We start from the raw sequence: 57,671 nt of genomic DNA, 5'->3' as shown, positions 1-57,671 counted from the left end.
TCTATTCGACCGTTTTTACTTTAGCTAGCTGCAAACCTGCATTTAGACAGACTCTATTCGACCATTTTTACTTCAGATAGCTGCAAACTGGCTTTTAGACATGCTCTATTCGACCGTTTTCATATCAGCTAGCTGCAAACCAGCTTTTAGACAGACTCTATTCGACCGTTTTTACTTCAGCTCGCTGCAAACCGGCTTTTAGACATGCTCTATTCGACCGTTTTCATATCAGCTGAACCCATATCGGCTTTTACACGCACTCTATTCGACCGGTTTTTCACCAACTGAACCTAAACCGGGCTTATTCGAATTCTATTCAATCTTTGCTTTAACCATACTCTGCTCAAGTTACAACTCTAAAATTGCAGAAAAAAAGACCCGAAAATGATTTTTCGAGCCCGTTGTATTATTGAGTTATGTCCACTTTACTTCCATCTTCTTTTACAAGTTGTTGAACCAGCACTTCTACACGGCGATTTTTGGCTCTGCCTTCCCGTGTTTCATTGGAGGCAATCGGATTGAATTCTCCATAGCCTTTTGCGCTGAAGTACTTTGGATCCAAGTTTGGATTGCTTTGTATAATCATCTTCATCACATTCACTGCACGCATCACGGAAAGCTCCCAGTTTGATCCGAATTCCGCCGTGTTTTGAGGTATATTGTCAGTATGGCCGGTTACTACGATGTATCTGGCAGGATCCATCTCCAAAATCTTTGATAGTTCTGTCGCTATTTCATTATAATTTGTCTTTACATCCGCTTTACCGGGGTCAAATAAAATACTGCTCCGGATGGTGATCAACAATCCTTCATCCGTCATTTGGGTAGCAAATGTGCTTTCCAATTCATTCACCGCGATAAAATTATCAACACGGCCCTGAATTTCCTGCAATTCTCTTTGGTCTTCAATATAAGCGGCTTCTTGTTCCGAGATCCCATCTGTAATTGTATTTGGCTGTTCAATTACCGAAGTATGATCCATAAAACTCGTACCGCCCTCAAAAATTTCATTGAATACAGCAGACATTTTCGCAAGCTTGTCCTGATCCACTGTACTGGATGCAAATAATACAATAAACAAAGCTAATAAAAGCGTCATTAAGTCAGAATAGGGCAATAGCCATGACTCGTCCACATGATCATCATGTTTTTTCTTTTTAGCTTTCCTTGCCAAGACCATCCTCCCCGCTTTCGTTAGAGATTTTGCGGCGTTCTTCCGTCGGTAAATAAGAAGCAAGTTTTTGTTCAATCACGCGAGGGGCTTCACCTTCCAAAACGGATAGAATTCCTTCAATCATTAATTGTTTTTGTTTCACTTCCACAGCGGACTTGCGTTTCAACTTATTTGCGAACGGATTCCACAATACGTACCCCGTAAAAATACCAAGCAGCGTGGCAACAAAGGCTGCCGTGATGGCATGGCCCAGTGCATCAACATTACTCATATCTTTTAAAGCCGCCATTAATCCAATAACCGCTCCAAGTACCCCTAGAGTCGGGGCATATGTACCAGCTTGCGAGAATATTTGGGCGCCGCTTGCATGGCGTTCCTCCATCGCTTCTACTTCTTCCGTTAAAACATCCCGAATATAGTCGGCATTTTGGCCATCGATTGCCAGTGTCAATCCATTTTTCAAGAATGGATCTTCCACCTCGGAGGCCTTGCTTTCAAGTGCCAGCAATCCTTCTCGACGTGCCAAATCAGCCCATTGCGAGAACATTTTAATAATTTCTATATCACTTGCAAGCTTTTGTTCTTTAAAAATAATCCCAAATAGCTTGGGCACTCTTTTCAGTTCACTCATCGGAAAGGCAATCGTTACGGATGCAACCGTTCCGACGATAATTATCAAAAAGGCAGCTGGGTTGATCAAAACGCCTAAACTTGCCCCTTTTACCACCATTCCCACAAACACCGCAATAATTCCGAGAATAATCCCCACTAGTGTTGATATATCCATATATGTTCCTCCAAATCTTCTACTATTCTTTTTTTCGACAATCTTTCAGCTTTATTTACAGTTTGATGACAGAATCCTTCTCTTAAATATTAATATTTCATAATTTCTACAAATATTACGATGATTCACTCCGCTATTTTATAAAAAAGCGGTAGTAAATGCATTTTATATTTTGGAGTTTTCCATCGTTCACTTTATCTAGCAACCTTTAAGTGATAGATTCATAAATTTGGCAATTTTATCTCCGAATCACCTTTCATTCAATCATGGGTATATAGTATAATAATTTCAATGACTTTAATTAAAGAAAGGAGTCTTTATATTATGGGACTGTTTATTTCAACCGTTACTGGATTTATGGTTGTGTTATGTATTTCACTGGCAATGTTCATTCATTATTTACGCATCGGATTGGATTCTTCCTCTTCGGTAAGAGTTGATCCGAAACCAACCGAAAAATTCTAAAATATTTTTGTCGACAAAATTCCAGACATGAGTTTTGTCGACTTTTTTCGTTTATAATTAGAATGTAACGTTAAAAAAAGGGGTTAAAACTTATGGGAACTTCATTACAAGAAATTTTAAGCTATAATGAATCATTCGTTAAATTCAAACAGTACGAGCCTTACATTACTTCAAAGTATCCGGATAAAAAAGCAGTAATCTTAACGTGCATGGATACTCGTTTAGTAGAATTGCTTCCAAAAGCAATGAACATGCGCAATGGAGACATCAAAGTTGTGAAAAGTGCCGGGGCGCTTGTAAGCCATCCATTCGGTGCGATCATGCGAAGTTTATTGGTTGCTGTTTACGAGTTGAAAGCCGATGAAGTGTATGTAATCGGCCATCATGACTGTGGAATGAGCGCCTTGGATCCAGATCTTATGCTTCAACATATGCTTGAGCGCGGCGTAAGCGAGGAGATTATCAATCTCGTCAATTATTCTGGGGTTGATGTAAAGGAGTGGCTTCGTGGATTTGGTGATGTTTCAACAAGTGTTTTAAAAAGCGTTGACTTGATTCGCAACCACCCACTTATGCCTAAAGGGACTCCTGTTCACGGTCTTGCCATTGATCCAGGCACAGGAAAATTGGACCTGCTATCCGACGGGAATGATTTTTTGGCTGGAAATAACGAAAGCAATTCAAATTCAAACGAAAATTAATGTCAATATCAAAAGGCTGTCCTGAATGCTTTCAAGACAGCCTTTTTTAAGGAAAGCGCTTGCTTTTTTCAATACCTGCATTCCTCTTTTAATAGGGAATAAATATAATGATCTTCCCAATTTCCGTTAATATACAAAAGTTCGCGCAAGAGCCCCTCCCGAATAAATTGGGCATTTTCCAAAACCCGGATCGACCCTTCATTTTTGGGCGATACATAGGCTTCCAAACGATGCAGCTTCACTTTTCGAAAAGCAAACTGGACAACTTCCTTGACTGCTTCGGTGGCGATTCCTTTTCGTGTATATTTCTCATCGATTGAATAGCCGATAAATGCACTATTGTAAGGCAGCCTTTTAATGGCATATAAAGAAATATGGCCAATCAAAACATTGCTTCCTTTCGGATAAATGCCAAATGAATATTCCCGATTCGCTCGAAGGAGATGTATACTTTCCAATATTTTCTTGAATTGTGCTTCCTCTGTGTAGAAGTCTTCTTCATGCAATGGTTCATGGGTTGCCCAAAAATATTTATTTCTTTTCATTAGCTCCGCCAGGCTCTTTGCATCTGACTCCACAAAGGTACGTAATAATAGCCGATCCCCCTCAATTTTGACCAAATTATCACCCTTTTTATGTAATAGATTCAAAAACTTCCTCATGCCAAGTACCCTGTTGCCTTTCTTTAAATTTCTTCCCCATTTCTTTCCATCATTTTGTACATGTTTTATCTCTTTATTCAGTATATGCTAAATTATTCCTGTTTGTCTTGGTTATAAATATAAGTAATATTCAATCCCCTTTCAACTGCTATTCTTTCTATATGTTGAATGGTCTCTTTTAATACATTTATGCGGGCATAGTGCTTATTATTTCCGGAAATTAAAACCCATGGCGCTTTCTTTTGATCTGTTTTGCCGATCATCTCATTCGCGCATGCAACATACTCATCAAATTTTTCACGGTTGCGCCAATCTTCTTCCGTTAGCTTCCATACTTTATATGGATTGGTTTGCCGCTCCTGGAAACGCACTAGTTGTTCCTCTTTATCTACATGGATTTTATCAAGATATAATTTTCGTCAGTTAGTGTTTTTTCAAAGTCATTTATCTCATCATATGCTCTGGACCATTCTTCTGTAGAGGCAAAACCCTCTATTCTTTCAACCAATACTCTTCCATACCATGAGCGGTCGAAAATGGCAATTTGGCCATGTTGCGGCAGCTTGCGCCAAAATCGATGAAGATAATGATAGCGTCTTTCATGCGGCTGCGGTGCTGAAATTGGGTGAACAAGATATCCCCGTGGATCGAGCCTTTGTGTTAACCTTTTAATGGCACCACCTTTACCGGCAGCATCCATCCCTTCAAAAACAATGATTAAGCCAATTTTATGGTTCAATAAGAATTGCTGGATATTCAACATTTCATATTGAAGCTTTTTTAACTCTATTTTGTAATCTTTTTTATCGATTGTTTGATTTAAATCAAGATTTTCCAATTTCTTCATATTCTCGCTCCTGAAATTTTTTTTGCCATTATCCCCTTCACATGGGAAAATGTTGTTCAAAACTTTTTTAATGTATATAATTTTAGAGAAAGGGGAGGAATGGATGACTCGTTTAATCTTATTATTTATTTCGGTCATAGTGGCCACGCTTTTTACTCTTAAAGCATTTTTGTTCGAATATAATGGTTATTCAACCATTGAACTGATAGATCGATTGCCATTATTAGTTGCACCAGCAAACTATGTATATTACATATGGCTAGCCATCTTTATTTTGCTGTTCTTTTGGATTTATCAATATTTTCATCTGCGTGGCGAAAACCATTTCATTTCCAACTTGCAAACAATTCTATTCATCTTAGTAGTACTATTCCAAATTGCCTCCCTATGGAGCTGGCATAGCAACCTGTACGTCTCTACCATCGTTATTTTATTGCTTCAGGTTGTAACCTTATTTGGTTTGTATTTAACTTATCCTTTGAAGAAAAGTTTGTTTAAATTGCGAATGCCCATTGCAGTCTATTTTGGGTGGTCAACATTTCTGCTCATCTTGAACTGCTGTTATTTCTTGGTGCATATGCAATGGTCGGGATTTGGGTTAAGCAATGCGCTGTGGGCAGTCATCGTGATGACTATTGGAACGGCAATTGCTCTTCACCTGCGCTTCCACCATTTTGATGTTGCCTATCCGATTGTGTTTATTTGGTGTTATTTAGGCATCGCTGCAGCAAATGGATTTGGCGAGCTTCTCGTCACAACGGCCGCTCTTTTCCTGGCTGGTGTAATCATAGTCGGCATCTTTTTCATGAAAAAAAATCCTGTGCACTTGAAGTAAGTTCAAGTGCCAGGATTTTTTTTGAACTGAAATACTGCTTCCTACTCTTCAATCTGAGTAATGAGTATCGGTTTGCCTTTCGTTACGACAATCGTATGTTCAATTTGTGCAACAAGGGATTTATCTGGTGTGATAAATGTCCAGCCATCTCCCGATTCAACGATATGCTCCGCTTTTTCAGAGATGAATGGTTCAACGGCCAACACCATGCCATCTTTCAAAATCGTTGTATCCCAAGCGTCATAGTAGTTTAATACATGGTCGGGCTTTTCATGCAATGCGCGGCCAACGCCATGCCCCGTCAAGTTCATGATAACCGTTAACCCATGATCTCGTGCTTCGCGTTCTACCGCTTTCCCGATTTGGTTCAGTTTTGAACCTGCTTTTACTTTTGTCATCGCGCGATCAAATGCAGATTTGGCAACAGTACAAAGCTTTTCTTTTTCAGGATAACCTTCTCCTACTACAAACGAGATGCCTGTATCCGCGAAATAGCCATCCAATGAACCCGAAACGTCGATATTCACCAAATCGCCTTCTTGAATTTCTTTGGATCCCGGAATTCCGTGAGCGACCTCATGATTTACGCTAATGCAAGTGTATCCCGGAAAATCATATTCTCCCTTGGGACCTGAAATCGCTCCTGCTTCACTGAACATGCGTCCTGCGATTTCATCCAATTCTTTTGTTGTAATGCCCGGTTTTGTTGCAGCCTTCATGGCATCACGTATTTCGGCACAGATGCGTCCGATTTTTTTTAACGCTTCTAACTCTTCTGCTGTTTGTACAATCATGTTAAGATCCTTCTTCCTGTTTACTTATCTTTATATAATATACCATAATTGAAACAAATTATTGGGCAACTGCTTATGATAATGTATTTTTGAATCTTACCGTCCATTTTATGATAGTTAAATAGAAAAACGCAAGAATGCTTTGAAATCACATTCTTGCGCAGATAGCTGTTATTTACTTTGTTTGCACAAGCCTTGGTGCGACAGTGAAAATAAATGCGCCTACAATAGCCGTCAATAGAATGGCGGGAATCATATAGGAACCATTGTAGATTATTGTGTAAATCCAGACATTTTGATCTCCCGCATATTCACTGAAGAATACTGCACCTGCAATCGCATGTGCGGCATAACGCAACAGGCCGCCTATCACGATCCCCAATACAATATAAACAACCATTGTTTTCTTTTTAACCGCCTGTGCCGCTTGAATAATTTGCTTGCGGAAAACCCCTGCCAATCCGACAACCGAAAAGGCCACCACATAATCCAGCAATGCTTGTGCCCAGTGGAAAATATAGCCGCCCAAAAGCATTTGCAAAACACCAATCAACAATCCAGTGATCATGCCCGGGATTACTCCCCAACGAACCGCTATTATAAGAATCGGCAGCATAACAAAGCTGATGGAACCACCTTGCGCCCACAGCGAGAAGGATATTTTGTCTAGCACAACCCCAATCCCTGCGAATATCGCAATCTCTACAAGCATTAATAATCTTTTATTGTTCATAACAACTCTCCTCTCCTTAGTCCGATGTTGACCATTTGAGAAGGAATAGAAAACTTTTTGTCTAATACATATATGTGTGGTTTGTTTACCCACATAAAAATGGCGCCAGGACAGAGCCTGACGCCAGTTGCAGTCGGTTTCTATCCACATCCCTACGCAAGTGCTAACTTACAGGTTCAAAGAGTTAGTGCAACGAGTGCACAATCTCAGCTGACTTCATCAGCTCCCCTTGTGGGTACTACATCTTTTTGATTGTTTGAACACTCCCATTATACCAAAGCAATGTCTTTTTTCAAGAGAGCCTTTGAGGAGCCAACAATAGGAAAACGAGGAGTTCATATGGATAACAATAAAATCATTTCTGCCCTTAGTTATGTTAGTATTTTATTCGCACCGTTCTTGCTGCCTTTAGTTGTGTATTTTGTCATTAAAGATGCTGAAGTGAAACACCACGCAAAACGGGCATTTATTTCCCATTCAATCCCTGCTGCCCTTTCCTTGCTTTTAGCATTATTCGGGTTTATTGGCGTGTTCTCTGCCAATAATGGGAATATCGATGGATTTGTCATCTGGATGTTTGCATTTATGGCTATTTATTTTATTATTTCAATGACTGTGATTGTTTGGAATTTTGTCCAAGCGTTTCGAGTGGTACGGTAAAGTTTTGCCGGACTCCCAAAGGGGTATTATATTCATAAAGCAAAGGAGTGCATCTACATGAATTATCGAAAAATCATGAGAACAATTGTAAAAGTAGCGCCGATTGTCTATCCAATGATTAAAAAAGCGATGAATAATCGAAAGGCATCCTCTACAGTACCTACCGGACGACGTAAATAAGCGTGATTCAAAATTGATTTTCGAGCTTGAGATTTCCAGGCAAAACGCAAGGAATGGCGATTAATCTTCATTCTTGCGTTTTGCTTGGAATTGAATAGAAGCCAAAAAGTGTCCTTCATCTTTGGATGAAGGGCTTCTTTTCTGTTTAACACACGATAACGGGCTTTCATCTCCTAGATGAAACACACCGGCACGCCTTCAGTTATTTTAAAACAATCGACGTTCTGCTATAGCCTTCCTTCATTTTCTCGACTTGCAGTATGGCAGGCATTGCGGCTTTTAGTTCTGCTACGTGCGAAATGACGCCAATCATTCTTCCCGTTCTTTGAAGGTCGATGAGTGTATCGATTGCCTTCATCAACGATTCTTCATCCAATGATCCAAAGCCCTCATCAATAAACATCGTGTCAATTTTGACATTCCCTTGGAAGCTTTGGATCACATCCGCCATCCCAAGTGCCAAGCAGAGGGAAGCGTTAAATTTCTCGCCGCCTGATAAGGATTTCACATCGCGCGATTGTCCTGTATACATATCATAGACATCGAGACTTAACCCGCTTTGGCGGCCATGGGATTCTTGGCGGTCAGAACACTGCAAACTATATTGGCCATTCGATAAATTTTTCAAACGTATATTGGCTGCTTCAGTAATCTGTTCCAAATACCCCATTTGCACGTAGCGTTCAAAGGAGATTTTTTTGCTATTTTGGCCGCGCAATAAATTATATAAATCAATGATCTGGTTGGATTGTTCCTCAAGTTTGAAGATTTTGTCCGCAACTTGATCAAGCTTCTCCGAAAAATCGATTGCCTGCCTTTCACATTCCTTGGATTTGTTTAAGGTTTGGAAAGCATGCTCATATTCCAATTTTAAATTGGCTACTGCTTGTTCAGCCACGCTTAAGTCAACCTTCTGCTTACCATCCAACTCTTCGCTCTCTTGCTGGATCTGAGAGGTTAAAAGGTGGAGCTCCTTTGAGAATTCCATATATTTATTCTGCATTCTTTGAATTTCCTGTTCTGATTTTAACGAGGCCTCAAAATGCTTATAGTTTTCGAAACCTTCTTCAGCCAGCGAACGTTTAAACTTCTCTTTTGCAACGTTTAATTTCTCTTCTATTTGCTCGATCGCCCCTGCGGTTTGTTTGGCCGCTTCTTCTGCTGCTGCAACATACTTTTCTACTTCATGCTTGGCATTTTGAATCTGTTCCCAACGATTAATCAAGGTTAGCTTGTACTTTTCAGCCTCTTCAATCGCTGTATATAGTTGCGAAATATGCTGCAGCTCACTTGGTATACCTTTTTGCAATTCCGTTAGCACGGTATTTTCTTTTAACAGCTGTTGATTGGACTGATAGTAAGTTTGCTCGGCTTGTTTTTGATCGCTTTCCAATTGTTCTAATCTAATCTTAAAATCTTTTAGCTGCTTTTTATAGTTTCCTAGCTGCGCAGCTTCCATTTTTAATTGCTGCAATTGGACGGTTTGCTCATTAAACTGGCCGCTAAACTGCTGTTCCTTTTCAATAGGTGCCTGCAAGCCGGCAAGTTTCTCTTCGCATTGTGAGAGTTGGGCCTTGGCCGATTGGAGATTGCCTTCGATTTTATATTTTTTCTGTTCAATAAGCGAAAGACTTTCTTTCAATCTCTTCACTGCTGCTTCGTCAATTGTTTCCTCATGTTGTTCGGTTATATGCTGGTGCTCCGTACTTCCGCAAACCGGACATGGCATGCCTTGCACCAAAGTTGCCGCAAGACGTGCAGCTTGGTTCGCCAACCATCCGCTTTCTTCCAACTCATATAGACTTTTTGCCTTTTCATATTCGGAGTCAATCATTTTGGATTGTTCCAGCAAGTTATCTACTTGCTGTTTCACTTGATGATAATTGGAGAAAGCATTCATGACCTCACGCAACGTCATTTGCTTCTCCAGCATCTCATTAAAAGTTTCCGTTTTTTCTTCGAGCTTTTCTACGGTTTGCGTTAATCCAGTTACTTTTTCCTTTTCCTCTATGAGGTTTTGTTCAATCTTTTTCAGAGTTCCTTGTGCATCATTTACCTTCAACTGTAAAGATTCTACCAATTTGCTTTGAGAATCGATTTGTTCATATAGCGGTATTTTGGTTCTAAGTTCCGATACTTTTTGAGTGGCTATTTCCCTTTCTGGCTGTTTTTCCTTTTCAGCCTCATAGGCAATTTTTGTTTCCTCTAAATCACTTTTTGCCTTTTCAAGTTTTTGCGTTACTTCCAGCAGCCTGTTTTGCTTTTCAACCTTTTCCTTATGCAATTCATGGCATTGCTGATTCAAAGGAAAAATTTTATTTGCCTTATTCGCAGCATCGATGTCTCTTTTTATTTGTTCATGGTAGGGTGTTTGCTGCTGCAGCTCTTGCAGCTTCACCTTTCTCTTTTCGAAGTTTTCAATGCGCTCATTCAATGCTTTATCCTGCATGAATCGATTATATTGTTTGTTATGTTTTTCTACAGCATCTTCGTAGCGCTTCTGGTCTTCCCTGATTTTTTGCTGGTAGTAGTGTATTTCATCGTCCAATCCATCTTGAATTTGATAAATATTCGACTCTTGCTTTAAATGTTCAAACAATACCGATTCCCGTTCGGGCAAAGCACCGGCAATTTGGCTAATATAACTGTTTTTCTCAATCCGCGCTTTATTCAGTTCCTGATCGGCCCATTTTTTCTTTTCTTCCAGCTTTTGCGCCATCTCGCCATAACGATTCGTTTTAAAGATCTTGCGCAATATTTCTTCCTTGTTTTCGGATTGAGAGGTTAATAATTTACGAAATTCACCTTGCGGCAACATAACAATCTGATTGAATTGATCATAGGACAAACCGATGATTTGCTCGATTTTTTGATTAATATCGGTAACCTTTTGACGTTCCACTACAGGAACCTCTTGCCCGTCCCGAACTTCAAAAAACTCGTATTTCTCACCCGTTGCCGTTTTACGGCCTTCTTTCACATGCGGCAGCTGCCTAAGAACACGGTACGTTCTTCCATGGATTTCAAAGAGCAATTCTACTGCGGTATGGACCCCATCTTCGGCAAAATCGCTTCTTAACGATTTCGTATCCTTGCGATCCTGTCCACTGCCAAACCCATACAACGCAAAGCTGATTCCATCGAAAATCGTTGTTTTTCCAGCACCGGTTGAACCTGAAATTACAAATAGACGGTTACCTTTGAGTTCCGTGAAATCAATGGTCTCTTCATTTTTATATGGACCAAAAGCTCTCAGTGTTAGTTTAATGGGTTTCATTTCAAGATCACCTCTTTTGTTTCCCGTTCTTCCGTTATCATTTCCTGCAAGATTTCTTCAAAAAGACGTTGGGCTGTTTCTGTAGGCTCTTGTCCTGTCATTTCTTGATGGAATGCTTTGAATAAGCTGAAATCATCCATCTGTTCCCTGCGGACAACCTCAGACTCGCCCGCATTACTTTCTCTTGGCAATGCCTTTCGTTCAACATGCATCGCATTTGGGTAGACAGTGCGAATTTGTTCCATTGCCCCAACTACCGGCGTTAAGTCCGTTAATCGAACAAATACATAATCTTCATTGATGGGATGCTTCAAAATCTCTTGAATGGACCCTTCGACAATTCGCAAATCTCTTCTTGGAAGGAAACGGCGTTTTTCAACCGCCACACTTCCATCTTCAGCCAAGTCGACAATCAGGAATCCTTTTTCGTGATTTGCTTCGGAAGCGGAATACTTTAAAGGCGAACCCGAATAGCGAATGTTTTCGTTTAACACATAATGGGCTTTATGCAAGTGCCCCAGCGCCGTGTAATGAAAGGCACGGAAGCATTCCGCATTGACACATTCGGAGCCTCCAATTGCCAGCGGCCGTTCAGAGTCGCTCGTATTTTCTTCTTTTTCACCATATGGCGTCACAAAGGCATGTCCAATCAACACATGCCGTTTTGACTTGTCCATGTTTTCTTCGATTATTCCAGTGACCTTGCGCATGGCATCGTCATATGTACTGATGGAAGGGTCGCCGTATAAATTTTTAACCATCGAAGGCTCGGCAAATGGAACAAGATGAAAACAAACTTCACCATACTCGTCCTTCAAAACAATGGGCTCCAGGTTTGTGGACAGCTCACCTGCAATGTGCAGTCCTGCTTCTTTCATTAATTTGCTTCCGAATTGAAGTCTTGTCGGGCTATCATGATTCCCTGCAATACTTAAAACAGGAACCTTGCGTTTAAGTACAATTTCGGCCAATGTCTCGTCCAATAAATCAACCGCTTCAACAGGAGGAAGTGCACGGTCGTATAGATCCCCCGCAATGATGACGGCATCCGGCTGTTCTTCATCAATGGCTTGCAGAAATTGCTTCAATATATATCGTTGGTCGTCGGTCATATATACGCCTTGTACAAGTTTCCCTAAGTGCCAGTCTGCAGTATGAAATAATTTCATTCCACTCGTCCTCCATAGAAAATAAGATTTTTACCATTATACCATTTTGAAATAAAAAAAGGCCGATAATTACGAACAAGCATTCGCAATTATCAACCTGTATTAATAAGTATTTTTTGTTAAAACGCCCAATTCCCATTGCGGAAAATCGGTTTTACCGACCCATCATGAAGGATGCCGTCAATGTCCATTTCCCCACTTCCGATCATAAAGTCAACGTGTGTGATGGAAACGTTGATGGCCAATGCTTCAAGCTGGCCTTCTTCCAGTTCACGCCCGCCTTCATAGCAAGTTGGATAGGCTTCACCAATGGCCAAGTGATTCGAAGCATTTTCATCGAATAATGTATTGTAATATAAAATGCCTGATTCCGAGATTGGCGATTGATGCGGTACAAGGGCTACTTCGCCTAAATAAGAGGATCCTTCATCCGTTGCAATCAGTTCCTGCAATAATTCATTGCCCACTTCTGCATGTGCTTTAACAATTTTTCCATTTTCAAAAGTTAAAGAGAATTGATCAATGATGTTTCCTTGATATGCTAGGGGTTTCGTATTGCGCACAACGCCATTTACCCCATACTTCTTCGGTAGTGTATAGACTTCCTCTGTTGGCATATTCGCGATAAACGTTGTTTCTTCCGGTGTTTTGCTGCCTCCGGATAACCACAAATGTTTATCGGGAAGTTCGATTGTTAAATCTGTTCCCGGCGCTTTATAATGCAGCTTCGTAAATTTCAAGCCGTTTAATTGGGCTGCACGATTTTCCAACGTTTCAATATGCTGGCGCCAGTTTTCAACTGCGTCGCCTTCTCCAATGCGAACTGTTTTGAAAATCGCTTCCCATAACGCTTGCATTTGTTCCTCTTCAGGCAAATCCGGAAATACCTTTGCAGCCCATTTTTTAGAAGGAACGGCGATGATGGACCATGCGATGTCATCATTCATCACGGCTTTTCGGTACCGAACCAATGCAGCTCCAGAGGCTTTTTCCTGTGCTGAGATTTTGGAAGAGGCGATCCCTGCCAACAAATCAGGATCTTCTGCATCAATCCACAAAAGCGCCCCTTTTCGTTCAATCAATTCATGGCGGGCCGCAACGATGGATTTGGGGAACCGGCTAAATTCTTCTTCTGCACCATGTTCGTAAAAAGCACGTGTAATTTCAGGGTCGGATAAGTTAACTTGCACCCTGCCGGCACCTGCTTCGTATGCTTTTTTCACGACGATTCGGGTAAAATCAAGCGCGTCCGTGGAAGTGTTGATCAGCAAGTATTGGCCCTTTTGAATATTCACGCCTACTTTTACAGCAAGCTTAGCATATTGTTCCAATTTTTCTTGAAAAGTCATTTTATTTACCTCGCTTTTCTGAAACAGATTTTGAATTCCCTTCCAATAGCATACCCTTATGCCATACCTTTTGAACTGCTTTTACCTTTAATTCCCGCGTCAATTTCTTGTATGTTTTTTCATCTTGATAGGAAAGCAATGTTAATACTTCACCATCGGCACCCGCGCGGCCAGTTCGGCCGGAACGATGTGTATATTGTTCGATTGTGCGGGGAACGTCCACATGAATAACATGCGTCAATCCTTCAATATCGAGGCCGCGTGCCGCAATATCCGTAGCAATCAAAATGCGGGCTTCCCCTTTACGAAATGCGTCCAGCGCTTTTTTTCGTTCTTCTTTTTTCATCTCCGAATGTAGAGTCACCACTTTGGCATCCCGATATTTTAGTTTCGTCTCTTTCATTAACAACTGGTCGATATTATTTACGAAAGCCAGACCATACAGCCCTTCAATATTCGCCAATCGACGGAGCAGATCGGTTTTATCCCGCTCCTCTACTTTTATAAAGGAATGAACGATTTTTCCTACTTGCACCATATCTTCCGGCTTGATATCGATATGAATCGGTTCAAACATCATGCGATTTGCAACCAGCTTGATTTCCTCCGTAATTGTTGCCGAAACGACAATTACCTGTCTTCCATAGGCAGCGCCCTCGATAAAGGATTTTACGATCACACGATATTCGCGGCTCAGCAGTTGGTCACATTCATCAAGCACGACCATTTGAATTTCTTTCAGCTTCAATTTGTTCGCTCTTGCAAGTTCATTTAATCGGCCGGGTGTACCGACCACAATGGTTGGTTTTTTCTTTAATTTTTCGATTTGGCGAGCCGAGTTTGCACCGCCGATTAGTTGTTGAACCGTGATGTCCGTACCAGCTGTCCATTCGCGGATTACTTCGACAATTTGCATGGCCAATTCTTGGGAAGGCGCAACAATCAGCGCCTGCGTTTGTTTTTTGCTGCCATCCACCTTATTTAAAATCGGCAACACATATGCCAATGTCTTGCCGGAGCCCGTTGGTGATTCAGCAACAACGTCTTTCCCATCCAGCACGGCTGGAATCATCTCGTCTTGCACTTTCATTGTCGACTCAAATTTCCATTTATTTTGCAATGTTTCGTTTAAAAGATTTATTACCGACATGTTTTTTTACCTACCTTTAGTTACTCCCTTTAGTGTACCATAATTTAGTCATTTATACTTTGGGACAGTGATATGGAAAGCCGCCATTTGACAAGTGCAATCTGCAAAAGCGACGATTGTATCCTTTCCATTCAAAAAAGACTTTGCATCAGTAAAGTGTACCCTTTTTAAAGGACATTTTACAGTTTGCAAAGTCTTTTTATTATTAATTCTACTCTATTTTAATTAAATAAGTCTGTTGATAAATAGCGCAGCCCTGTATCAGGTAAAATAACCACAATTCGTTTCCCTTCATTTTCGGATCGTTTTGCCACTTCTATTGCTGCGGATAAAATTCCACCAGAAGAAGTTCCAACCAATATTCCATCCAGCCTTGCGACTAGACGTGCATATTGATTCGCCTGTTCTGTTTCAACACTGATAACTTCGTCAATAACTGAACGATTAACATTATCAGGCACTCTCTCATCTTCAATATCAGAAAAACGGTGTACACCCGTTATTTCCGGAATCTCAGGTTCCTCAATTGAGGCGATTGAATTTAGACCTGGCTCAACGGCTATGATTTGAATATTCGGATTCTTTTCTTTCAAAAAACCTCCAATCCCGGAAATAGTACCGCCTGTTCCAACTGATGCAATCACTATATCCACTTGCCCATCAGTATCACGCCATATTTCGGGTCCTGTTGTATCAAAATGAACCTGCGGATTCCCCTGGTTATTGAGTTGATTTAAAAAGACAACATTTTCCTGCTTATCAACGACTTCTTTTTTGAAAATGTTGATAGCGGCAACAAAATCGCCATCAATTTCTTCAGCAACAGCAGCTAATTCAGGTACCTCTGAAAACGGAATTACTTCTGCCCCGTACGCTTTTATTACTTTTGTCCGTTCTTCACTCACATTATCTTGAATATAGACTTTTAATTTATAGCCTTTTGCTGCTGCAATTGCGGCCAGTCCAATACCAGTATTACCACTAGTTGTCTCAACTATTGTATGCTCCTTTGTTAAATCGCCATTTTTCTCTGCTTGTTCAATCATGGAAGCCGCAACACGATCCTTAATGCTATTAGCTGGATTAAAGTACTCCAACTTGGCAACAATTTCAGCTTGTAGGCCCAGCTGTTTTTCTAAATTAACCAGTTGGAGTAATGGAGTATTTCCTATTAATTGTATAATAGAGGTCTTGATTGCCTTCGTTGAAACAAGACTCATGAACAACTCTCCCTTTTATTTGTTAGAAATAAACATTTTCCTCTTTTAATAATGAAGGTAGCTCATTGATTGATTCTATGATATATGGGTATTGAATTTCCTCAATCCCTTGGTCTCTAAATCTATTAATCAAATATGTTTTAAGACCGACTTTTCCTCCTCCTACAACATCGTCATAGTAATTATCGCCAATATAAATACTTTCTTCGTTTGTAGTATTTCCTTGTTTAAAAGCTTTTTCAAATATGGCTTTACTAGGTTTTTCAACACCAACTTCACATGAAATGATAATATTGTCGAAATAATCGGTTAAATTATGATAATCTAATAGCTGACGGCCGCTCTCATCCCAATTGCTAATAATTCCTAATCGATAACCTTCTTGCCTTAACTTATGAAGTACATCTTTAGTAAAAGAAAATGGCAACCAATATGGCTTCGTTTCTTGAATTCCTTTTTGTATAAAACGATTTTGGGATTCAAGATCAAAAGCAAGTTCCAAATAATGATTAACAATCCCTAAATACCAATGATAAAAAAAGCTTGATTGTTTCCCGAGTACGCCAGGATATTCTCTCATAAATAATTTATCAGCATAATGATAGGCTTCTTCAATTTTTTCAAATGGCATTTCAATTTTTTGCTCTTTCAGATATTGGACATAAACTTGTTCCCTCTGCTGATATAGCAATGTATATCCAATATCAAACCAAATATATTTATTTGTCAAAATTGGATTTCCTCCTAATTTTCAGCTTAAATTAAATACTTGAAAGAAATTAATGGTTTGCACTGATGAATTCCGCTTCGAGTACTTGTGCGTAATAATCCTTCAGCAATAGGGAGAGTTGACCATTCAGGTAAACTTCCGCTGATTTTTTGATTGAAAATCTACCTTGTTAATAACTCGGTGTTTTTAAGTGATTTAGGACTTAACAACTCATAAGAATATAATCTATCTTCATAACTTGCTATTGGCATATGCAAAATAAATTCATCTACTTGATAAAGTTCATATAAAGCATCAAGCTTTTCTTTAATTTCTGTTGGTGTACCAGCAAGTATATTATTTCCTTGTACCTCGATTCTGAAATCTTCACCAGAATCTTTACCGAATTTTTCAGCTGTTTCTACATCACTAAGCGTTACTGTTCTTCCACTTGCCAAATGAACTTTTACTATTTTAGAATCGCCTACTAGCTGTTTAGCTTTTTCTGATGTATCTGCTGCTACTACTCCAATCGCCAAAATAAATCGGCCATTTTCATTATTCTCTCGATATTCTTTTGCCGCTTCCACTAATACATTTTCATTATTATTGAAGAAAGTAGCATAGGAAAAAGCGACACCTAATTTTTTTGCTTGTTTCGCACTTGTTGGGCTTGCACCTAACAATATAATTTCCTGCTGTATGGGTGGGGTTGGGACGGCTTTAATTCCGGCAAGCGGATGGGTTTCTGGAACTTCATCTTTTAACAACTTTACGAGAAACTCTGCTTTCTCCTCAAAATCACTTCCATCATTCAAAGTTCCATTTTGCAATGCCCTCGTGGAAAGAGGCAAACCACCAGGACCTTTACCAATTCCCAAATCCACTCTCCCTGGCTCCAATGTAGCAAGCACCTGGAAATTTTCCGCAACTTTATAGGGGCTATAATGTTGCAACATTACTCCGCCAGAACCTACTCGTATCGTTTTTGTTCTGGCTAATAAATATGAAACCAATACTTCTGGGGAAGATCCTAATACTGCGTCTGAATTATGATGTTCTGAAACCCAAAAACGTTCGTAGCCCCAACTTTCTGCCTTTTGTGCCAATTCTACCGTTCTTTGTAATATTTCATTATTTGATAGATTCTCTATTACCGGACTTTGATCTAGAATACCGATTTTATAACTCATTGATATACCACTCCTACTCAGAAAGTTCTTATTGCCATCAATTTTTGACTATGTGAAAATCGGTTCTTTATCCTCCCAAATTCTGCTTGGAATTTCGCGTTTCATCATCGGAATAACATCTCTTGCAATCGCTCTAGTTGTTCCTCTTGCTCTTCTTTACATAACCCAGCTACACTAATGGCTTGAACTGTGTGCCCAAATTCTTTATGGATTCAATAGCAACTAACAGTCGCAAAAGTTCTAGATACAAATGTAATTAATTGAATACTTCATTGGCTTCTTGCAACACTATTTGTAAGTTTTCGATTCCAACCTCTGTAATAGCGCGATATTGATGATCTCTTCCTATTTCCACAACGGGTACATGGCGTACACCATATTTCAGCTCCAAAATGTCCCGGTAATCATCATGATTTGTGACGTCCACAATTTTAAAATCGAGTTGTTGTTCCGTTAAATATTCTTTTACTTCCGCACAGTAACTGCAACCATCCTTAGCCCACACAACAATAGTAAAATTTTTAGCCATTAATGATTCCTCCATTTATATTATTCTTATCAGTAAACTTGGTTTAAAAATCACTTTCTCACTATATTTTCCATAAATCATTGCAACTTTTATTGGTGAATATCAAATCGATAACATTTCACATGCACATCATTATTATAAAAATCTTTGGAAAAGTCCCTGTAAAATCCAAAACGTTCATACAATCGAATTGCATCCTCCATAAAATCCCCTGTGTGTAAGTGAAGAGTGTGTGCATCCTTTTGTATTGTGTAATTGATGCTTTCCAGTAATAAACCTCTTGCTATACCCTTTCCTCTAGCAGAGGGATGAACTCCCAACAAACGTACAATAGGGTTTTGAATATTTAATTCCGGCCTCCCATATGCGTCCTCGGAATTCGAATAAATTTGCAAAGTACCCAAGATCTGATTATTTTCATCTTTGGCAACGAGTACTTTATCAATTTTAGGACTATCCAATGACAATCTTATATTTTCAATATAATTACTATAATCTTCGATGTTCGTAAATCTTTCTTTATATTGTTCATAGCTTGTGATTAACACTTCACGCGTTGCCTCTTTATCTTGCTGCTGTAACGTGCTTATAGTAATTAAAGTTTCTATATTAATCACTTCCTTTAATTATTTTGATCACCATTCACTCGCAAGGAAATATCACTTCAAATTCACTTCATTTAATACAAAAAACTTATAATGCACTGCTAATATAAGATTTGGCCTTTTTTTCTATGAAATGAGAAATCATTTCTATCATTAGTGTAATAAGCCAGTATATAATCCCTGCTGCAATAAATGCCTCTAAAAATTTTAAGTTCTTTGAAGCGACAATATTGGCTGCTCCCGTTATCTCGGTTTGAGATACAAGAAACGCAATGGAGGTAGTATGCAGAAACCCAACAACAATATTTGTAATATTCGGAATTGATTGTGCCAACGCTTGTGGTAATATGATTCTTTTTGCTACTTGGTAAGTATTCATGCCTACTGTATATGCTGCCTCAATTTGACCCGTTGTCACACTTGCAATACCGGAGCGAATAATTTCAGAGAAATAAGCTCCTGCCGTGAATGACAATGCCAGGATAACAAATAATGAAATCGGGATCTTATTTGTTTCTATCGGCAATTCGAAATAATGCACCAGTTGATTAATCAATATCGGTAGGCCGAAATAGATTATCATGATATGCATAATTGCTGGAGTCCCTCTAAAAAAGGAAACATAGAAATTTGCAATCAGCCTTATTAATCTCGCTTTGCCTATACGAATCCATGTAACCAATAATCCAATCAAGAATCCAATCGCCAGGGGTGTTATGGTAAGAAGTAAAGTTAACGGAATTGCTTTTAATATTTCTTTGAATGCTGTCCAAATAAAAGGAAAATCAATGGTCATTTTTATCCTCCTTATACAGCAGATATTTCATCGGGTTGGTAGCGATTCAAATATCTTTCGTAAACTTTAAATATATTTTCAATGATAATCACGATAGCATAATAAATAATCGATAAGGAAATATACACTTCCAACGCATGGGCAGTTGAAGCGATTAATGTTTCTCCTCTTCCCATCATGTCCATCACACCAATTGTAAAGGCGAGAGAAGTATCCTTTAGTGAACCAATCACCGAATTCCCTATGTTCGGAAAAGCAATTCTCAATGCTTGAGGAAAGATAATTCTCCTAAAGTTTTGAGATGGTGTCATTCCAATCGTATATGCTGCTTCTGTCTGGCCACTGTTGATTGCTAAAATTGCACCTCTAAATATTTCCGCGAAAATTGCACCATTGCTTATTGCGTAGGTAATTATGACAAAGTAGAGAGCATCTACTCGTGATAGATCGATATGGAAGAGGTTAAACAAGGCAGGCAATCCATAATAGACAAGAAACAATTGAATAATGATTGGAGTCCCTCTAATAAAAGAAATATAGATTGTCACCAATTGTTTTAAGATGGGTATTTTAAATATTTTGGGTATAGCTGCAACCAAGCCAATCAATATGCCGAGTATGATTGAAAAAAATAAGATTTCCAAAGTAATACCCAAATATTTCACTAACGTCGGTATAAATTCAAGGATTAATGTAAAATCAAATGCTTTCCCCATTCACTCTCCCCCTTCCACCATTGTAATTATTAAATGATTTCATTAGGTGCTGATATAGCGCAGTAAATATTCTAAAACCAAGAAAGTTCTTGCATTCGTCTTCGCTATCCGCAAGAGCAAGTATGCGATCCTTGTTGCATACTTGCCTGCCCGAATGAAGTTCAACAGTTAAGAATGATTAAAAATCTACCGTATAATCCGCACCAAGCCATTCAACACTTAACTCCCTTACTACTCCTTCTTCTTTCAATTCTTTTAAGGCTTCATCAATCCGATCAGAAAGCGCTGTTGATTTTTTATTCAACAAGAAGTAAACCTTTGAGCTTAGTAGCGGTTCCCCTACTACCTTTTGTTGTGCATCTGCATGTTCATTAACAAAATCCACGGCAAAAGGCGTTGAGATAATTGCATCAATACGGCCTGTTTTTAATTGTTCTTGGAAATCAGCCGACCCCGTTCCGTAAATGACTTCCGCACCTAAATCATGTTCCTCATTGTAATCTTCAATAACAACAGCTGAGCTGCTGGTTGGTGTAACGCCCACTTTTTTTCCTTTTAAGTCTTCAACTGAATTAATTTCATTATTGTTTTGGTTAACAGTTACCTTTAACGGAAAAACATTATAAGGCTCCTTATTGAAAAGGAATTTTTCTTGTCTTTCTTCATTTACTTCCATTTGATGTGCGATGAAATCAATTTTATTGGTCTCTAAGCTTAATAGTAAATTTGAAAATTCCATTGTTTTAAATTCAAATTCATATTCTGGTAGTTTTTCATCGATTGCTTTTACAAGCTCAACATCATACCCTGTTAAATTGCCATTTTCATCGATAAAGCAGACATTCGGGAATTGAGTTCCTGTTCCTACTATTATTTTTTCTACTCTTGCTTCTGCTGATACTGCTGTTGTTTCTTCTTTACCTTCACTTTTTGCGCTATCCTTTTCTGTTGTTTCTGCTGATGAACATGCAGCTAGCAATGCTGCTAATGAAATGATTAACCAAAGCCATGTTTTTTTCATTCATTTATCCCCTTTTATTCATAATTAGTCATAGCTGTTTACTATGCTTTAACCGATTTTTTTAACAGCTGGTTTAGCTGCTCGAAACTCGAGATTTGAAAAATGAAACTCAACTTTCAACAATCTAAATTGAATAATCTAGTTCGGGTACCATGCGTTTTAAGAACTGTTTTGTTCTTTCTTCTTTTTGCTCAACAAAAATTTCTTTTGGTGACCCTTCTTCAACAATGACCCCGTTATCCATGAAGATGATTCTGTCAGAGATTTCTCTGGCAAAATTCAATTCATGTGTTACGATAATCATCGTTTTACCTTCCTTTGCGATTTTGGCAATGACGGATAAAACTTCACCGACTAACTCTGGGTCTAATGCAGAGGTTGGTTCATCGAATAAAATTACTTCCGGATTTAAGGCAAGTGCTCTTGCAATCCCTACCCGTTGTTGCTGCCCTCCTGATAAATGACTGGGGAAAGCTTTTGTTTTATGTTCCAATCCTACTTTTCGCAACAATTCAGTAGCGATTTCCTGTGCTTCTTTTATATTTTTTTTCTGTACAACAATTAATCCCTCCATGACATTTTGCAAAGCTGTTTTATGTTGAAATAAATTATAGCTTTGAAAAACCATCGCTGATTTTTTTCGCAAGGTATATATATCTTTTTTATGCACCTTCCTTGCGTTTATTGAAACTTCACCAATCGTTATTATTCCTTCATCAGGTTTTTCCAAATAATTTAGGCATCTAAGGAGCGTTGTTTTTCCTGAACCACTTGGACCTATAATCGAAATAATATCTCCTTTATTGACCTTTAAGTTAATGCCCTTCAACACTTCATTAGGTCCAAAATTTTTCTTTAGATTAGTAATCTCAATCATTCTCTTCACCCCAATGGCTCTCTTATTCAATCAATCTCCCATATCCCTATTGAATAACTATGTTTAAGGAGAAAAATTTTAGACCTTTTCTTTCACATAGCGACTTTGTTTAAATGGTAATCCTAGGTTACCGCGTAATGTACTAGCTTCATAATCTTCTCGATACAAACCGCGCTGCTGTAAAATGGGCACTACTTTGTCAACGAAATCCTCTAAAGTTTTTGGTACCGATACACCAATGATAAAACCATCCGCACCGTGTTGCTCAAACCATTCTTGAACCAAATTAGCTATTTTTTCCGGTGTGCCGATAAAATCAGTTCGAGGCGTCGATTCTCTCAATGCTACTTGACGCAAAGTTAGATTCTTCTCCTTCGCCTCTTGTTTTATTCGCACAGTCGTGCTGCGGAAACTATTATCTCCAATATCCCCGATTTCAGGGAAAGCTTCATCTAATGGATATTGTGAAAATTCATGATGATCAAAATATCTTCCTAGATAGTTTAATGCACGTTCAATTGTTACTAAATTTGCCAGCTCTTGATATTTTTGTTCCGCTTCTTCTTCCGTATCTCCGATAATTGGACTTATACCAGGCAATACTACTATTTCATCCGGATTTCGGCCAAACTGTGCAGCCCTTTGTTTCACATCTTTGTAAAATGCCTGTGCTTCTTTAAGTGTTCCTGGTCCTACGAAGATTGCGTCTGCATCTTTCGCTGCTAATCTTTTACCTGAATCCGAAGCTCCAGCCTGGAATATAACTGGTTGACCTTGTTTTGATCGGCCAACATTTAAGGGACCAGCAACCGAGAAAAATTCACCTTTGTGATTCAATGTGTGTAATTTTGTCGGATCGAAGAATCTGTCATTCTCTTTATCTCCCACAAACGCATCATCATCCCATGAATCCCATAACCCTTTTGCCACCTCTAAATACTCTTCTGCTATACGATAGCGCAGCGAATGACTCGGATGATCTTCAATTGTCTTGCTAAAGTTTAATGCCGTACTTTCCAGCGGAGTTGTTACAACATTCCATCCAGCTCTGCCACCGCTGATTTGATCCAAAGATGCAATCTGGCGGGCAACCGTAAACGGTTCACTATAAGATGTTGATAAAGTGCCAACTAGACCTATATTGGAAGTAACCGTCGCTAAAGCAGATAAAATTGTAATCGGTTCGAAACGATTCAAAAAGTGAGGAATCGATTTTTCATTGATATATAGGCCATCTGCTATAAATACTAAATCAAATTTCCCTTCTTCTGCCTTTTGTGCCTGTTGTTTGTAAAACTCTAGACTTACACTCTGGTCTGTCTTTACTTGTGGGTGTCTCCAACCAGATATATTTCCACCTACACCATGAATTATTGCACCAAACCGAATTTTCCTTTGATTTGCCATATTACCCCTCCAAACTTGATTATTCCTATTTAACAAATAGGAATAAAATGTAATTGATTTTGATTTATCCTAACATGTGGAAAGATTGAAATACAATGCCTTTAATGATAGGAATAAATTTTTACCTTTAAAAAATTTCTATCAAAACGAACGTCTGTTAAATCATCTTTTTTCTTATCAAATTTGCTTTGTACCGATCGCTAGCTTTCACGATCAAAATAACAATGGGCTAGTTGTAAAAATGTTCAGCGGATTTATAAATGCAATCTTTTAAAAGATTTACTCTTTCATTTTTGATGTACGATAAATAAATATGTTGTTTAATTGATATCAGAGTGGTTGTATCAATTTCTATTAATTCACCTTTTTCTAATTCTTTTTTCACTGCAAGCGATGGCAGAAAGCCGATGCATTGTTTATTTTTTATTAAAGATTTAGCTACTTCTAAATCATCAACTCGAAATTCAATTTTTGGCTCAACTTGTTGAACCTCGAATAATTTATAAATTAAACCCCAATCAAATGCGCCACATTCAAAAAAAACAAGCGGCTCATTGGCCAATTCATTTACTGTAATTTCTTCTAGATTAATCAATGGATGCCCAGGGTAGACAAATAGATGCACTGAATTATCCAGTAAAGCCTCTTGATGAATTCCTTCGTTTGACATAAGTCTTATAAAAGCAAAGTCCACCTCATGATTTAATAACTTTGAAATTAGATCATCCGTTGAACTTGAGATAAATTTAAAGCGCAATCCCGGATTCTGAATCTTCCATTTTGATAACGCGTAGGATATAAAATAGTGTGAGGTAATTGTATTTGCGGCAAAAACGATTTCATTTTGAGCGCTTTCCTTTGAAAGTTGTTTTTTTCCATCTCTATATGCTTGTAAAATTTGCTGTGCATATGGGATAAATTCTTTTCCCTGCTGACTTAATATTAAATTTTTCCCTTCTCTTGAAAATAACTCTGTGTTCAATTCATTTTCTAGCGATTTAATCCTTGCGGTAACAGTAGGTTGTGACAAAAACAATGCCTTTGAAGCCTTATGAACACTTTTTAACTGTACAATATGGATAAATGCCTCCAACTGATCGATATTCACTTTCAAGCCCTCCCACTTTCTCTTTATTGTGTATAAAAAAACAAAAGACTCCGTTCAAATTCGAAATCTTTTGTTCATAATTGATGGAAATTTCTTATTCTCGATAAAAAAGGATACTACTTAAACCTCCGTTTTTCATTGAAACATCACATTTTATGGTAATTTTAATAAATCCTATTGGTTTTGTAAACATTAATTTAAATATTTAAAATAATGCAATTATTTTAGCGGTACGCAAATTTTCCTATTAGCCGCTCTCATATCATTCTTAATAAGCAACCGCCGTTGCACACTTTCTATAAAAAAAACGCCCCATAAAGAGGCGTTCAAAATTATTTAAGCAACACTTTATTCTACTTTTTCTATGAATGGGATTCGTCTTAAACTGTAACAGGATGAATCAATTCGTATCCACAAGCTACAATGGCACGTTCAGCCAGCACGATTAAAGAATCAATGTAGCGGCCATCAAGTTTCAACTCTTTGTTTATAATGGAAAGCTCTGTGCATCCTAAGATTACTTTGTCGCATTCCAGTTCAAGCATAGCATTCTCGATGATTTGCCATTGCTGGCGGGTAACATCCTTGCCTGCTTTTACATAATCATAAATTAGTGACATTACTTCTTTTTGGATGTTGGCATCCGGCAGGACTGGTTCGATATCTTGTTCCAACAAGGCCTTTTGGTAAACGGCTGATGCCAGCGTTCCGTCCGTTGCCAAAATTCCCACCCGTTTTGCACCAAGTTCGAAGGCTCTCTTGGCTGTTTCACGAATCATGTGCAGCACGGGCACCGGAGAACCTTCTTTTAGCTCCTCATAAAATGTATGGGCTGTATTGCATGGGATGCAAATCAAGTCTGCTCCTGCATTGGCAAGCTTAACTGCATCATTGACCATAAAGGGAACAGGATTTTCCTTTGTTCGGTCCAGAATATAAGCAGTACGATCCGGGATTGAAGTATCGTTGTCTATGATGGTATGCACATGCTCCTGATCTTTGGCGGCGGCTGTTCGGCGGACAATCATCTCACCGATAAACATTGTCGCAAGCGGCCCTACACCACCTATAATTCCTAATGTTTTTCTCATTCTCCCAAACCTTTTTTGTTAAAATATTTTTTGTATTTTCGGTAATAATTCAAGCTGTTCAAAGTTAGTTTAATCCATCGTTTGAAATTCATGTCCTCTTTATAAAATAAAGAGTTTGTCCATTTTCCATGACGGATTAAGCTTTTGGCTTCAATTTTCATTTTTTCATTCGTTGCATATTTGAATAGAACACCTTTCGGGATGATCATCCATAAGTGTTTGTTAGTTCCGTATGTGAGTTCTTGCTTGATATTCAGCATACGATCGTCCGCCACATATTTCATTAAATTATAGCCGGCTGCCGTTACATAATAACTAGATCGTCCATTACGCAAGTTGATTTCAAATAATTTGTATTCTCCATCTCGTACATCGTATTTCATATCGAAATTGGCAAAGCCTGTATAGCCGATATCTTCAAGGAAGTGGCGAACCTGATCCATTAGTTTTTCATCATGTGTCGTAATGATGGCTGCATAACTTCCGATTCCTTCCGGTGAATGTTCTTCCAAGATTGGATTTCCAAGACACATCAATTTGACTTTTCCATCTTTCCCAACATAGGCATTCAATACACGCATATACGAATCATCGCCAGGGATGAATTCTTGTACAATCATCGTATCTTGGTAAGTAGAACTGTAGATTGCTTTTAGGATGGCTGTTTTCTCGGCTTCATCGTTGGCAACAAACACTTTCTTTTTGCCCGGGAAGCTGCATGCCCAGTAAGCAACGGAGTTCGAAGCTTTTAATATAATCGGGTACTCGAATGGCGGCGTAAAATCTTGATAATTTTCAGCTGTCACTGTTGTTGTTCCCGGATATTTGAAATTATATTGATCACACATTTTATAGAAATTTTCTTTTAGCAGAATTTGATCCATTAATGATTCATCAATGTATGGTACTGTAAAGTGTTTTTCCAAAGCCGGTTTATTTTTTATGATCAGTTTTGCGTAATCATCGCCACAAGCCAGAAGCAACAGTTTTTTGTCCGGATATTGTTTTGCCACTTTTTCAAGTGCCGATACAAATACTTCTTGGCTATTTAAGTTTTTGATTTCCTGGAAGTGCAATATACGGCTATCTTGTGTCGCCGTTAAATGTGAACGGCCCAACACGAGCGGTTTTATTCGATAAGCTTCATAAAATGCCCGTGCCATGCCGTATGCGTTCATATCAGAACCTAATAATATTGGTAAAAATGGTTGTTCCATTATTGTTCAACTCACTTTGATTGTTTTTATGATTTTGATAACGTTTAGGAATCCCTTAAGGATGCATAATCTAACAGATAGTTTAACACATTTGGCGAAAAAATTAATAAATATACGCCATTATTAAATGAAGATTTCATTACATTCTTTTTACAGTGTTGAATCGCTATGTAAAACAAAAAACTTAAAAGCTCCGGAGAACCTTTAAGTCCTTTTTTTAGTAGGTATTAGACAGATGGATTATAGCTCTAAATACTTCCATCAAATCGTTCAATCACCATTGCAATCCCTTGGCCTCCGCCAATGCATAAACTTGCCACTGCATACTTTCCGCCGCGGCGTTTCAATTCATAGCTGCAGGCTAACGCGACCCTTGTTCCGCTTGCTCCAACAGGATGCCCCAATGCAATGGCCCCGCCGTTTACATTCGTTATTTCACGATTCAACCCTAAACTTTTTTCCACTGCCAAGTATTGCGCCGCGAAGGCTTCATTGACTTCAACCAAATCCATATCCTCTATTGTTAAGTTTGCTTTTTGAAGAGCTTGTTTAATAGCCGGTACTGGGCCGATTCCCATAATTGTAGGATCGACGCCCGTTACTGCCCATGACACGATGCGGGCATTCGGACGCAAGTTGTTTTCTCTTACGGCACTTTCCCCCGCAACGATGACGGAAGCTGCCCCATCATTGATACCGGAAGCATTCCCGGCTGTAACGGATCCATCCTTTTTGAATGCCGGGCGCAATTTCGCCAAACTTTCCAAATCCGTCGTTTCTTTAATATGTTCATCCACTTCTACCGTTACCTCGCCTTTACGCGTTTTAACGATGACCGGGACGATTTCTTCTCCAAAATATCCTTCTTGTCGTGCGTTTGCCGCGCGTCTATGGGATTGTACGGCAAATTCGTCCTGTTCTTGACGGGAGATTTCATAAAGGTCCGCCAGTTTTTCCGCAGTCAATCCCATACCTGAGCCAGTATACTGATCGGTTAGTGTCGCTTGCAGCATGTCGACAAATTGCAAATTTCCAAGTTTTGAACCGTTAAAGCGTTGTTCAAAATTGGAATAAGGAGATTGTGACATATTCTCCGCTCCGCCAGCCAGCACAATATTGGCTTCCCCCAGCAAAATATGCTGCGCCGCGGTGATGATCGACTGCAAGCCCGAACCGCATAAACGATTCAGCGTCAAGGCAGGTATTTCTTTTGGCACTCCCGCTTTCAACCCAATATGCCGCGCTAGATAGGCTGAATTTTCACTTGTCGTAATAACCCCGCCATAAAACAAGTGGTCCACTTGTTCCGGTTGAACATTTGATCTTTTTAATGCCTCAATGGCAGTATGTGTCCCCAATTCCACCGCATCCACTGCAGCAAATGAACCGCCAAAAGAAGTAAAGGCGGTTCTTGCCCCATCCACTATATAAACATTCTCCATTTTCATCCCCCTAGCTTTGCGCAATCTCGCTTGTCCTTGGTTTTAACGTATGTTTCAACACCTTGCCTGATGCATTTCGCGGCAATTCACTTAAAAACTCCACTTCCATTGGGACCTTATATTTGGCTAATTGTGTTTGACAGTATCTCAGGATATCTTCCTCGCTAAGCGTTTGTGCTTCTTTCACTACAACGAAAGCTTTTGGCATTTCACCATAAACTTCATGAGGCACCCCGACAACTGCTGCTTCAAGGATTTCCGGCATTTGGAACAACACTTCTTCCACTTCAATCGGATATATATTTTCTCCTCCGCGGATAATCATATCCTTTTTGCGATCTACGATATATAAAAATCCTTCTTCATCAAAACGGCCCAAATCCCCCGAATACAACCATCCATTTTGAATCGTTCGGGAAGTTTCTTCAGGATTGCGGAGGTAGCCTTTCATTACCTGTGGGCCCTTTACACAAATCTCGCCGACTTCACCAAGCGGCACTTCTTCTCCCAAAGCATCTACCAGCTTGATTTCCGTACGTGGCAGCGGTTTTCCTACAGAACCAATCTTCGTTATAGCATCCTGGTCGGTTAAAGAAGAGGCTGCAGGTGAATTTTCTGTCTGTCCATACGCATTCTGGAGTTTTACTTTTGGGAAAGAATCCTTTAAGCGCTTCACCAGTTCATATGGCATGGGAGCAGCGCCGTAAACAAAGAGTCTTAAATGCTCCAGACTATAATTTTTCAATTCTGGTTTGTTTAATAGAATGTTATACATCGCAGGAACCCCAAAGAAGATTGTCGCCTTTGTTTCCCCCATATTTTTCAGGGTCCGTTCTGGTGAAAATGCTTCTTCAATAATAATCAATCCACCGCGGTACATAGTCGGAACAGCAAACACATGACTGCCGGCACAATGGAATAATGGTGTACAGATATACATTCGATCATTATTTGTCATATTCATCGATTCCGACCAAATTTCGGCTGTCTCAAAAATATTGCGATGGGTCAACTGTACGCCCTTTGGCTTGCCGGTCGTTCCGGAAGTATACATAATAATTGCTGTATCATTTTCTTCCAGCGGGACAGGCGTAAACTCTGCTTCTTGACTTAAGATTTTCTTGATTTTATCTAGGTTGATTTTTTCGTTGAAGATGTGAGAGGTACTTTGAATTGTACTTTCAATTTTTTCATCAGAAATAAGTACCTTTGCTTGTGAATGGGAGAATATATACTCCACTTCCGGCGCTGCCAGTTTGGTATTAATCGGCATAGCGGTCAAACCTGCCAATTGAATGCCATAGTAAACTGCCATAAAATAGTCGGAGTTTAGCATAAACTGGGCAACCACGTCCCCCTTTTTATAGCCTTGCTGCTGCAGGTATCCGGCAATTTTTTTGGCATTGCTGTACAGTTGGCGATATGTCCATTCTCTTTCTTGGAAAAGAATTGCCGGCGCTTCCGGCTTAGTCATTGCATGTTGTTCCAATACATTAGTTATGAACATACAAAATCCCCCATTCGTTTAGAGTGACAAACCATTACCATTTCAACTATCGCTCTAGGTGGATGTTTTAAAATATAGGTTAATTTTAACAATTGAGCCCCTCTTGTTCAACCTAATAAAATAGAAAATTTTTACACAAACGCATATAAAATTGAAAATTCCAGAAAAAAGTAAAAGGTACCATCAAGCATCCATCACTCGACCGTACCTTTACTGTTAACTATGTTTTTTCTCATCAGGCGATTCTTTTCTAAACACTTCCGTAATCAGTTCGTCATCCTCCGCTTTTACTCGCTTGTTCAGTTCCGCTATCGGGATGGCATCAACTGTTTGCATATCTTCATGCAAATCAAAAAGGCTTATATTTTCCGAATCTACCATATCCGGCTTTTCTTCTACAGGCAAACCAACAAACTCTTTTTTGGACTCTGGTACAAAACCCTGCTCTTTATTCACTGTTACCACTCCTTTTGTTTAGTTTGCAACAGATCAGCAGGATTATTCCCGATTGGATAAAATAGCGGAAAGTGGTTTATTTCCCTTTTTTAACAGCCTTTTTGAATGTCTCTTGAACCCATTCACAAAAAAGTTCATAGTCATGATTGACTTGCTCTTTATAGCCGATCGCCGCAAAGATAATTTGTGCAGCAAAAGTCTGAAAATCCTTCCCGATTGCTTCAATAATTTCTTCTTCACTTTCATGGGTAAATAACTCGCTTTCCGTGTCCACATCTGCACGTGCATGAATTTTTGCCGTGATTTTTCCCATTATTTCCACTGTTGCATCAAAGTCTTCTACTGTTGCCAGTTGAGCCGCTTTTACTTTCTTTTTGTAGGGTGAACGTTCACGGACATAAAATTCGTGGCCATCGATCGTTAAATAGCCCAAATAAGGGTCTTCTAAATGATGCATGGCTTTTTGCGTTGCCACAACACGTTTTCCTTGGTGTTCATATTTTTCCCAGAATTTCTCGCGGTACGGCAAAAAGTAGGTAGGCACAGCCGTTCTTACTTCTTTTACTTCCAGTACAAGATCGTCTACCCCTTGCGCCTCTTTTTCGCCTTCTATCAGAATATAATAGCGGTCCAGCCCTATTGAAGCTGTACCTGTCCCATGTTTTTTTGCAATATCTTTAATGGTATAGAAAGATAGATCTTTTTGATTTTCTACGTCCAGTGAATTAATATAACTTTCCGTTAATTTTTCCAGCAATGTACGTTCATCCAACTGGACAGGTTCAATTTCCTCGGACCATGCAAAAGCGCGCTTTCCGTTTTCATCAATATAGGTAATATCTTTTAATAGGTGGTCTCTTTGTCTTTTTGCAAGTTTTTTTAATGTTTTTTTTACCGGACCTTTTGTGTTTTCAACAGTAAAGGTCAATGAAAAGGGATCATCTTTTCCGTTAATGAACCTCGTTAATTGTTTATGATACGCATGAAGATACGTGTGAATCCGCTTTTTTTGTTCTTCGATTGTGAAGCCTTGCGCTTCTCCATACAATGCGATACTTACAGCCATTCTTAAAATATCATATAAATAAGACCCAATATAACCTTCATCAAAATCGTTTACGTCATACACGATGTCGCCATTTTCATTTTGAAAGGCGCCGAAGTTTTCCATATGCAAATCGCCTTGAATCCAGGTAGGTTTGTCGGCATCTGTATGGAACGAGAAAGGCATTTTGGTCGCATCGTAATAAAACAAATAAGCGCTTCCTCTAAAAAAGCGAAAAGGGCTTTCCATCATTTGTTCATATTTCATGAGTCTTTTTTCTGGTCCAAGGTTCATCGTTTCTTCATCAAACTCATTTAAGATGGTTTCAATTTGGTGTTTCCGCAGCACTTTTTTAGTCTCTTTCACTCGGTTTAATAGGCTTTGCAATAAAATCCTCCCCTTCTGCTTTTTATTCAATTATATACCCTTCGAGAGTAAGGATTTGGAATTTTTTCTCCAAAATTAAAAAGAGGAACCCTTACCGGATTCCTCTTAAAATTCAATCAAAAATGCTTTTACCACAATACCATCATCCAAGGGGATAAAATCATGTTGGGGCAAGCGTTTAAAACCGAGGCTTGTATATAGTTTTACAGCATTCTCCATAAAGTCTGATGTATGTAAACCCATTGCCTTATATCCCTTGTCTTTTGAGCGTTTGATGCATTCCTCAATCAATGCTCTTGCTGCACCTTTTCCCCTTGCTTTTGGCGACACGGCCAGCATACGCAGCTCTGGATGATTGAGCTCACCTTCAACCAATCCTTTGTATGCTTCAATTTCAGGAGAAAATAACGCTACGGTTCCAACGATTTCTCCATCATCTACAGCAACCATGCGTTCGATCCCTTGCTGTTCTTGTTCATCGGAAAGAATGGACGTTTTTAATACATTCCAATGGGCTTCAGGGATTTTTTCGGCATGTTCCTGATAGGAATCCAAACGCAATTTTCTTATCTCTTCAAACTCTTCCTTGAATGCATCTCGTATAATCATCGAATACCCCTCTAAATTTCTCATTTTTCTTTTTCTACTGACTTTTCTAAATTTTAGTATGTAAATACTCTGATTTCAAGATATTAATTCCTTTTCGGTAAAGATCACATTAAAAATGCACTTCATTTTTCGCATGAAGTGCATTTTTTCAACCTAATGAGGATGAATTTGTTTTTTTATTTCCTCTGCATTCGTATCGCTGAATTGTTTTGTATTCTTACCGCCTGTACTGGCCAGCAGTGCCTTTACCTCATTGTATGAAAGACCGTATTCCGCATTTTTTCGTTTTACTTCCTCTATATTGGTCCCTGCTGCCGTATAATGATTTGGCATGAATAAAACCTCCTTTTGGGGGAAAGTATAAAAAACGCCCCTAAAAGAGGCGTTTTAAAAGAGCTCCCAACTAGAACTGTCTTTTTCCTTGTTCTGCTTGTTGGTTTTGGCGTCTAACTGCCGCTACATCCGTACCAGCCATCGTTTTTCCTGCAGAACCTTGTTGTTGATTTTGAACACTAAATGGAGCCGATTCTTGCGCAATTTCTTCTCTTACTTGTTGGATATCCGTCCCTGATGATGTTTTACCAGCTCCGAATGATCCGCCCATTTGGCTTGAAGAAAAAGATTGGCTAAAAGGCGCTGATTCTTGCGCGATTTCTTCTCTTACTTGTTGAATGTCTGTTCCCGCAGATGTTTTACCAGCTCCGAATGATCCGCCCATTTGGCTTGAAGAGAAAGATTGGCCAAAAGGTGCTGATTCTTGCGCAATCTCTTCTCTTACTTGTTGGATATCCGTCCCTGCTGATGTTTTCCCAGCTCCGGATGTTCCACCCATTTGGGAACCGAAAGATTGTCCAACTGGACCTCCCTCTTGAGCAATTTCTTCTCTTACCTTTTGCGGATTTGTACCTTGGAAAGATTGCTGACCAGAAAAACCTTGTGCATTTTGTCGCTTTACTTCATCAATATCAGTACCAACAGATGTGAAACGTTTGCCGTTATTGTTTTGCATATCAAAAACACCTCCAAAAATGTTATGCCTTTATCTTGCCAAAGTCCAAACACATTTATGAGCGAAAATAAATATTTTCATTTGCATAATTTTAAGCGTGGTTGTTTTCCTTACAGCTCCCAAGGGTTTTCTTCATGAAAAAATTCAATTAAAATAAGAGACAATAATTACTACGTTTGAAGGTGAAATAATGAAATATGCTTTGCTTGGGGATTTACACTCTCACATTAAGGATACAAAAGCCGTTTTACATCATATTAGGACGATTGCGCCTGATGCCCAATTACTATGCTTGGGCGATCTTTACGAATGCAAAATCGGGAAGAAAAAAGCACGAACGCTCTCAAATGCCCCCTTAAGCGATGCGGCCATCATTTCAGATGAATTTGAGGATTTATTATCATTTCCCTCCATTAAGGGCAATCAAGAGGAGCGGATTACCAAAGTGACAGGGATTGAGCGGTTTGCTGCATTGCCCGAAAGAATTCAAATTGAAGAGGCAACTTTGATTCATGGCCATCAAATACAATGGGACGACCATTGGGAACCGGTAGACACTCCATCTCTTGGAATCGAAACACCGCTGCTCTTCTTCGGACACAGCCACCGCAGCGGCCTTTACGTTAACAGTAAAAAAGTAAATATAACGATTCAGTTTGGTAAGGAAATTCCTCTTTTTAAAAAGAAGTACTGGATTAATGTTGGATCTGTAGTTGTTCATGGGGAATGGTGTTTATACGATAGCGAAAATTTTTCCATCACTTTTATGAAGGCCTCAAAGCAACCCTGATTGCCAAACTGCCACTACCCCTTTTATCATTTGTACATTTTCCGATTATTTTCTTCATAAAATGGTGCATGTCCAGTTTATGAGGAGAAGAATATGTTATTCATTAAAAAAGGTTTGGCCATTATTGTTGGGAGTATTCTTTTATCTTTGGGAATTAATGTGTTTTTAACGCCACATGAAATTCTGGATGGGGGAATTATTGGGCTTTCGCTGATTTTGCATTATTTATTTCAACTGAAGATTGGTCTGATGATTATTGTATTAAGCGCGCCCATCTTCGTATTGGCATGGTTCAAATATAGAACCTATTTTTTCAATAGTTTACACGGGTTGCTCATTTCTTCTATGGTAATTGATCTACTGAAGCCATTGCGTACTGCCGTACGAATAGACCCTCTGTTAAGCTCCGTTCTTGGCGGGATATTTGTGGGGCTTGGAATCGGTCTTATGCTGCGCTTTGAAACAAGCACTGGCGGAACAGACTTGCTCGCCCAATTCATATCCGATCAAACAAGCATCAATGTGGGAGTTGTAATTTTTATCATTGATGCTGCTGTAATCCTTATAGGCGGTTTATTAATTTCACCAAGCACATTGCTGCTATCCATGGTAACTATTTTGAGTGTGGGTATCTTCACGAGTCTACTGACAAGAAATTCTACCTAAAGACCTCATTAATATCATTGGTTAATTTTAAATGCTTCGGGGCCAAGTCATCGCAGTACAGCATAGACCCTGTACCTCCCAAATAAAATTCAGTCTCTGGATGTTTTCGGGCAAACTCATCCAACTCCTCCAGTAAAGTTGGGTAATGCTGAAATGGCAATAAAGTCGAAGCTGAAAGTATAACCTTTTTTGGGTTTAATCGTTCCACGATTGCCTGAATGGAACCCGGTGCAGGCGAAAAACCGATAAAAAATGTTTTCCACCCACGCACCATCGCTTCCAACAATAAAATATGAACCGGTACTTCATGATGCTCGCTTGGCAAACAAGCACCGACAACCAAAGGTGCATCTTGATTGATCTGAAAGTTTCTGCGAATCTGCACCAGGAAATCACGAACCAATGTGCTGGACAGCGCCTCTTGGTACTCGCTCCACTCCCCAGTTTCCCAACGGTTGCCTACTTCTTTAAGAAAAGGAACAATGACTGAATTCAGGAATTCTTTCAGTCCAAACAGGTGATATGTTTGATGAAGAAGCTGGTTCAGCTCTGCTTCTTTACATTGCGACCCTTTTTGCAATAATTGCCGTACATAGAGATTTGTTTCGGCTGCGTAATCAACGTTTGCAGCATTTTGCTCCGTTAAAGGCTGGACAATGCCATCTTTAAGAAGAGTAGCTGCCTGTTTAACAGTATGTCCTTGTTCAATTAAACTTTTCACTGTTAAAAGGATATTCACGTCTTGTTCGCTGTAGACTCGATACCCATTGTCAAGCCTCGTGGGATGAATAATTTCATAACGGTCTTCCCATTTTCTTATCAATTGTTTTGATAACTCCGTAATCTCTGCAACTTGCTGGATGTAAAAAAATCCAGAATGAGGAGTTTGCATCTCCTTCACCCTTCCTATATTTCCTCAATTTTTCGCCGTGTTTCAAGAGTATGAATAGGTGAAGGTTTTCCGAAATAATATCCTTGGAATAGTTTATAACCTTCATTTTTCAACCAAATGAAATCTTCGCGTTTTTCTATGCCCTCCGCTAAAGGAACAGCCCCTACCCTAAGTGCGGTATTTAAAAAGTCCTTGGCAACGGCTTGTTTCCGTTCGTCCATTGAAACACCTTGAACATATTTCATATCCAATTTCATGAAGTGCGGTTCTAGTTGTTTTAATGCTTCCGCCGTACTAAACCCTTCTCCTACATCATCCAGGGCATATTCAAAACCTTTCTCTTTATAATACATCAATATTTTCTTCAGATGTGCCAAATCTTCTACTTCTTCTGTTTCCACCACTTCAAAAACGAAGCGTGAAGGTTCTATATTTAATTCATTTGCCAACTGTACCGTCGATTGCAAACAATGCTCCGGGGAATAGATTGCAGTCGGGATGAAATTAATAAAGACTTTTCCCGACACAAATGCAGCACTTTTAACAGCCGTCAATCTGCAAAGCCGATCGAGCGAGAATGTGCGGCTACGCAATTTGGCCGCATTGAAAACCTCAAAAGGCGATAACACTCCTCCATTGCCATCATGAAATCTTGCCAGCATTTCATAACCATATACATTTTCCGAGCCATCAACAATAGGCTGGATGTAGTTAAATGCTGAGTTTTTTACTAGAATATCGTCCACCCAACGTGCTTCATAGGTTTGACTAATCAGATGGATCGGTTTCCAATTGACTCTGTCTACACTAAAGAATATGGCTTCGCAATCCAGATTTTCTTTAAAAAAGCCAACCAGCTCAACAATCGCTTCTTCCTTAACCTCAACCATTGTATTTTTGTAGTGTATCAAGTGGTTTCTTTTTTTTAAATAGACAACCAATATCGGTAGAAAGCTCCAGTTCTTTTCACCTTCAAACTTTATACTATAATCCAGGTTACCTGAAAAGCAGGCATTACATATATCCATGGCAATCCACCCTTTCTGGAATCTTTTACCTCATTATAGATGGATTTTAATAATTGTACAACGTTTAAACTCTAACATTATACAAACATTTGACACCCGTTTTTTATTTTGCTATAAATGATATCAACAAGAAAAATCAGGAAAAAGCTGAATAGTAGAAGGAGTCCAACATGTTGCTTTTAAAAAAACAAGCAAAGAAAGAAGAAGAAATGATATTTAATGCTCCAGTTTCGGTACAATTAGATTTCCATGGGGTTACATCCCATCCGGATATTTCAAAACAATTGGAATTCATCGAATTTAAAGTAGAGGATGCAGCTCTTTTAAAAAATTTGCAGCCATATATTGCACAACACATCGAGGAGATCGTTGAGGCATTTTACAAGCAGATTTTGCTGGTTCCAAGCTTAAAACATATCATTCAAGAAAATAGCACCGTCAATCGTTTGAAACAAACGCTCCAAGTTCACATTATTGAAATGTTCTCAGGTGATATCAATCAGGAATATATCCAAAAGCGATTAAAGGTCGCTCATATTCACTTCAAGATTGGACTATTGCCAAAATGGTATATCGGCGCTTTTCAACAAGTATTGGTTGAAATGATCAAACACATTAATAGGATGGCTTGGCTGCCTCAACATAAAGAAGCAGCAATCCTTGTCGCCTCCAAAATTATCAGTTTTGAAACACAATTAGTGTTGGAGGAATATGATAAAGAAAATTTAAGGCTAAGAGAAATGGATTATGAGAGAGTAAAAGGAGAATTAAAAGACAATATTTCAATCTTAAGCAAAAACTTGGCGGAACTTACCGAAGAGACCAATTCCTCCGTCAACCAGGTTGTCCAACAATCGCTGGCGATTAATGAAGGCATTCAGTCGAGCGTCCAACAAACAAGATTCATCCAAAAAGAAGCACAGGAAGGCACCGATTTGGTAGAAAAATTGGAGTTGCAGATGGAGACCATTGCTCTTCAAACAAATGGCATGAATGAAATTGTGGAGCAACTGAAAGTTTCTTCCGACCAAATTACCCAGATTGTTTCTTTGGTAAAGCAAATTGCAGACCAAACAAACCTTTTGTCATTAAATGCTTCAATTGAAGCAGCAAGAGCCGGCAGTCATGGAAGAGGCTTCGCCGTTGTGGCGGAAGAGGTACGCAAACTGGCTGCTCAGTCAAAACAATCGGTTGAACAAATCACGGATTTGACCAATCATTCTTCCAACCTGACAGCACAAGCTGTTCAAACAACAAATGGAATTAGTGACCTCGTCAATAAAAGCCTGGCAAATTCGACTTTAACGCAAGAAAAGTTTCATATTATTTTAGATTCCATCATGCAGAGTGAACAGCAAATTTCCAGCGTAGATGAAGGAATGAACAATTTTGTTCAAATTATCAGGGAAATTGGGAATTATTACTCAAAAGTGGCTGACTCGGCAAAACAACTAAATGAAGCAACTATTGATTTATAAACAAAAGCGCAAGCGCCCTGGTTAGCCATCGACAGATGTTTTGTGTACCGAAAGCGCAGCGGCAGGTACAGATTTTTTGTGCACCGAAAGCGCAGCGACAGATACAAGCGCTGGCCGACAAAAACGCCACGTCGTGTGGCAGATGTTTTTTGCGCGAAAGCGTAGCGACAGCAGCATTGTCGGCACTTGCACATCCTTGTGCGGCGGAAGGCCCGAATCGAAAGCATCTTTTCAGCTTTCGACCGAGGGCAGATGTTTTTTGCGCGAAAGCGAAGCGACAGCAGCAGACCGCGACCTTGAGGGGCTGGGCGCTGTAGCTGGAAGTTAATCAAAAAAAATCGTCCTGTAACTCTGTTAACAGGACGACCTTTTTACTAGATTAATTTTTCCATGCTTTTCTTTTTCAAAAAGGATAGTTTTGTTTCTGAAATGATAATTGCGCATAGAATTAAAATCGCGCCAATGGCCATGCGCATCGTTAGCAATTCACTTAAGAAGATGACGGAGAATAGCATTCCCCAAAAAGATTCAGTGGAAAGAATAATGGCTGTTTTCGTTTCATTCGTAAACTTTTGTGCAATGGTTTGAAAAAGGTAGGCAATGGTTGTGGAGAAAATGGCCAAGTAGATGACGGAAGCTACTCCTTCCACTTGCAAAGAAAACTGCGTTTCCCCTTTGAACACAACCACAATCCAAGCAAACACACTAGCAAAGAACATTTGTACAATCGTCAAAGCAATTGGATCTTCATCTTTTACGAATTTGGCTGTATAGAAGATTTGATAAGCAAAAGCAACTGCACAAGCCAAAGTCAGAATATCCCCAACATTGATATCCGAGGATAATTGGAGCGACAGAAAACCAATTCCCACAATGGCCAGAATCGCCCCTGCCAATTCAAAACGGTCAATTTTTCTTTTATAGGCAAAATACGCGATAAACGGCACGATGACAACATTTACCGCAGTTAAAAAGGCATTCTTGGAAGGTGTCGTATACTGAAGCCCGACCGTTTGCAATATAAAAGCCAAATATAGAAAGAACCCCAATATGAATCCTTTTTTGATGACCCCTCTGTTCAATCCTTTCAACTTTTTATGAAAAATCAGACTCAATACGATGAATCCAATCAAAAATCTCCCTGCCATTATTTGATAAGGCGAATAATAGTCGAGGGAAATGGCGCTGACAACAAAGCCGCTCCCCCATATGATTGCCGTTATAAAGAGCATGATTTCACCAATATATTTACGCATTGCTACCTCCATTTTATATTTGCTTATTTATATTATATAGCATATTGAAAATATTAATATTTCAAAATATAGAGGTAATGCTTAGAAAAGATAAGCTGAACCCCTTTCAATTATGAAAAAAGGAATGTTATTTATGAATAATATTTATTTTACGAATAAACCAAACCTAGGTTATATTATTTATGTACAGCCTTGAATATGCCGTACACTTCTTACTCTTATTTAAAGGCGCCCTTTCCTCACAGCACCCTTTCCACACTCCACTCATAAACTAGAAAAAACTACGAGGAATGGAGCTGATTTTACTGTTTCATACCGTAAAACCAGGGGAAACCCTCTTCCAAATTTCCCTTGACTACCGGACATCGCTTGCCCGGATTATTCGAGCGAATCCCGGAATTAACCCCAACGCCATTCATGTTGGACAATTAATCGAAATTCCCGGGTTTCCCGACCCAAATACGCTTCCCTATCGAATTGAAGTTTCAATAAACGGGCGCTGGTTAAAGCTGTTTCACAATGACACCCTTGAAAAACAATACCCCATTGCAGTAGGCAAAATGCTAACCAACACCCCGACTGGAAATTATATTATCGTCAATAAAGCTCCCAACCCGGGCGGCCCTTTCGGAACGATGTGGATGAGTCTGTCGAAGCAAAGCTATGGGATTCATGGAACCAATGATCCCAGTTCCATTGGCAAGGCTGTTTCACACGGATGCATACGCATGTATAACCAGGACGTGGAGGAATTGGCCGGAACCATTCCAATCGGTACCGGTGTGAATATCCACCATTAATATTTGTTACGTGTTCCCTAGATATAAAGAAGACAATTCGACATTTAGCGAATTGTCTTATACATAGCAGAATGATTTTCTATGCTTCCTTTGTCATCTGTGCCGAAAGCTTCCTTTCCGCTTCAATAATGCCCCTTTTAATGCTTTCTTCCGGACTCGTCAATACTTTTCCATGGCCTGCAGCCAGCAATGAAGGAGATAACTGGTGAATCTTTTTTGCGCTTTCAAGCGAGAGTTCCTTATTCCATGTCCCGAATGCCGGAAAAGGGAACGATATTACCAATTGTCCGCATACGGCAACTTTGCCTTGTGTTTGAAATGCATCCCCAACAATCAAGGCACCTGTATTTCGATCAAGAAGAGAAATAGAGCCCGGTGTATGACCGGGCGTTTCCACTGCTTCCAGCGAGCCAATTTTGTCTCCTTCTTTGAGCAGCCGATCAGCAACGACATTCAAGTTTTTTGGCACACCACCCTTGATTGGTGTTTGCGGCTCATTTTCGTCAAGAGATGTGTCCCCTTTTAATAATCGATGATCACGAAGAGAGATCGATACACATGCATCCGGAAATTCCTCTTTACATTTCATTATCGACCCGACATGATCGCCATGCGCGTGCGTTAAAACAATATTCGTAAGCGGTTTATTTAGTTCTTCAATTGTTTTTGCAATCCCTATAAAGCTTGCTGGCATCCCTGTATCTATTAGTGTCAATTCATGTAGTTCTTCAAAGATATAACAGTTTACTGGAAAAAGATTCGGCCAAAGTATTAATTGATAAAGATTATTGAATTTATTAATTTTCAACCTGTTGGTCCCCTTTTCATTTATAAATCAAAATGCGGCTCTCGTTTAGAAGCCGTTTCCCTACTAGTCTACAATAAAAAATTACAAATAATTGTAAATTATTTGTAATTCTATTTCCTTGCTTCTTTATTTTTATGTCCAGCCTTTTATCGAGATATCTTGGGCTTTTTTGCGTTCATGGCGTTTAATGATGACACTGATTTTCTGGTACCAATTATGGCATTCTTTAAAAATATCCTTATATTCATCCAATTCTTTTGGAATGGCTTGCTCATTATCCAAAAAGATATATTCTATTAAAGGTTCATAAAGATCGTCCACTAGAAGTTGAAGTGCCAGTTTTTGCACTTCATCTTCTTCCTCTTCCTCCTCTTCTTCTTGCAATTCGTCTACCTGGATATTCATTTTTGCTCCGCCCTTTATTAAAGACAAACCATGAACGCCGCCTTTTGCTGTAAGGGCGACTTGTTGCCCATCTTCCAAAATTGCAATCTCATATATATCCTCAAAATCGATTTCTTTTATCTCAAAATCATCCGGCACATCTTCTCTTTCCAAAATTCTCAGCATACCGGACCTTTCATCAAGCATCAATGCCCGCAAATAGTCAGGAGAGATAATGTAACGAGTATGGGGATGTTGTTCAACTTTTTGAATCGTGTCAGTCAACAATGCTTCACTTCGTTCTTTCGCATCTTTGTTTAATTCATAAAGCCACCAAGCACCTACACCGACCGCAATGACCATAAAAAGAGTATTTCCTGTTTTAAAAGCCAAAAAGAGATAAATAACTTCTAATAATAATAAAAATAATTGGAACAATGATTTCCCCTCCTTTTTTCATCAGTCATTCTATCAGATATAAAATAGTATTCATGAAAATCTCTTTTCATTCACTTTTGGTAGATTTTATAGGATAAAATTTTCCGTTTCGGCGGTTGCTGCTTTCCGTAAATTAGCTTGTTAATACAAAAAAAAGGCTAACCCGGCATATCCCGAATTAACCTTTCTCTTATTGTTCTTAAATAGACATGTGATTTATGTTTTGGTTTTGTATAAACCGTATGATTGTTTCGTAATTTACCGGCTTGCTAATATAATATCCTTGAATTAACTCGCACTGGTATGATGCTAATAACTCAAATTGGTCTTCATGCTCCACACCTTCAGCAACCACTTGCAATCCAATGTTATGGGAAAGGGCGATAATGGTTTCAACCATCTTGCTATCTTTTTCAGATTGAAGCATTTTATCGACAAAACTTTTATCGATTTTTACATGGTCGATTGGCAGCCTGTTTAAATAATTAAGAGAGGAATAGCCTGTCCCGAAATCATCAAGGTGAAGGGAAATGCCCAGCTCTTTTAATTCAAACAGTTTGGCAATATTTAAATCGAAACTTTCCATTAACGACGTTTCGGTAATTTCCAAGTCAATCCATCCCGGCTCTACACCGGTTTCTTCCAAAATGGTTTTGATATTTTTCACAAAATCTTGCTGCATAATATGCAAGGCAGAAATGTTTACCGAAATATGCAATGGATCTTCCATGTGTTCATTTATTCTCTGAATTGAACGGCACGCCTCTCGAATTACCCATTGATCAATTTCAAGGATTTGACCTGTGATTTCGGCTGTTTGGATAATTTGAAAAATATTGAACTTCGATAAAGCCGAAGATTTTGTTCTTAACAATGCCTCCACGTTTGTCACTCTGCCTTGTTGAACATTAAAAAGCGGCTGGAAAAAGAGTTCAAACTTGTTGTTTCTTAAACACTCGCCTATGCCAAGTTCAATTTCCACTTTTTCGTCGACTTCTCTTTTAACGGTTTCATCAAAGACTTTATAGCAATTTTTCCCAAAGTGTTTTGCTTGGTACATGGCCATATCGGCAATCTTCAGCAATTCCTCTGTAGTTGTGGCATGGGACGGGTATATGGCTACCCCCACACTGGCCGTTACATTCAATTGCTTGGAATCAATGATGATTGGTTCTTCAAATAGTGCAGTAATTTCTTGTGCAATTTGTTCGCTTTCCGATTCAGAATGCAAATCATGGCAAATGAGAATAAACTCATCCCCACTGATCCTCGCAACATCTTTTCTTTTTGCCGTGAGATTATTTAATCTTTGTGCCACTTCTACAATGAGGTGATCACCTGTAGAATGGCCCAATGAATCATTGACTGTTTTAAAATTATCTAAATCCAGGAAGATAATTGCTTTATATAACTCACCATTATTATTTTCGATTGTTTGATTCAACAGTTGCATAATGCTTCGTCGGTTCAATAATCCGGTTAAAGAATCGTATGCGGCCAAATGCTGGATTTTTTCTTCACTTTCCTTTAGTTCCTCATATTTGACTCGCAATTGCTTCTCTGTTTTCTTGATTTCATTGTATGTATGGTTTAGTTCCTGATCTCGTTTTTTCAAGCCGTGAATCATGCTGTTGAACCCTTTGGTTAGCTGATGGACTTCTAAATAATCTTTTTCTTTTGCATAAACATTATAATTTCCGAGTTCCACCGAGGACATCAAGTCAATTAATTTTTTTAATGGCTTGATCACTTTTAAAAGCCCGACGTAAGCCATTGTACCAAATATAAGCAAACTGAGAATGCCTGTTAAAACAATCGGCAACAGACTTTTAACTAATTCATTCCGAAGCTCTTCTTCACTAATTGCCGTCAGGATGCTCATGCCATTTTGACTGATTGCCTTTGTTTGAATTAAATATTCCTTGTTATCGATACTGTATGGAACAAGTTGGTCAAATGATTGTTCCAGTAATTTTTCTTGTTGAGGATGTATAATGGATTCCCCAATTAAATAATTATCCCTATTTGCCAAAATCGTTCCATTGCCATCCAGCAGCATAACAAGTCCATCTTCGCCAATTCTTGACTCACTGATCATCTCGCTGATCTTGTCTATTTTAAAATGAATGGCAACAACTCCATGAAGTCCGTTATGAGTGATCGGCATGGAAGCTGAAATAATAATTTCCGGGGTCAAATAATCCATATAAGGTTTGGTCCATGTAACGCCTTCGCTTTTGTTGATATTTTTATACCACTCCTGCTCCACCACTTTATAACTCTTGGGATAAAGCTGTTTTGAACTATAATAATATTTCCCGTTTTCCAGTCCCATAAAGATGGTGCTGGAAGAGGGGATTAACTGCTCATAAAATTGCAAAGTGCCAAAAATATTATCAGATTCAACCGTTAACTCCTCACTTAGTTTTTCCAATATATTTTCCACATTCAAAAATTGATAAGAAAAATAATTGGTTGACTGCTGCAGGACAGACTCGGATTCATGGATATATTGATTCTTGAGACTCTTGGAAATGCTAGTGTACGATAAAAAAACAAATAGAACGGTTGTTATAAACGAAATTGTAATGATGGACATCAGTGCCCAGAATCTAATCCCTCTTTGCCTCAAAGAGTTCACTCACCTTTATGTATGTTATCATTTATCTTGCAAAAAATAGTTAACCATATATTCTTTCCCTAAAATGGTAGAAATGTTTCGAATGGAGTTATAATCCTTATTTTCTATCTTCACGAATTTTTCAAGCGAACGGTCGTATTGTGATAGTTCATCTGGAATTTCTTGATGAATCGTTAACATTGCTTCTACGAAATTTTCTTGTAATTTTTGATCCAACTCACTTCTGGCAACATAAGGCGACCCCGGGATTTCCGGCGATTCCCATATGATTGTGTAATCCTCTTCCCTGATTTCTCCATCTTCCAATAATTGTTCATACTGAATGCTGCTGATTGCACCGGCATCCACTATTGAATTTTTAAGATCCTCAAGCACTCCAACATGGGAACCGGAATAATGAATACCACTGAAGTAGTTATCCATTTCTATACTTCTGCTTTTAAATAATGCATAAGGAAGAACAAAGCCTGAAGTAGAACCCGAATCTACAAACGCAAATTTCTTCCCTTTTAAATCATCAATCGTTTTTAGATTCGAATCGCTTCTTGAAATAATGAAAGATTGATAATAAATCCCCGTAACTTTTCTCTCCTCCACAATGAGAGGGGTTAAAGGCATTTGGCTTTCCGCTGCAATATATGAAAAAGCCCCAAAATAGCCGATATCGATTGATTCATTTTCCATTCCTTTTACTAAATTTGCGTAATTATCCATTATTTCTATATTTACAGGAAAATCCAGATTTTCTTCAAGGTAATTTTGAATCGGTTTATATTCTTCCAACATAACTTCCTTCTCTTTTAAGGGAATAAAACCGATCGTTAGTGAATCTGCTTCCTCTTTACAGCCCGATAGTATTGAAAAAGCACCCACTAGCAATACTAATAAAATGAATTTCCTGAAAACCATATATGTTAGCACCTCATTCAATTGCCCTTTATCGTTTACTTTCGAAAGCTTCATCTCAATTTAGTCATGCGTTACCGGGATTTTTGTTCAGAGCTGCAGTGAAGCCAGTACATAACCGGGGCAAAAGTCCTTGGATTATTTTCATTTTCGTTCCCTCAAGAAAAGCGCATGTTTGCGAGAAGCTTAAATTTTCTTCAGCCGGGGTAGAACCATTCGAAAAAGTATATTACCAAAAATAATCATACTATAGCATTGTAAATCTAATGTAAATTTCACTTCAAAAGTATTGGCCTATTTTAAAAAAACACGTTCTTAAGTTGGATAGATATCCGTTGACGGTCAGTATACTTCAAATCACAAATAGCAATACTTTAGATATAAATGCAGCAGAAAAGAGGGATTACTTTGTCTGAAACAAAAAATTCACTATCAATCTTTGCCCTGGGCGGCATTAATGAAATCGGCAAAAACATGTATGTGATCGAGTATAACAATGATTTGGTGATTGTGGATTGCGGTGCCAAGTTTGCAGATGAATCATTGTTGGGCATAGATTTGATTATTCCGGATGTTTCTTATCTTCAAGAAAATCATCATAAAATTCGCGCGCTGGTCGTAACACATGGGCATGAAGATCATATTGGCGGAATTCCGTATTTTTTAAAAAAGTTAAATGTCCCCATCTATGCTACGAGATTTACGCTTGGCTTGATTGAATTAAAGTTAAAAGAACATAAACTCCTGCGCGAATCGACCTTGGTTGAAATACATTCAGAATCCGAACTGGACTTCGGGGAACTTAAAGTGAGTTTCTTCAAAACAAGCCATAGCATTCCCGACTGCCTGGGAATCGTATTTCATACACCGGAAGGAAAAGTGGTCCATACAGGCGACTTTAAATTCGATTATACTCCGGTTAACGAGCAATATGCGGATATTCATAAAATGGCGAAGATTGGCGAGGAAGGCGTACTGGCTCTTATATCGGAAAGTACGAATGCCGAACGTCCGGGCTCCACACCTTCCGAAAGCAAAGTAGGCGCCAGTATAGAAGAAGCCTTTCTTCATGCGACCGGGAAAATCATCATTTCTACTTTTGCTTCTAACGTCAATCGGGTTCAACAAATTGTACATGCGACAATCCAATCCAACCGCAAACTCGCATTGCTGGGCAGAAGTATGGTAAACGTGGTCAAAATAGCAAGAGAGCGTGGTTATGTGGACATTCCTGATTGGCTGTTGATTGAGTCCCGGGATGTCAAACAATATCCGCCGGAAAGAGTGGTTGTTCTTTGTACTGGAAGCCAAGGTGAACCATTAGCCGCGCTTTCCCGTATATCAACGAACAACAATCGCGATGTGCGACTTCTGCCGGATGACACGGTGATTTTTGCCGCTTCGCCAATTCCCGGAAATGAAACGAATGTATCCAAAATTGTCGATCGCTTATTTGAATTAGGCGCGAATGTCGTTTACGGGTCAGCAAGCATTACAGGCATGCATGTTTCCGGCCATGGTTACCAGGAAGATTTAAAACTGATGCTGACATTGATGAAACCAAAATATTTCATTCCGATTCATGGCGAATACAGAATGCTTCACATACACCGGATGCTTGCAGAAGCAGTGGGTGTTGAACGAAACCACACGTTTATTATCCGCAATGGAGAGGTCGTGGATATTCGAGATGGCGAAGCGCGTCAAACTCGTAAAGTATCTGCGGGTGATACTTACGTAGATCATGTGGGCGACGATGAAATTTTTGAAATTGTCCTTCGCGACCGCAAACAACTATCCGAAGAAGGAATGCTTGTGATTGTGCAGACCATCAGCAAAGAAGACGGCGACCGCATCTCAGACCCGGACTGTATTTCGCGCGGATTTGTTTATGCGAAAGAATCCGAGGAATTACTGAAAGATATTGCTGAAGTTGTAAAAAGAACGATAGATCCATTTAAAGATCCAAATGTTATGGGTATGAAGCGTGCCATCAAAAAAGAAGTAGGCATTTTCCTATCCGAAAAAACAAAGAAAAAGCCGATGATATTGCCGATCATTATTGCGATTTAGATGAGCGTAGGGGATTTGGAAGGTAAATTAAACCACATCCACTTGGAGCTGAAAAATAATTAAACTACAGAAAGAGAGTGCCTCCTTGGTTCGTTGGGGCACTCTCTTTCTATTGGATAAAGTCTTTTATATTGGACAACTCTTCACCTAACGTTCCCTGTTCTGTCCCATAACTTTTTAAATATCCACAATTTCTATAAAGCTTTACGATAATTCCGTTTCCCGTCATACGTATAAAGGACCGGTTTGTTTTCTACATACGTTTCGATATGGACTGGCCGGCCCCATAGTTGATAGATGTATGGCAAAACGTGCTCCAGGTAATGCGGATCTAATTCCATTCCCTCAAATCCATGTTTTAAATACAGCTCGCCATTTCGCAAATAATCGCCATTCTCTACAACGATATAAGGAAAACCGCCATTGACGCGCATGGAAACAAGCTGGTCGCGGACATTTCGATAATCTTTATCGGTGATTTTATAGTCCGTACCTTTCTTTTCAAATAGGTACATATCTTCTTGCTCCACCAGCTCTTTTGTCAAATAATTGCGGATAAAGGAAAGATCCGATTCAATTTCGCGAACCTCAAAAATTTTCTCTCTTCCCGACCCTGGCTGCACCCCCATGCGAATCATTTCTTCTGAAGGTTCATCATAGCGCTTTTCAATATCTTCAAAGATTTTCAGCCCTAAATAATACGGATTGATGGAAGTCTTGGAAGGCTGAACAACGCCTGCGTTCAATTTAGCATACTCGATCGTTTCATCCGTTGTTAAATTCAGTTCCCTCATAATTCGTTGATGCCAGTAGGAAGCCCATCCTTCATTCATGATCTTCGTTTCCAGCTGCGGCCAAAAGTACAGCATTTCTTCCCGCATCATCGTCAAAACATCACGTTGCCATTCTTCCAATTCCCGGCTATGCATTTCAATAAATAAAAGCAAATCCTTCTCCGGCTTTGGCGGGAATTTTTTCTTTTTGTAACGAATAGCCGAGTTGTTTTCTTCTTTTTTGTCGATATCCCATAAATCATCGTATGGTGTTTTAGGAACGATTATTTCATCCTCTTCCATTTCCTCTTCATAGGCCAATAAATTCGGACGAACGATGGAAGGATCGATATGTTCTTGAATCGCCAGGATGGCATCCAGAAATTGCTCAACTTCTTCTTTTCCATAAAGCTTTTCGTAACTCGCAATTCGCTCTGCCGTAGATGTCATGCTTTCCACCATATCACGTCTAGTGTTGGAAAATCGTACATTATTTTTGAAAAAGTCACAGTGTGCCAACACGTGGGCAATAATTAGTTTATTTTGGGTTAATGAATTGGTATCCAGCAAAAATGCATAGCAAGGGTTTGAATTGATGACTAATTCATAAATTTGGCTAAGCCCCAAATCATATTGGAGCTTCATTTTATTGAATTGCTTCCCAAAGCTCCAATGTGAAAACCGCGTAGGCATTCCATATGCGCCAATTGTATATATAATTTCAGCCGGGCAAATTTCATAATGCATCGGGAAAAAATCCAAACCAAATCCTACTGCCACCTCTGTAATTTCTTCGATTGCCTTATGAAGCTCCTTCTCCATGCTTTATCTATCCCCCTATTGCTCACATAAACTTGCCTTTCCTTTTCCATAAGAATCATTCTCAAAATAAGCTGCTTTAAACGGGTGTCTCTTGTTTTTGGAAAACGCTTTTCAACGCTTCGTAAACATCTTTCTTCTGCCTGATCACATAGTGGCGGAACTTTGGATTTTCGATTTTCTTAAAGGTAGACATCAACGAAGAATAACGATTATTCGGGTTTACTTCCCCATACCCGAACATGCTTGAAAGGTCCATTAGCTCATTGACTAGGCGGAAGCATTTTTCATTATCAGTTGAGAAATTCTCGCCATCCGAAAAATGAACAGGATAAATATTGTATCGTGTTGGATTATATTTTTGATCAATTAACTCAAGCGCCTTGGAATAGGCTGAAGAGCAAATCGTTCCACCGCTCTCCCCTTTCGTGAAGAACTCTTCTTCCGTCACGACTTTTGCTTCTGTATGATGAGCGATAAACTCGATTTCTACCGTCTTATACTTTGTTCTTAAAAAACGCGTCATCCAGAAGAAAAAGCTCCGTGCACAAAATTTCTCAAAATTCCCCATCGATCCGCTCGTATCCATCATCGCCAGCACGACCGCTTTGGTTTCAGGCTTTGTTACTTCATCCCACGTTTTGAATCGCAAATCATCATTGTGAATCGGCGCAATCTGTGCCTTTCCTTTCATGGCATTCCGCTTAATTGCCGTCAAGATGGTTCTCTTCTTATCGATATTTCCCATAAGCCCTTTTTTGCGGATATCATTGAACTCAATTTTTTCCGTCAGTATTTCTGCGGTTTCTTTCTTTTGTAAATTGGGAAGCTCCAATTCTTTAAATAGCAGATTTTGCACTTCTTCCAGACTGACTTCCGCTTCATAATAATCCTCGCCAGGCTGGTCTCCTGCTTTTTTCCCTTGCCCCGGCCCTTGATTTGCCGGCTTTCCATCACGGGCCACAACGTCTCCAACCTTGCTGTCGCCTTGTCCCTGACCAACATGTTTTGACTTTCCGTAATTATAGCGAATTTTATATTCATCCAATGAACGTATGGGTATTTTAATAACTTCCCGCCCATTTGACAAAATAATGCTTTCTTCACTAATCAAATCCGGCAAATTGTTTTTAATGGCATCTTTCACTTTATCCATATGTCGTTGTTGATCTTGGTACCCTTTGCGATGGAGTGACCAATTTTCCTGAGAGACGACAAAGTTTCGATTCTGATTTTCACTCATTATATCCTCACCCATCTTCAATAATTTCGTTTAGAAAAGTGCAAGCGCCCTGCTTAGCCCCGACAAGCGCTGGAGGGCCCGAATCGAAAGCATCTTTCCAGCTTTCGACCGAGGGACTGAAGCGACCTCGAGGGGCTGGGCGCTGGAGCTGAACACCTTCAGAAAATTTAACTTTCTTACTTTGAAATTGTCTTTTCTTATAATATGAGAATTTTCTGACAAATTGCATGCCATTCCTAAATTAATTCCACCTTGAGTGGATAAAAAAAGGAGTGTCCTAAATTTTATGGACACTCATGCAGATATATGACTTCTATTAACTATCTATTTAATAAACTTCCTACGTATCTTAACAGTTCGTTGGCCGAGTTGGAATCATAGCCATGTTCATCGATTAATCTCGCTACCACTTCATTGATCTTTTTCAGCTGCGCTTCATCCGGCGTTTTGGAGGAAGTCGTAATCTTCACAACGTCTTTTAAATCAGCGAATAATTTTTTCTGGATTGCTTCCCGTAATCTTTCATGCGAATTATAATCAAATCGCTTCCCTTTACGTGCAAATGCAGACAGCCTGATTAGTATTTCTTCGCGGAATGCCCGCTTCGCATTTTCGGAAACACCGATTTGTTCTTCAATGGAACGCATCAGTTTTTCATCCGGATTCATTTCCTCGCCTGTAATTGGGTCGCGCAGCTTGTTTTTATTGCAGAACGCTTCCACATTATCAAGATAATTATTCATTAAATGTTTCGCGGATTCCTCATAAGAATAAACGAATGCTTTTTGGACTTCATTCTTCGCGATTTCATCATATTCTTTTCGTGCCACGGCAATGTAGTTCATATACTTTTCACGATCTTCATCCGAGATGGATGCATGTTGGTTCAGTCCATCCTTTAAAGAACGCAGCACATCCAATGCATTGATGGAAGGCACTTCCTTGCGAATGATCGCAGACGAAATGCGGTTAATGATGTAACGCGGGTCAATCCCGTTCATGCCTTCATTTGGGTATTCATTTTTCAGGTCCTGCACATCAACAGAATTAAAACCCTCGACATTTTCGCCATCATATAATTTCATTTTCTTAATAAGGTCAATGCCTTGTTTCTTTGGTGTCTCCAATCTTGTTAACACAGAGAAAATGGCGGCTGCCCTTAAGGCATGCGGAGCAATGTGAACATGCGCCATATCACTTTCCCTGATCATTTTTTCGTAAATGCGTTCTTCCTCTCTAACCTTCAAATTATAAGGAATCGGCATGACAATAATACGTGAATGCAGGGCTTCGTTTTTCTTGTTGGAAATAAAGGCGCGGTATTCTGTTTCGTTTGTATGTGCAACAATGAGCTCGTCTGCACTAATGAGCGCAAAACGCCCTGCTTTGAAATTCCCTTCTTGTGTGAGCGACAGAAGGTGCCACAGGAATTTTTCATCCAGCTTCAACATTTCCTGGAATTCCATCATTCCCCGGTTTGCTTTATTAAGCTCTCCATCAAAACGATAAGCTCTCGGATCTGATTCCGACCCAAACTCGGCAATCGTCGAGAAATCGATGCTTCCTGTTAAATCGGCAATATCCTGCGACTTTGGATCGGAAGGGGTGAATGTCCCGATGCCGACACGGCGGTCTTCTGAAAAGAAAATCCGCTCAATCTTCACATCTTCAATACGTCCGCCGTAATCTTGTTCCAGACGCATTGTATTCAACGGCGATAAACTTCCCTCTATGCGAATTCCAAATTCTTTATAGAAGTCTTCCCTTAAATGCTGTGGAATCAGATGAAGAGGATCTTCATGCATCGGACATCCTTTGATGGCATACACTGCCCCTTCGTCCGTCCGGGAATATTGCTCCAACCCTCTTTTAAGTAACGTAACAATCGTGGATTTACCGCCACTAACCGGCCCCATTAATAATAGAATTCTTTTGCGTACATCCAATCGCCTTGCTGCCGGATGGAAATATTCTTCCACAAGTCTCTCTAGGGCCGATTCAAGACCAAATATTTCTTTACCAAAGAAATGGTACATTTTCTTTCCATCTCTTTCTTCAACACCGGAACTTTTAATCATATTATAGACGCGTGAATGAGCTGTTTGAGCCACTTCCGGTCTTTCCTTGATAATCTGCAAATATTCAGCAAACGTACCTTCCCACTTTAGGCTATCCTCTTCTTCGCGCAAGCGTCTAACCCTGCTTAAAATATCGATAGTACTTACCTCCATTCAGGGCGAGTTTTTATCAATGTATGAAGCGAGTCCCCGAATGATGCCGAAAACATTGTTAAGATAATTTTTTAATTTATTGCCAAAGACAAAAAAACAAAAGGACTTTCGCTAAACTTTGAATTAGTGAAAATCCTTTTTATGCTAATTTTTTCTCATGTATAAAATGCCCAGAGTATTGGGGCCGCAATGGCTGGAGATGGTGCATCCGGCGGTCGTTTCGATTATTTCATCGAATTGAATGTATCGACCGACAGCTTCCTTTATTGTGGCTACCGTTTCAGCGGAGCAATCCGAATGCGTTATAAATAGACGTCTTGTATCGATCTTATCATTGTTTTCCAATCGATCTTTAACATAGTTGGTTAAACAGCGGTCAAAATTTCCTCTGTATTTTTTTCCGACTGCCAATTTACCTTCAATCACTTCAATAGAAGGTTTTATTTTCAGTAATGTTGCCCCAATCGCCTCCACACCGGAACATCGGCCGCCTTTGCGCAAATAGTCCATTTTATCGATGACAAAACTCGCGTCCACCTTTGGAATGATTGAATTAAGATGGCTGCAGATTTCAACAGGTTTGACCCCTTCTTTTGCCAATAATGCCGCCTCGTAAACCATATGTCCGCTCCCTGTGGATAAATTGGAAGAGTTGATGATAAATATGTTATCAAAACTATCAGCGGCCAATTTTGCATTTTGATAGCATGATGAAAATTCGGAACCTAAACAAATATGTATAATTGCTTCAAACTTTGGAGAAAGCTCCGCAAAAAATGTTTCATATTCAAATGTATTTACTGCCGCTGTTGAACAGGTTTTCCCTTCCCCCACATATCTGAAAATATCTTTTGGCGATATATCAACACCATCGCGATAATCTTTATCATCAATTAAAACATGGAGAGGCATGAGTGTAATGTTCAACTGTTCCAGCAGTTCAGGAGGAAGGTCGCATGTACTATCCGCGGTAATTTTAATCATTTACTATCCACTTCTTTCTTCATTTTTTCTCCTAATCATAGCATATATAAAAGTTGTGCTTTTTAAAGTTGTCAATTTTTTACCATTTACCGCATATTTTTATCTACCCCCTCATATAATTGGGTGTTGTAAAAATGAAAGGAGGGTCTTATGTTTACACAATTTAAGTATTGGAAACCGTTTGTCGGTCCATTCGATCCCTGTCCACCAATACGGATAAAAAGTTACTCGACTCCCCCACAACTATACATGACTTTCCAACCACCAGGTCTCCAGCAATTCGCACCCACAGAAGCACTAATGCACGGGACGCTTTGGCCGCAACTTTATAGTCCATACCCAGATCCGCATAAAGGAGGGCATCCACATGGCTAAACAAATGCCGCCGGAATATTATCAATGTCTCGAAGAAATTCAAGCGCTGGATTTTGTATTAGTGGAACTAAACCTCTATCTAAATACACACCCCGATGATTTTGAAGCAATCAAGCAATTCAACGAAACCGCCCAATTAAGCATGCAGCTGAAAGTAGAATTTGAAAAGAAATTCCACCCACTCATGAATTTTGGACGAAGTTACTCGAACTACCCATGGGACATCGACGACTCCCCATGGCCATGGCAAGTCTGAAAAGCGGAGTGGGCTCGCTTAGCTCCGACCACAACTGGAGGGGCTGACAAAAGGGCGCTCTTTGCCCTTGCAGGCGGCACCGAAGTTGTCGAGGAGCTAGCCCACGCAGCTAGACAATAGAAAAGCGGGGGCCTACAGGATGTAGGTCAGTCAGCCGTTGACACAGGACGTGTCGTTCTTAGGCTAACTTCACTTTCCGTTTAGCTCCGCGTCAGCGAAAACGCAACGTCANCTCCCCATGGCCATGGCAAGTCTGAAAAGCGGAGTGGGCTCGCTTAGCTCCGACCACAACTGGAGGGGCTGACAAAAGGGCGCTCTTTGCCCTTGCAGGCGGCACCGAAGTTGTCGAGGAGCTAGCCCACGCAGCTAGACAATAGAAAAGCGGGGGCCTACAGGATGTAGGTCAGTCAGCCGTTGACACAGGACGTGTCGTTCTTAGGCTAACTTCACTTTCCGTTTAGCTCCGCGTCAGCGAAAACGCAACGTCATGTTGCATCGCCGACATGACTCACATCGTGTGAGCCTCAAGCGTTGGCCGACAACAACGCCACGTCCTGTGGCAGATGTTTTTTGCGCGATAGCGAAGCGACAGCAGCACGTGTTTTAACTGTACCGAAAGCGGCAGCGACAGGTACATTGTCGGCACTTGCACATCCATGTGCGGCGGAGGCTCCGACGAGAAGGCGCTTTTTGCCTTCGTGGGAGGAGTCGAAACGATCGAGGAGCTGGCGTTCGGAGCTAGACAATAGAAAAGCGGGGGCCTACACAATGTAGGTCAGTCAGCCGTTGACACAGGACGTGTCGTTCTTAGGCTGACTTCACTTTCCGTTTAGCTCCGCGTCGGCGAAAACGCAACGTCGTGTTGCATCGCCGACATGACTCACATCGTGTGAGCCTCAAGCGTTGGCCGGCAACAACGCTTTGTGGAACCGACAAAAAGACGCTCTGTGCTTCCAGGCGGATCCGAAGTTGTCGAGGGGCTAGCGTTCAAAGCTGGACATCAAAAAGAAGTGGGTTCTGTTCATCCTTATATCAAACGAATGTGAGGGGAGAAAATAAAGGGATGTTTTATTATGAAAAGAAACTTCAATATCCCGTTAGAGTAAGTACATGCAACCCGATGCTTGCGAAATTTCTAATAGAGCAATATGGCGGTGCGGATGGTGAATTGGCGGCTGCACTTCGCTATATGAACCAACGCTACTCGATTCCCGATAAGGTAATTGGTCTATTGAACGATATCGCAATGGAGGAGTTTTCTCACCTTGAGATGATTGCAACAATGATTTATAAACTCACAAAAGATGCCAGTGCAGATCAGATGAAAGCAGCAGGTCTTGGCGATCATTATTCCGTTCATGATAACGCACTGTTTTATCATAATGCTTCCGGCGTTCCTTGGACGGCAGCTTACATTCAGGCAAAAGGCGATCCGATAGCGGACCTTTATGAGGACATTGCTGCCGAGGAGAAAGCCCGTGCAACTTACCAGTGGCTCATTGATTTATCGGATGACCCGGATTTAAATGATGGACTGAAATTCCTGCGCGAGCGTGAAGTAATCCATTCTCTACGTTTCAGAGAAGCTGTTGAAATATTGAAAGATGAACAAGGCAAAAAGATGTTCTATTAAGATTTCTCCCAATGAAAGATTATGATAAGCAAAGTTGTTTCAGTTTTACACAATGGGTTGAGATAATCACGTGAATATAGCTTTACTCTGTAGCAGTTTGGGGATTTTCCGAAAATATAGTAAAACTAAAATATAATGTATTTAGATTTTCTCCAGAAAATAAAATTAACCTTATATATAAGACGATACCTATTTTGGCATCGTCTTTTCGTGTTTTCATTGCAGAAAATTAATGCTGAATTAAAATAAAACCACATTATTAATAAGATTGGCGGCTCTATTCTATTTTTAATTCAATTTCAAGAATCGTACCCGGTTGAGAAAAATTAAGAAAACTTAAGCACGAATTCATACCAAAAACAAACAATTTAATTTTAAATTATACTAATATACCTATTTTTTCTGAGCTATTCCTGATAAAATCAGTTCGTTATACGTTAAAGAATGCAATATTTATTGCAATGGGTTTTTAGAAGGAGATTAATGATGAAATATACAGGTAGAATAATTATGATGTTGATTTATATAGTTGTAACGGCCGCTTTTAAAACTTTTGATTATATTGAACTGGGGTACGTACCTATATTTGAATACATAATTTCTGCAATAATGGTTTATCCCGTATGGTGGACCGGATTACAGTATGATAAAGCTAAATATTACGCTCAGGAAGCACAGAAAAAAGATAAGGAATTAAATGATCTTTTCAACAATGTAGATGCTGCAATCTACTCTTTTGATTTCGGTTCTAAAAGATTGATGGTTTCATCAAAAATTAGTGATGTCTATGGGTATTCACCTATTGAGTTTAAAGAAAACAAAGAATTCTGGAAAAAAGTCGTGTTCCCCGAAGATATGAAAATTGTAAACAAATTAGAGCAAGAGTTAATAAAAGGAGAAGAATGTAAAGCAGAGTACCGAATTCTGCTGCCAAATGGTCAATTAAAGTGGATTCAAAAACGCATTACACCTATTTCTGACTTGGACGGAAATCTTATAAAAATAAATGGGATTGATATTGATATCAATCAACGTAAAAAAGTAGAGGAATTACTCACTCGCAGCCAGGAACAGAATCGACAACTATTAGAGAAACGTTTAGAAGAAAGCGAGCAACGGTTTAAGTCTTTATTTGTACATAATTCCGACCCTATTTTTACCTTCGATTTAGACAGAAAATTTATAGAGGCAAATCCAGCTGCAGAGAATATACTTGGTTATACAAGTACAGAGCTCCAGCAAAAGGAGTGGGCATCCATTATCGCTCCAGAAGACCAAGATCTATACAGTGAGCATTTTAAGCGTGCAAGCCAGGGAGAATGGCAGGAATCTACCCTATCAATGATTCATAAAGATGGAAGCAACCGAGTCATTGAGTTAAAAATGATACCAATCATCATTGATCGTCAATGTATTGGAATATATCAAATTACAAAGGATATCACTGATTCTATATTAGCGGAAGAAAGA

The 57,671-nt window shown here is 39.4% G+C and carries 55 protein-coding genes, 1 pseudogene and 1 riboswitch (1 of these 57 only partly in view); of the genes and pseudogenes, 15 read left to right on the top strand and 41 right to left on the bottom strand.

All coding sequences use genetic code 11. The annotated features are described in order from the left end of the window. Positions 1–406 precede the first annotated feature (406 nt). Complete coding sequence (motB, locus tag D1B33_RS13970) at positions 407–1,174, bottom strand: flagellar motor protein MotB (protein WP_118877015.1); 768 nt, start codon at positions 1,172–1,174, stop codon at positions 407–409. Then, on the bottom strand, positions 1,158–1,961 hold the full coding sequence (motA, locus tag D1B33_RS13965; protein WP_118877014.1) for a flagellar motor stator protein MotA: 804 nt from the start codon (positions 1,959–1,961) through the stop codon (positions 1,158–1,160). The genes motB and motA overlap by 17 nt, the downstream gene beginning before the upstream one ends. 324 nt (positions 1,962–2,285) lie before the next feature. On the opposite strand from motA, the gene D1B33_RS18495 reads away from it, so the two are divergent. Beyond that, a complete protein-coding gene (locus tag D1B33_RS18495; protein ID WP_158582986.1) occupies positions 2,286–2,426 on the top strand; it encodes a hypothetical protein in 141 nt (46 codons plus the stop codon). Positions 2,427–2,518: 92 nt separating this feature from the next. Beyond that, positions 2,519–3,127 (top strand): beta-class carbonic anhydrase, encoded by a 609-nt coding sequence (locus tag D1B33_RS13960; protein WP_118877013.1) that lies wholly within the window; start codon positions 2,519–2,521, stop codon positions 3,125–3,127. Between the two features lie 68 nt (positions 3,128–3,195). Here D1B33_RS13960 and D1B33_RS13955 read toward each other — a convergent pair whose 3' ends face one another. Together D1B33_RS13955 and D1B33_RS13950 are read right to left on the bottom strand one after the other, a co-directional pair. Then, positions 3,196–3,747 carry a GNAT family N-acetyltransferase gene (locus D1B33_RS13955; protein WP_118877066.1) on the bottom strand — a complete coding sequence of 184 codons (552 nt, stop codon included), beginning with the start codon at positions 3,745–3,747 and terminating at the stop codon, positions 3,196–3,198. Between the two features lie 134 nt (positions 3,748–3,881). Continuing rightward, positions 3,882–4,636, bottom strand: a pseudogene (locus tag D1B33_RS13950) (polyphosphate kinase 2 family protein). 103 nt (positions 4,637–4,739) lie between these two features. Between D1B33_RS13950 and D1B33_RS13945 the strand changes: the two are divergent. Beyond that, a complete protein-coding gene (locus tag D1B33_RS13945) occupies positions 4,740–5,471 on the top strand; it encodes a hypothetical protein (protein WP_118877012.1) in 732 nt (243 codons plus the stop codon). A 41-nt stretch (positions 5,472–5,512) separates the two neighbouring features. Here the strand turns inward: D1B33_RS13945 and map are convergent, their stop codons facing one another. Together map and thiT are read right to left on the bottom strand one after the other, a co-directional pair. Continuing rightward, positions 5,513–6,265, bottom strand: coding sequence for a type I methionyl aminopeptidase (map, locus tag D1B33_RS13940; protein ID WP_118877011.1), 753 nt, complete (start codon positions 6,263–6,265; stop codon positions 5,513–5,515). Positions 6,266–6,440: 175 nt separating this feature from the next. Next, complete coding sequence (thiT, locus tag D1B33_RS13935) at positions 6,441–6,998, bottom strand: energy-coupled thiamine transporter ThiT (protein ID WP_118877010.1); 558 nt, start codon at positions 6,996–6,998, stop codon at positions 6,441–6,443. Between the two features lie 132 nt (positions 6,999–7,130). Then, a riboswitch (TPP riboswitch) is annotated at positions 7,131–7,238 on the bottom strand. A 99-nt stretch (positions 7,239–7,337) separates the two neighbouring features. Between thiT and D1B33_RS13930 the strand changes: the two genes are divergently transcribed. Next, positions 7,338–7,658 (top strand): magnetosome magnetite crystal formation protein family, encoded by a 321-nt coding sequence (locus tag D1B33_RS13930; RefSeq protein ID WP_118877009.1) that lies wholly within the window; start codon positions 7,338–7,340, stop codon positions 7,656–7,658. A 57-nt stretch (positions 7,659–7,715) separates the two neighbouring features. Further along, positions 7,716–7,838 carry a hypothetical protein gene (locus D1B33_RS18790; RefSeq protein ID WP_267897056.1) on the top strand — a complete coding sequence of 41 codons (123 nt, stop codon included), beginning with the start codon at positions 7,716–7,718 and terminating at the stop codon, positions 7,836–7,838. Positions 7,839–8,040: 202 nt separating this feature from the next. Here the strand turns inward: D1B33_RS18790 and D1B33_RS13920 are convergent, their stop codons facing one another. The 24 genes from D1B33_RS13920 to D1B33_RS18660 form a co-directional block, all read right to left on the bottom strand. After that, positions 8,041–11,115 carry an AAA family ATPase gene (locus tag D1B33_RS13920; RefSeq protein WP_118877007.1) on the bottom strand — a complete coding sequence of 1,025 codons (3,075 nt, stop codon included), beginning with the start codon at positions 11,113–11,115 and terminating at the stop codon, positions 8,041–8,043. Beyond that, a complete protein-coding gene (locus tag D1B33_RS13915) occupies positions 11,112–12,284 on the bottom strand; it encodes an exonuclease SbcCD subunit D (RefSeq protein WP_118877006.1) in 1,173 nt (390 codons plus the stop codon). The genes D1B33_RS13920 and D1B33_RS13915 overlap by 4 nt, the downstream gene beginning before the upstream one ends. Positions 12,285–12,403: 119 nt before the next feature. After that, positions 12,404–13,633, bottom strand: coding sequence for an aminopeptidase (locus D1B33_RS13910; RefSeq protein ID WP_118877005.1), 1,230 nt, complete (start codon positions 13,631–13,633; stop codon positions 12,404–12,406). A gap of 1 nt (position 13,634) precedes the next feature. Further along, on the bottom strand, positions 13,635–14,783 hold the full coding sequence (locus D1B33_RS13905) for a DEAD/DEAH box helicase (protein WP_118877004.1): 1,149 nt from the start codon (positions 14,781–14,783) through the stop codon (positions 13,635–13,637). Between the two features lie 221 nt (positions 14,784–15,004). After that, a complete protein-coding gene (locus D1B33_RS13900; protein WP_118877003.1) occupies positions 15,005–16,003 on the bottom strand; it encodes a PLP-dependent cysteine synthase family protein in 999 nt (332 codons plus the stop codon). Positions 16,004–16,025: 22 nt separating this feature from the next. Beyond that, a complete protein-coding gene (locus D1B33_RS13895) occupies positions 16,026–16,733 on the bottom strand; it encodes an HAD family hydrolase (protein ID WP_118877002.1) in 708 nt (235 codons plus the stop codon). A gap of 161 nt (positions 16,734–16,894) precedes the next feature. Next, positions 16,895–17,905 (bottom strand): LLM class flavin-dependent oxidoreductase, encoded by a 1,011-nt coding sequence (locus tag D1B33_RS13890; protein ID WP_118877001.1) that lies wholly within the window; start codon positions 17,903–17,905, stop codon positions 16,895–16,897. A gap of 256 nt (positions 17,906–18,161) precedes the next feature. Next, entirely contained in the window at positions 18,162–18,434 is a 273-nt protein-coding gene (locus D1B33_RS13885; protein ID WP_118877000.1) for a glutaredoxin family protein, read from the bottom strand. Positions 18,435–18,523: 89 nt separating this feature from the next. Beyond that, a complete protein-coding gene (locus D1B33_RS13880; protein WP_233549486.1) occupies positions 18,524–19,051 on the bottom strand; it encodes a GNAT family N-acetyltransferase in 528 nt (175 codons plus the stop codon). Between the two features lie 76 nt (positions 19,052–19,127). After that, positions 19,128–19,835 (bottom strand): amino acid ABC transporter permease, encoded by a 708-nt coding sequence (locus D1B33_RS13875; protein ID WP_118876999.1) that lies wholly within the window; start codon positions 19,833–19,835, stop codon positions 19,128–19,130. A gap of 11 nt (positions 19,836–19,846) precedes the next feature. Beyond that, positions 19,847–20,551, bottom strand: a complete 705-nt coding sequence (locus D1B33_RS13870; protein WP_118876998.1) for an amino acid ABC transporter permease — start codon at positions 20,549–20,551, stop codon at positions 19,847–19,849. A 178-nt stretch (positions 20,552–20,729) separates the two neighbouring features. Further along, complete coding sequence (locus D1B33_RS13865; protein WP_118876997.1) at positions 20,730–21,572, bottom strand: transporter substrate-binding domain-containing protein; 843 nt, start codon at positions 21,570–21,572, stop codon at positions 20,730–20,732. Between the two features lie 124 nt (positions 21,573–21,696). Then, the gene (locus D1B33_RS13860) at positions 21,697–22,449 is read right to left on the bottom strand and encodes an amino acid ABC transporter ATP-binding protein (protein WP_118876996.1); all 753 of its coding nucleotides are present in this window, start codon (positions 22,447–22,449) and stop codon (positions 21,697–21,699) included. Positions 22,450–22,527: 78 nt separating this feature from the next. Beyond that, complete coding sequence (locus tag D1B33_RS13855; RefSeq protein ID WP_118876995.1) at positions 22,528–23,856, bottom strand: LLM class flavin-dependent oxidoreductase; 1,329 nt, start codon at positions 23,854–23,856, stop codon at positions 22,528–22,530. Between the two features lie 229 nt (positions 23,857–24,085). Further along, positions 24,086–24,964, bottom strand: a complete 879-nt coding sequence (locus D1B33_RS13850) for a LysR family transcriptional regulator (protein WP_147370414.1) — start codon at positions 24,962–24,964, stop codon at positions 24,086–24,088. Positions 24,965–25,344: 380 nt separating this feature from the next. Continuing rightward, entirely contained in the window at positions 25,345–26,055 is a 711-nt protein-coding gene (gene cuyB / locus D1B33_RS13845; RefSeq protein ID WP_118876993.1) for a cysteate racemase, read from the bottom strand. Then, positions 26,052–27,272 (bottom strand): carboxylate--amine ligase, encoded by a 1,221-nt coding sequence (locus D1B33_RS13840; protein WP_118876992.1) that lies wholly within the window; start codon positions 27,270–27,272, stop codon positions 26,052–26,054. The genes cuyB and D1B33_RS13840 overlap by 4 nt, the downstream gene beginning before the upstream one ends. A gap of 248 nt (positions 27,273–27,520) precedes the next feature. Next, the gene (locus tag D1B33_RS13835; protein WP_118876991.1) at positions 27,521–28,714 is read right to left on the bottom strand and encodes an acetyl-CoA C-acetyltransferase; all 1,194 of its coding nucleotides are present in this window, start codon (positions 28,712–28,714) and stop codon (positions 27,521–27,523) included. A 10-nt stretch (positions 28,715–28,724) separates the two neighbouring features. Next, positions 28,725–30,221, bottom strand: a complete 1,497-nt coding sequence (locus D1B33_RS13830) for a class I adenylate-forming enzyme family protein (protein WP_118876990.1) — start codon at positions 30,219–30,221, stop codon at positions 28,725–28,727. Positions 30,222–30,437: 216 nt separating this feature from the next. Next, positions 30,438–30,677, bottom strand: coding sequence for a hypothetical protein (locus D1B33_RS13825; protein ID WP_118876989.1), 240 nt, complete (start codon positions 30,675–30,677; stop codon positions 30,438–30,440). Positions 30,678–30,753: 76 nt separating this feature from the next. Beyond that, the gene (locus D1B33_RS13820) at positions 30,754–32,109 is read right to left on the bottom strand and encodes a DUF2252 domain-containing protein (RefSeq protein WP_118876988.1); all 1,356 of its coding nucleotides are present in this window, start codon (positions 32,107–32,109) and stop codon (positions 30,754–30,756) included. Positions 32,110–32,214: 105 nt separating this feature from the next. Beyond that, entirely contained in the window at positions 32,215–32,718 is a 504-nt protein-coding gene (locus tag D1B33_RS13815) for a GNAT family N-acetyltransferase (protein ID WP_118876987.1), read from the bottom strand. A gap of 153 nt (positions 32,719–32,871) precedes the next feature. Next, on the bottom strand, positions 32,872–33,051 hold the full coding sequence (locus tag D1B33_RS13810) for a gamma-type small acid-soluble spore protein (protein WP_118876986.1): 180 nt from the start codon (positions 33,049–33,051) through the stop codon (positions 32,872–32,874). 70 nt (positions 33,052–33,121) lie between these two features. Then, a complete protein-coding gene (locus tag D1B33_RS18660; protein WP_233549485.1) occupies positions 33,122–33,727 on the bottom strand; it encodes a hypothetical protein in 606 nt (201 codons plus the stop codon). Between the two features lie 190 nt (positions 33,728–33,917). On the opposite strand from D1B33_RS18660, the gene D1B33_RS13800 reads away from it, so the two are divergent. Beyond that, entirely contained in the window at positions 33,918–34,517 is a 600-nt protein-coding gene (locus D1B33_RS13800; protein WP_118876985.1) for a metallophosphoesterase family protein, read from the top strand. A gap of 93 nt (positions 34,518–34,610) precedes the next feature. Further along, complete coding sequence (locus D1B33_RS13795) at positions 34,611–35,183, top strand: YitT family protein (RefSeq protein WP_118876984.1); 573 nt, start codon at positions 34,611–34,613, stop codon at positions 35,181–35,183. Here the strand turns inward: D1B33_RS13795 and D1B33_RS13790 are convergent. Continuing rightward, entirely contained in the window at positions 35,176–36,075 is a 900-nt protein-coding gene (locus D1B33_RS13790; RefSeq protein ID WP_118876983.1) for a MerR family transcriptional regulator, read from the bottom strand. The two genes, D1B33_RS13795 and D1B33_RS13790, sit on opposite strands and share 8 nt — an antisense overlap. A 14-nt stretch (positions 36,076–36,089) precedes the next feature. Further along, complete coding sequence (locus D1B33_RS13785) at positions 36,090–37,103, bottom strand: EAL domain-containing protein (protein ID WP_118876982.1); 1,014 nt, start codon at positions 37,101–37,103, stop codon at positions 36,090–36,092. A gap of 170 nt (positions 37,104–37,273) precedes the next feature. On the opposite strand from D1B33_RS13785, the gene D1B33_RS13780 reads away from it, so the two are divergent. Continuing rightward, positions 37,274–38,581, top strand: a complete 1,308-nt coding sequence (locus tag D1B33_RS13780; RefSeq protein ID WP_118876981.1) for a globin-coupled sensor protein — start codon at positions 37,274–37,276, stop codon at positions 38,579–38,581. A 374-nt stretch (positions 38,582–38,955) separates the two neighbouring features. Here the strand turns inward: D1B33_RS13780 and D1B33_RS13770 are convergent, their stop codons facing one another. Further along, positions 38,956–39,837 (bottom strand): DMT family transporter, encoded by an 882-nt coding sequence (locus D1B33_RS13770; RefSeq protein ID WP_118876979.1) that lies wholly within the window; start codon positions 39,835–39,837, stop codon positions 38,956–38,958. Between the two features lie 305 nt (positions 39,838–40,142). Between D1B33_RS13770 and D1B33_RS13765 the strand changes: the two genes are divergently transcribed. Then, positions 40,143–40,637: a L,D-transpeptidase family protein gene (locus D1B33_RS13765; protein ID WP_118877063.1), complete on the top strand. Its 495-nt coding sequence runs from the start codon at positions 40,143–40,145 to the stop codon at positions 40,635–40,637. Positions 40,638–40,716: 79 nt separating this feature from the next. Here D1B33_RS13765 and D1B33_RS13760 read toward each other — a convergent pair whose 3' ends face one another. The 4 genes from D1B33_RS13760 to D1B33_RS13745 all read right to left on the bottom strand — a co-directional run bounded on the left by D1B33_RS13760 (position 40,717) and on the right by D1B33_RS13745 (position 45,817). Then, the gene (locus D1B33_RS13760; RefSeq protein ID WP_118876978.1) at positions 40,717–41,445 is read right to left on the bottom strand and encodes an MBL fold metallo-hydrolase; all 729 of its coding nucleotides are present in this window, start codon (positions 41,443–41,445) and stop codon (positions 40,717–40,719) included. Positions 41,446–41,577: 132 nt separating this feature from the next. Beyond that, positions 41,578–42,267, bottom strand: a complete 690-nt coding sequence (locus D1B33_RS13755; RefSeq protein ID WP_118876977.1) for a hypothetical protein — start codon at positions 42,265–42,267, stop codon at positions 41,578–41,580. A 199-nt stretch (positions 42,268–42,466) separates the two neighbouring features. Then, positions 42,467–44,866, bottom strand: coding sequence for an EAL domain-containing protein (locus D1B33_RS13750; protein WP_118876976.1), 2,400 nt, complete (start codon positions 44,864–44,866; stop codon positions 42,467–42,469). Positions 44,867–44,926: 60 nt separating this feature from the next. Further along, the gene (locus D1B33_RS13745) at positions 44,927–45,817 is read right to left on the bottom strand and encodes a phosphate/phosphite/phosphonate ABC transporter substrate-binding protein (RefSeq protein WP_158582984.1); all 891 of its coding nucleotides are present in this window, start codon (positions 45,815–45,817) and stop codon (positions 44,927–44,929) included. 405 nt (positions 45,818–46,222) lie between these two features. On the opposite strand from D1B33_RS13745, the gene D1B33_RS13740 reads away from it, so the two are divergent. Next, a complete protein-coding gene (locus D1B33_RS13740; RefSeq protein WP_118876974.1) occupies positions 46,223–47,887 on the top strand; it encodes a ribonuclease J in 1,665 nt (554 codons plus the stop codon). A gap of 194 nt (positions 47,888–48,081) precedes the next feature. On the opposite strand, the gene D1B33_RS13735 is transcribed toward D1B33_RS13740, so the two are convergent. The 4 genes from D1B33_RS13735 to D1B33_RS13715 all read right to left on the bottom strand — a co-directional run bounded on the left by D1B33_RS13735 (position 48,082) and on the right by D1B33_RS13715 (position 53,937). After that, the gene (locus D1B33_RS13735) at positions 48,082–49,482 is read right to left on the bottom strand and encodes a SpoVR family protein (protein WP_118876973.1); all 1,401 of its coding nucleotides are present in this window, start codon (positions 49,480–49,482) and stop codon (positions 48,082–48,084) included. Between the two features lie 76 nt (positions 49,483–49,558). Next, positions 49,559–50,722 (bottom strand): sporulation protein YhbH, encoded by a 1,164-nt coding sequence (gene yhbH / locus D1B33_RS13730; RefSeq protein ID WP_118876972.1) that lies wholly within the window; start codon positions 50,720–50,722, stop codon positions 49,559–49,561. Positions 50,723–51,042: 320 nt separating this feature from the next. Next, positions 51,043–52,953 carry a PrkA family serine protein kinase gene (locus D1B33_RS13720; RefSeq protein ID WP_407656739.1) on the bottom strand — a complete coding sequence of 637 codons (1,911 nt, stop codon included), beginning with the start codon at positions 52,951–52,953 and terminating at the stop codon, positions 51,043–51,045. 144 nt (positions 52,954–53,097) lie between these two features. Then, positions 53,098–53,937, bottom strand: a complete 840-nt coding sequence (locus D1B33_RS13715; protein WP_118876970.1) for a DegV family protein — start codon at positions 53,935–53,937, stop codon at positions 53,098–53,100. 150 nt (positions 53,938–54,087) lie between these two features. On the opposite strand from D1B33_RS13715, the gene D1B33_RS13710 reads away from it, so the two are divergent. The 5 genes from D1B33_RS13710 to D1B33_RS13695 form a co-directional block, all read left to right on the top strand. Further along, positions 54,088–54,312: a spore coat associated protein CotJA gene (locus D1B33_RS13710; RefSeq protein WP_118876969.1), complete on the top strand. Its 225-nt coding sequence runs from the start codon at positions 54,088–54,090 to the stop codon at positions 54,310–54,312. Then, positions 54,305–54,568: a spore coat protein CotJB gene (locus D1B33_RS13705; RefSeq protein WP_118876968.1), complete on the top strand. Its 264-nt coding sequence runs from the start codon at positions 54,305–54,307 to the stop codon at positions 54,566–54,568. The genes D1B33_RS13710 and D1B33_RS13705 overlap by 8 nt, the downstream gene beginning before the upstream one ends. A gap of 570 nt (positions 54,569–55,138) precedes the next feature. Continuing rightward, positions 55,139–55,342 carry a hypothetical protein gene (locus D1B33_RS18350; RefSeq protein ID WP_147370412.1) on the top strand — a complete coding sequence of 68 codons (204 nt, stop codon included), beginning with the start codon at positions 55,139–55,141 and terminating at the stop codon, positions 55,340–55,342. A gap of 289 nt (positions 55,343–55,631) precedes the next feature. Next, positions 55,632–56,201, top strand: coding sequence for a manganese catalase family protein (locus D1B33_RS13700; protein WP_118876967.1), 570 nt, complete (start codon positions 55,632–55,634; stop codon positions 56,199–56,201). Positions 56,202–56,684: 483 nt separating this feature from the next. Then, positions 56,685–57,671: the 5' portion of a PAS domain-containing sensor histidine kinase gene (locus D1B33_RS13695; RefSeq protein ID WP_158582983.1), read on the top strand. The gene runs 660 nt beyond the window's last position; only the first 987 of its 1,647 coding nucleotides appear in the window; the start codon lies at positions 56,685–56,687; its stop codon lies beyond the right edge, outside the window.

The sequence above is a fragment of the Ureibacillus yapensis genome (genome assembly GCF_003515775.1).
Taxonomy (GTDB): domain Bacteria; phylum Bacillota; class Bacilli; order Bacillales_A; family Planococcaceae; genus Ureibacillus; species Ureibacillus yapensis.
This window is presented reverse-complemented; position numbering and strand designations above follow the sequence as displayed.

Excerpts from the sequence above, each read along its gene's own strand:
- D1B33_RS13705 (WP_118876968.1), top strand. The coding sequence starts at position 54,305 with ATGGCTAAACAAATGCCGCCGGAATATTATCAATGTCTCGAAGAAATT.
- D1B33_RS13860 (WP_118876996.1), bottom strand. The coding sequence starts at position 22,449 with ATGATTGAGATTACTAATCTAAAGAAAAATTTTGGACCTAATGAAGTG.
- D1B33_RS13745 (WP_158582984.1), bottom strand. The coding sequence starts at position 45,817 with ATGGTTTTCAGGAAATTCATTTTATTAGTATTGCTAGTGGGTGCTTTT.
- D1B33_RS13960 (WP_118877013.1), top strand. The coding sequence starts at position 2,519 with ATGGGAACTTCATTACAAGAAATTTTAAGCTATAATGAATCATTCGTT.
- D1B33_RS13890 (WP_118877001.1), bottom strand. The coding sequence starts at position 17,905 with ATGAGTTATAAAATCGGTATTCTAGATCAAAGTCCGGTAATAGAGAAT.
- D1B33_RS18660 (WP_233549485.1), bottom strand. The coding sequence starts at position 33,727 with ATGCAAAACAATAACGGCAAACGTTTCACATCTGTTGGTACTGATATT.
- yhbH (WP_118876972.1), bottom strand. The coding sequence starts at position 50,722 with ATGAGTGAAAATCAGAATCGAAACTTTGTCGTCTCTCAGGAAAATTGG.
- D1B33_RS13815 (WP_118876987.1), bottom strand. The coding sequence starts at position 32,718 with ATGATTATACGAGATGCATTCAAGGAAGAGTTTGAAGAGATAAGAAAA.
- D1B33_RS13920 (WP_118877007.1), bottom strand. The coding sequence starts at position 11,115 with ATGAAACCCATTAAACTAACACTGAGAGCTTTTGGTCCATATAAAAAT.
- D1B33_RS13720 (WP_407656739.1), bottom strand. The coding sequence starts at position 52,953 with ATGGAGGTAAGTACTATCGATATTTTAAGCAGGGTTAGACGCTTGCGC.
- D1B33_RS13885 (WP_118877000.1), bottom strand. The coding sequence starts at position 18,434 with ATGGCTAAAAATTTTACTATTGTTGTGTGGGCTAAGGATGGTTGCAGT.
- D1B33_RS13910 (WP_118877005.1), bottom strand. The coding sequence starts at position 13,633 with ATGACTTTTCAAGAAAAATTGGAACAATATGCTAAGCTTGCTGTAAAA.
- D1B33_RS13700 (WP_118876967.1), top strand. The coding sequence starts at position 55,632 with ATGTTTTATTATGAAAAGAAACTTCAATATCCCGTTAGAGTAAGTACA.
- D1B33_RS13905 (WP_118877004.1), bottom strand. The coding sequence starts at position 14,783 with ATGTCGGTAATAAATCTTTTAAACGAAACATTGCAAAATAAATGGAAA.
- D1B33_RS13840 (WP_118876992.1), bottom strand. The coding sequence starts at position 27,272 with ATGGAACAACCATTTTTACCAATATTATTAGGTTCTGATATGAACGCA.
- D1B33_RS13770 (WP_118876979.1), bottom strand. The coding sequence starts at position 39,837 with ATGCGTAAATATATTGGTGAAATCATGCTCTTTATAACGGCAATCATA.
- D1B33_RS13710 (WP_118876969.1), top strand. The coding sequence starts at position 54,088 with ATGTTTACACAATTTAAGTATTGGAAACCGTTTGTCGGTCCATTCGAT.
- map (WP_118877011.1), bottom strand. The coding sequence starts at position 6,265 with ATGATTGTACAAACAGCAGAAGAGTTAGAAGCGTTAAAAAAAATCGGA.
- D1B33_RS13800 (WP_118876985.1), top strand. The coding sequence starts at position 33,918 with ATGAAATATGCTTTGCTTGGGGATTTACACTCTCACATTAAGGATACA.
- D1B33_RS13835 (WP_118876991.1), bottom strand. The coding sequence starts at position 28,714 with ATGGAGAATGTTTATATAGTGGATGGGGCAAGAACCGCCTTTACTTCT.
- D1B33_RS18495 (WP_158582986.1), top strand. The coding sequence starts at position 2,286 with ATGGGACTGTTTATTTCAACCGTTACTGGATTTATGGTTGTGTTATGT.
- D1B33_RS13875 (WP_118876999.1), bottom strand. The coding sequence starts at position 19,835 with ATGACCATTGATTTTCCTTTTATTTGGACAGCATTCAAAGAAATATTA.
- D1B33_RS13790 (WP_118876983.1), bottom strand. The coding sequence starts at position 36,075 with ATGCAAACTCCTCATTCTGGATTTTTTTACATCCAGCAAGTTGCAGAG.
- D1B33_RS13795 (WP_118876984.1), top strand. The coding sequence starts at position 34,611 with ATGTTATTCATTAAAAAAGGTTTGGCCATTATTGTTGGGAGTATTCTT.
- D1B33_RS13855 (WP_118876995.1), bottom strand. The coding sequence starts at position 23,856 with ATGGCAAATCAAAGGAAAATTCGGTTTGGTGCAATAATTCATGGTGTA.
- D1B33_RS13785 (WP_118876982.1), bottom strand. The coding sequence starts at position 37,103 with ATGGATATATGTAATGCCTGCTTTTCAGGTAACCTGGATTATAGTATA.
- thiT (WP_118877010.1), bottom strand. The coding sequence starts at position 6,998 with ATGAACAATAAAAGATTATTAATGCTTGTAGAGATTGCGATATTCGCA.
- D1B33_RS13900 (WP_118877003.1), bottom strand. The coding sequence starts at position 16,003 with ATGAGTCTTGTTTCAACGAAGGCAATCAAGACCTCTATTATACAATTA.
- D1B33_RS13830 (WP_118876990.1), bottom strand. The coding sequence starts at position 30,221 with ATGTTCATAACTAATGTATTGGAACAACATGCAATGACTAAGCCGGAA.
- D1B33_RS13915 (WP_118877006.1), bottom strand. The coding sequence starts at position 12,284 with ATGAAATTATTTCATACTGCAGACTGGCACTTAGGGAAACTTGTACAA.
- D1B33_RS13930 (WP_118877009.1), top strand. The coding sequence starts at position 7,338 with ATGGATAACAATAAAATCATTTCTGCCCTTAGTTATGTTAGTATTTTA.
- D1B33_RS13810 (WP_118876986.1), bottom strand. The coding sequence starts at position 33,051 with ATGCCAAATCATTATACGGCAGCAGGGACCAATATAGAGGAAGTAAAA.
- D1B33_RS13870 (WP_118876998.1), bottom strand. The coding sequence starts at position 20,551 with ATGGGGAAAGCATTTGATTTTACATTAATCCTTGAATTTATACCGACG.
- motA (WP_118877014.1), bottom strand. The coding sequence starts at position 1,961 with ATGGATATATCAACACTAGTGGGGATTATTCTCGGAATTATTGCGGTG.
- cuyB (WP_118876993.1), bottom strand. The coding sequence starts at position 26,055 with ATGAGAAAAACATTAGGAATTATAGGTGGTGTAGGGCCGCTTGCGACA.
- D1B33_RS13750 (WP_118876976.1), bottom strand. The coding sequence starts at position 44,866 with ATGTCCATCATTACAATTTCGTTTATAACAACCGTTCTATTTGTTTTT.
- D1B33_RS13780 (WP_118876981.1), top strand. The coding sequence starts at position 37,274 with ATGTTGCTTTTAAAAAAACAAGCAAAGAAAGAAGAAGAAATGATATTT.
- D1B33_RS13945 (WP_118877012.1), top strand. The coding sequence starts at position 4,740 with ATGACTCGTTTAATCTTATTATTTATTTCGGTCATAGTGGCCACGCTT.
- D1B33_RS13865 (WP_118876997.1), bottom strand. The coding sequence starts at position 21,572 with ATGAAAAAAACATGGCTTTGGTTAATCATTTCATTAGCAGCATTGCTA.
- D1B33_RS13735 (WP_118876973.1), bottom strand. The coding sequence starts at position 49,482 with ATGGAGAAGGAGCTTCATAAGGCAATCGAAGAAATTACAGAGGTGGCA.
- D1B33_RS13715 (WP_118876970.1), bottom strand. The coding sequence starts at position 53,937 with ATGATTAAAATTACCGCGGATAGTACATGCGACCTTCCTCCTGAACTG.
- D1B33_RS18790 (WP_267897056.1), top strand. The coding sequence starts at position 7,716 with ATGAATTATCGAAAAATCATGAGAACAATTGTAAAAGTAGCGCCGATT.